The sequence below is a fragment of the Curvibacter soli genome, assembly GCF_029211125.1.
GTDB lineage: Bacteria > Pseudomonadota > Gammaproteobacteria > Burkholderiales > Burkholderiaceae_C > Curvibacter_A > Curvibacter_A soli.
In genome coordinates this window covers 56,964-112,617 of record NZ_JARGEN010000058.1, presented here as the reverse complement: position 1 = coordinate 112,617, position 55,654 = coordinate 56,964, and the positions used below count along the sequence as shown (strand labels likewise).

General features: G+C 69.2%; 55 protein-coding genes and 1 pseudogene (2 of these 56 only partly in view). 28 read left to right on the top strand and 28 right to left on the bottom strand.

What is annotated here, in order from left to right; all coding sequences use genetic code 11:
* The 3 genes from mreD to PY257_RS12965 all read right to left on the bottom strand — a co-directional run.
* Positions 1-254 carry the beginning of a rod shape-determining protein MreD gene (gene mreD / locus PY257_RS12975; RefSeq protein WP_275742466.1) on the bottom strand. The gene continues 271 nt to the left of window position 1, outside the view, so only the first 254 of its 525 coding nucleotides appear in the window; it begins with the start codon at positions 252-254; its stop codon lies beyond the left edge, outside the window.
* Positions 251-1,171 carry a rod shape-determining protein MreC gene (gene mreC, locus PY257_RS12970; protein ID WP_275742464.1) on the bottom strand — a complete coding sequence of 307 codons (921 nt, stop codon included), beginning with the start codon at positions 1,169-1,171 and terminating at the stop codon, positions 251-253. Before mreC ends, mreD begins: the two co-directional genes overlap by 4 nt.
* Positions 1,172-1,249: 78 nt before the next feature.
* Positions 1,250-2,293, bottom strand: coding sequence for a rod shape-determining protein (locus PY257_RS12965; RefSeq protein WP_275742462.1), 1,044 nt, complete (start codon positions 2,291-2,293; stop codon positions 1,250-1,252).
* Between the two features lie 205 nt (positions 2,294-2,498).
* On the opposite strand from PY257_RS12965, the gene gatC reads away from it, so the two are divergent.
* The 5 genes from gatC to gatB are packed head-to-tail and all read left to right on the top strand — an operon-like array spanning position 2,499 to position 7,425.
* A complete protein-coding gene (gatC, locus tag PY257_RS12960) occupies positions 2,499-2,798 on the top strand; it encodes an Asp-tRNA(Asn)/Glu-tRNA(Gln) amidotransferase subunit GatC (RefSeq protein ID WP_275742460.1) in 300 nt (99 codons plus the stop codon).
* Between the two features lie 3 nt (positions 2,799-2,801).
* Entirely contained in the window at positions 2,802-4,280 is a 1,479-nt protein-coding gene (gene gatA, locus PY257_RS12955; protein WP_275742458.1) for an Asp-tRNA(Asn)/Glu-tRNA(Gln) amidotransferase subunit GatA, read from the top strand.
* The gene (locus tag PY257_RS12950) at positions 4,277-5,224 is read left to right on the top strand and encodes a DNA-methyltransferase (protein ID WP_275742456.1); all 948 of its coding nucleotides are present in this window, start codon (positions 4,277-4,279) and stop codon (positions 5,222-5,224) included. The genes gatA and PY257_RS12950 overlap by 4 nt, the downstream gene beginning before the upstream one ends.
* A complete protein-coding gene (locus PY257_RS12945; protein ID WP_275742454.1) occupies positions 5,142-5,960 on the top strand; it encodes a PmeII family type II restriction endonuclease in 819 nt (272 codons plus the stop codon). Before PY257_RS12950 ends, PY257_RS12945 begins: the two co-directional genes overlap by 83 nt.
* 19 nt (positions 5,961-5,979) lie before the next feature.
* On the top strand, positions 5,980-7,425 hold the full coding sequence (gene gatB / locus PY257_RS12940; protein ID WP_275742452.1) for an Asp-tRNA(Asn)/Glu-tRNA(Gln) amidotransferase subunit GatB: 1,446 nt from the start codon (positions 5,980-5,982) through the stop codon (positions 7,423-7,425).
* A 15-nt stretch (positions 7,426-7,440) separates the two neighbouring features.
* On the opposite strand, the gene PY257_RS12935 is transcribed toward gatB, so the two are convergent.
* A complete protein-coding gene (locus PY257_RS12935; protein WP_275742450.1) occupies positions 7,441-8,091 on the bottom strand; it encodes a DUF4124 domain-containing protein in 651 nt (216 codons plus the stop codon).
* Between the two features lie 9 nt (positions 8,092-8,100).
* Positions 8,101-8,805, bottom strand: a complete 705-nt coding sequence (gene pyrE / locus PY257_RS12930; RefSeq protein ID WP_275742448.1) for an orotate phosphoribosyltransferase — start codon at positions 8,803-8,805, stop codon at positions 8,101-8,103.
* A gap of 10 nt (positions 8,806-8,815) precedes the next feature.
* On the opposite strand from pyrE, the gene PY257_RS12925 reads away from it, so the two are divergent.
* On the top strand, positions 8,816-9,619 hold the full coding sequence (locus tag PY257_RS12925; RefSeq protein WP_275742446.1) for an exodeoxyribonuclease III: 804 nt from the start codon (positions 8,816-8,818) through the stop codon (positions 9,617-9,619).
* A 22-nt stretch (positions 9,620-9,641) separates the two neighbouring features.
* Here the strand turns inward: PY257_RS12925 and PY257_RS12920 are convergent, their stop codons facing one another.
* Positions 9,642-10,829 (bottom strand): ATP-binding protein, encoded by a 1,188-nt coding sequence (locus PY257_RS12920; RefSeq protein WP_275742443.1) that lies wholly within the window; start codon positions 10,827-10,829, stop codon positions 9,642-9,644.
* A gap of 153 nt (positions 10,830-10,982) precedes the next feature.
* On the opposite strand from PY257_RS12920, the pseudogene PY257_RS12915 reads away from it, so the two are divergent.
* Positions 10,983-11,078: pseudogene (locus tag PY257_RS12915) on the top strand (exodeoxyribonuclease III); the annotation flags it as partial.
* Between the two features lie 101 nt (positions 11,079-11,179).
* On the opposite strand, the gene PY257_RS12910 reads toward PY257_RS12915, so the two are convergent.
* A complete protein-coding gene (locus PY257_RS12910) occupies positions 11,180-12,064 on the bottom strand; it encodes a M48 family metallopeptidase (RefSeq protein ID WP_275742441.1) in 885 nt (294 codons plus the stop codon).
* Positions 12,065-12,097: 33 nt separating this feature from the next.
* Between PY257_RS12910 and PY257_RS12905 the strand changes: the two genes are divergently transcribed.
* Positions 12,098-12,736: an MBL fold metallo-hydrolase gene (locus PY257_RS12905; RefSeq protein WP_275742440.1), complete on the top strand. Its 639-nt coding sequence runs from the start codon at positions 12,098-12,100 to the stop codon at positions 12,734-12,736.
* Here the strand turns inward: PY257_RS12905 and PY257_RS12900 are convergent.
* Positions 12,718-13,686: a DMT family transporter gene (locus tag PY257_RS12900; RefSeq protein WP_275742438.1), complete on the bottom strand. Its 969-nt coding sequence runs from the start codon at positions 13,684-13,686 to the stop codon at positions 12,718-12,720. The two genes, PY257_RS12905 and PY257_RS12900, sit on opposite strands and share 19 nt — an antisense overlap.
* Positions 13,687-13,779: 93 nt before the next feature.
* Positions 13,780-14,553: a helix-turn-helix domain-containing protein gene (locus PY257_RS12895; RefSeq protein WP_275742435.1), complete on the bottom strand. Its 774-nt coding sequence runs from the start codon at positions 14,551-14,553 to the stop codon at positions 13,780-13,782.
* A gap of 322 nt (positions 14,554-14,875) precedes the next feature.
* Between PY257_RS12895 and PY257_RS12890 the strand changes: the two genes are divergently transcribed.
* The 4 genes from PY257_RS12890 to galE all read left to right on the top strand — a co-directional run bounded on the left by PY257_RS12890 (position 14,876) and on the right by galE (position 19,646).
* Complete coding sequence (locus PY257_RS12890) at positions 14,876-16,261, top strand: AmpG family muropeptide MFS transporter (RefSeq protein ID WP_275742433.1); 1,386 nt, start codon at positions 14,876-14,878, stop codon at positions 16,259-16,261.
* A 224-nt stretch (positions 16,262-16,485) separates the two neighbouring features.
* A complete protein-coding gene (locus PY257_RS12885; protein ID WP_275742431.1) occupies positions 16,486-17,205 on the top strand; it encodes a response regulator in 720 nt (239 codons plus the stop codon).
* 145 nt (positions 17,206-17,350) lie between these two features.
* On the top strand, positions 17,351-18,565 hold the full coding sequence (locus PY257_RS12880) for a HAMP domain-containing sensor histidine kinase (protein ID WP_275742545.1): 1,215 nt from the start codon (positions 17,351-17,353) through the stop codon (positions 18,563-18,565).
* 73 nt (positions 18,566-18,638) lie between these two features.
* Entirely contained in the window at positions 18,639-19,646 is a 1,008-nt protein-coding gene (galE, locus tag PY257_RS12875) for a UDP-glucose 4-epimerase GalE (protein WP_275742429.1), read from the top strand.
* 6 nt (positions 19,647-19,652) lie between these two features.
* Here the strand turns inward: galE and PY257_RS12870 are convergent, their stop codons facing one another.
* The 9 genes from PY257_RS12870 to radA form a co-directional block, all read right to left on the bottom strand.
* Complete coding sequence (locus tag PY257_RS12870) at positions 19,653-20,396, bottom strand: hypothetical protein (RefSeq protein WP_275742427.1); 744 nt, start codon at positions 20,394-20,396, stop codon at positions 19,653-19,655.
* On the bottom strand, positions 20,371-21,363 hold the full coding sequence (locus PY257_RS12865; RefSeq protein WP_275742425.1) for a glycosyltransferase family 32 protein: 993 nt from the start codon (positions 21,361-21,363) through the stop codon (positions 20,371-20,373). Before PY257_RS12865 ends, PY257_RS12870 begins: the two co-directional genes overlap by 26 nt.
* A complete protein-coding gene (locus tag PY257_RS12860) occupies positions 21,360-22,379 on the bottom strand; it encodes a glycosyltransferase family 2 protein (RefSeq protein WP_275742423.1) in 1,020 nt (339 codons plus the stop codon). Before PY257_RS12860 ends, PY257_RS12865 begins: the two co-directional genes overlap by 4 nt.
* The gene (locus PY257_RS12855; protein WP_419095709.1) at positions 22,376-23,530 is read right to left on the bottom strand and encodes a glycosyltransferase family 4 protein; all 1,155 of its coding nucleotides are present in this window, start codon (positions 23,528-23,530) and stop codon (positions 22,376-22,378) included. Before PY257_RS12855 ends, PY257_RS12860 begins: the two co-directional genes overlap by 4 nt.
* Before the next feature lie 2 nt (positions 23,531-23,532).
* Positions 23,533-24,834: an O-antigen ligase family protein gene (locus PY257_RS12850; protein ID WP_275742421.1), complete on the bottom strand. Its 1,302-nt coding sequence runs from the start codon at positions 24,832-24,834 to the stop codon at positions 23,533-23,535.
* Between the two features lie 122 nt (positions 24,835-24,956).
* Entirely contained in the window at positions 24,957-25,166 is a 210-nt protein-coding gene (locus PY257_RS12845; RefSeq protein ID WP_275742419.1) for a zinc-finger domain-containing protein, read from the bottom strand.
* 4 nt (positions 25,167-25,170) lie between these two features.
* On the bottom strand, positions 25,171-26,109 hold the full coding sequence (locus tag PY257_RS12840; protein ID WP_275742417.1) for a branched-chain amino acid transaminase: 939 nt from the start codon (positions 26,107-26,109) through the stop codon (positions 25,171-25,173).
* A 49-nt stretch (positions 26,110-26,158) separates the two neighbouring features.
* Positions 26,159-26,590: a glycerate kinase gene (locus PY257_RS12835; protein ID WP_275742415.1), complete on the bottom strand. Its 432-nt coding sequence runs from the start codon at positions 26,588-26,590 to the stop codon at positions 26,159-26,161.
* Positions 26,591-26,618: 28 nt separating this feature from the next.
* Positions 26,619-27,995: a DNA repair protein RadA gene (gene radA / locus PY257_RS12830; RefSeq protein WP_275742412.1), complete on the bottom strand. Its 1,377-nt coding sequence runs from the start codon at positions 27,993-27,995 to the stop codon at positions 26,619-26,621.
* A gap of 315 nt (positions 27,996-28,310) precedes the next feature.
* Here radA and PY257_RS12825 point away from each other — a divergent pair, with 315 nt between their 5' ends.
* From PY257_RS12825 to PY257_RS12780, 10 genes are all read left to right on the top strand, one after another.
* Positions 28,311-29,291: a 2-dehydropantoate 2-reductase gene (locus tag PY257_RS12825; RefSeq protein ID WP_275742410.1), complete on the top strand. Its 981-nt coding sequence runs from the start codon at positions 28,311-28,313 to the stop codon at positions 29,289-29,291.
* 255 nt (positions 29,292-29,546) lie between these two features.
* Positions 29,547-30,737, top strand: coding sequence for an ABC transporter substrate-binding protein (locus PY257_RS12820; protein WP_275742408.1), 1,191 nt, complete (start codon positions 29,547-29,549; stop codon positions 30,735-30,737).
* 58 nt (positions 30,738-30,795) lie between these two features.
* The gene (locus PY257_RS12815; protein ID WP_275742406.1) at positions 30,796-31,653 is read left to right on the top strand and encodes a branched-chain amino acid ABC transporter permease; all 858 of its coding nucleotides are present in this window, start codon (positions 30,796-30,798) and stop codon (positions 31,651-31,653) included.
* Complete coding sequence (locus PY257_RS12810; RefSeq protein WP_275742404.1) at positions 31,650-32,666, top strand: branched-chain amino acid ABC transporter permease; 1,017 nt, start codon at positions 31,650-31,652, stop codon at positions 32,664-32,666. The genes PY257_RS12815 and PY257_RS12810 overlap by 4 nt, the downstream gene beginning before the upstream one ends.
* Positions 32,663-33,430, top strand: coding sequence for an ABC transporter ATP-binding protein (locus tag PY257_RS12805; protein WP_275742402.1), 768 nt, complete (start codon positions 32,663-32,665; stop codon positions 33,428-33,430). Before PY257_RS12810 ends, PY257_RS12805 begins: the two co-directional genes overlap by 4 nt.
* Positions 33,427-34,134 (top strand): ABC transporter ATP-binding protein, encoded by a 708-nt coding sequence (locus PY257_RS12800; protein WP_275742400.1) that lies wholly within the window; start codon positions 33,427-33,429, stop codon positions 34,132-34,134. The genes PY257_RS12805 and PY257_RS12800 overlap by 4 nt, the downstream gene beginning before the upstream one ends.
* Positions 34,131-35,378, top strand: a complete 1,248-nt coding sequence (locus PY257_RS12795; protein ID WP_275742398.1) for a thiolase family protein — start codon at positions 34,131-34,133, stop codon at positions 35,376-35,378. The genes PY257_RS12800 and PY257_RS12795 overlap by 4 nt, the downstream gene beginning before the upstream one ends.
* A gap of 31 nt (positions 35,379-35,409) precedes the next feature.
* Positions 35,410-36,975, top strand: coding sequence for an AMP-binding protein (locus PY257_RS12790; protein ID WP_275742396.1), 1,566 nt, complete (start codon positions 35,410-35,412; stop codon positions 36,973-36,975).
* A complete protein-coding gene (locus PY257_RS12785; protein ID WP_275742394.1) occupies positions 36,968-37,726 on the top strand; it encodes a GntR family transcriptional regulator in 759 nt (252 codons plus the stop codon). Before PY257_RS12790 ends, PY257_RS12785 begins: the two co-directional genes overlap by 8 nt.
* A gap of 32 nt (positions 37,727-37,758) precedes the next feature.
* Positions 37,759-38,385 carry a glutathione S-transferase family protein gene (locus tag PY257_RS12780; protein WP_275742392.1) on the top strand — a complete coding sequence of 209 codons (627 nt, stop codon included), beginning with the start codon at positions 37,759-37,761 and terminating at the stop codon, positions 38,383-38,385.
* A gap of 359 nt (positions 38,386-38,744) precedes the next feature.
* Here the strand turns inward: PY257_RS12780 and PY257_RS12775 are convergent, their stop codons facing one another.
* Together PY257_RS12775 and alr are read right to left on the bottom strand one after the other, a co-directional pair.
* Positions 38,745-39,731: a DMT family transporter gene (locus PY257_RS12775; protein ID WP_275742390.1), complete on the bottom strand. Its 987-nt coding sequence runs from the start codon at positions 39,729-39,731 to the stop codon at positions 38,745-38,747.
* Positions 39,728-40,843 (bottom strand): alanine racemase, encoded by a 1,116-nt coding sequence (gene alr, locus PY257_RS12770; RefSeq protein ID WP_275742387.1) that lies wholly within the window; start codon positions 40,841-40,843, stop codon positions 39,728-39,730. Before alr ends, PY257_RS12775 begins: the two co-directional genes overlap by 4 nt.
* Positions 40,844-40,994: 151 nt before the next feature.
* On the opposite strand from alr, the gene lplT reads away from it, so the two are divergent.
* The 5 genes from lplT to PY257_RS12745 all read left to right on the top strand — a co-directional run bounded on the left by lplT (position 40,995) and on the right by PY257_RS12745 (position 45,317).
* Positions 40,995-42,272, top strand: a complete 1,278-nt coding sequence (lplT, locus tag PY257_RS12765) for a lysophospholipid transporter LplT (RefSeq protein WP_275742385.1) — start codon at positions 40,995-40,997, stop codon at positions 42,270-42,272.
* Positions 42,269-43,147 (top strand): DMT family transporter, encoded by an 879-nt coding sequence (locus PY257_RS12760; RefSeq protein ID WP_275742383.1) that lies wholly within the window; start codon positions 42,269-42,271, stop codon positions 43,145-43,147. Before lplT ends, PY257_RS12760 begins: the two co-directional genes overlap by 4 nt.
* A 32-nt stretch (positions 43,148-43,179) precedes the next feature.
* Positions 43,180-43,668: a glutathione peroxidase gene (locus tag PY257_RS12755; protein WP_275742381.1), complete on the top strand. Its 489-nt coding sequence runs from the start codon at positions 43,180-43,182 to the stop codon at positions 43,666-43,668.
* Between the two features lie 384 nt (positions 43,669-44,052).
* Positions 44,053-44,775 (top strand): hypothetical protein, encoded by a 723-nt coding sequence (locus tag PY257_RS12750; RefSeq protein ID WP_275742379.1) that lies wholly within the window; start codon positions 44,053-44,055, stop codon positions 44,773-44,775.
* Complete coding sequence (locus tag PY257_RS12745) at positions 44,772-45,317, top strand: FlgO family outer membrane protein (protein ID WP_275742377.1); 546 nt, start codon at positions 44,772-44,774, stop codon at positions 45,315-45,317. Before PY257_RS12750 ends, PY257_RS12745 begins: the two co-directional genes overlap by 4 nt.
* Before the next feature lie 325 nt (positions 45,318-45,642).
* Here the strand turns inward: PY257_RS12745 and PY257_RS12740 are convergent, their stop codons facing one another.
* The 7 genes from PY257_RS12740 to glnK all read right to left on the bottom strand — a co-directional run bounded on the left by PY257_RS12740 (position 45,643) and on the right by glnK (position 52,645).
* Complete coding sequence (locus tag PY257_RS12740; RefSeq protein WP_275742374.1) at positions 45,643-46,374, bottom strand: ProQ/FINO family protein; 732 nt, start codon at positions 46,372-46,374, stop codon at positions 45,643-45,645.
* A gap of 83 nt (positions 46,375-46,457) precedes the next feature.
* Entirely contained in the window at positions 46,458-47,693 is a 1,236-nt protein-coding gene (glcF, locus tag PY257_RS12735; RefSeq protein WP_275742372.1) for a glycolate oxidase subunit GlcF, read from the bottom strand.
* Positions 47,694-47,742: 49 nt separating this feature from the next.
* Positions 47,743-48,528 (bottom strand): YoaK family protein, encoded by a 786-nt coding sequence (locus PY257_RS12730; protein WP_275742370.1) that lies wholly within the window; start codon positions 48,526-48,528, stop codon positions 47,743-47,745.
* 11 nt (positions 48,529-48,539) lie between these two features.
* A complete protein-coding gene (glcE, locus tag PY257_RS12725) occupies positions 48,540-49,652 on the bottom strand; it encodes a glycolate oxidase subunit GlcE (RefSeq protein WP_275742368.1) in 1,113 nt (370 codons plus the stop codon).
* A 61-nt stretch (positions 49,653-49,713) separates the two neighbouring features.
* Positions 49,714-50,637 (bottom strand): SMP-30/gluconolactonase/LRE family protein, encoded by a 924-nt coding sequence (locus PY257_RS12720; protein ID WP_275742366.1) that lies wholly within the window; start codon positions 50,635-50,637, stop codon positions 49,714-49,716.
* Between the two features lie 248 nt (positions 50,638-50,885).
* Positions 50,886-52,277, bottom strand: a complete 1,392-nt coding sequence (locus PY257_RS12715; RefSeq protein ID WP_275742364.1) for an ammonium transporter — start codon at positions 52,275-52,277, stop codon at positions 50,886-50,888.
* A 29-nt stretch (positions 52,278-52,306) separates the two neighbouring features.
* Positions 52,307-52,645, bottom strand: coding sequence for a P-II family nitrogen regulator (gene glnK / locus PY257_RS12710; protein ID WP_275742362.1), 339 nt, complete (start codon positions 52,643-52,645; stop codon positions 52,307-52,309).
* A 461-nt stretch (positions 52,646-53,106) separates the two neighbouring features.
* Here glnK and PY257_RS12705 point away from each other — a divergent pair, with 461 nt between their 5' ends.
* Positions 53,107-54,642 carry a YifB family Mg chelatase-like AAA ATPase gene (locus tag PY257_RS12705; RefSeq protein WP_275742360.1) on the top strand — a complete coding sequence of 512 codons (1,536 nt, stop codon included), beginning with the start codon at positions 53,107-53,109 and terminating at the stop codon, positions 54,640-54,642.
* Between the two features lie 57 nt (positions 54,643-54,699).
* Here PY257_RS12705 and PY257_RS12700 read toward each other — a convergent pair whose 3' ends face one another.
* Positions 54,700-55,654 carry the 3' portion of a SpoVR family protein gene (locus tag PY257_RS12700; protein ID WP_275742358.1) on the bottom strand. Its footprint extends 551 nt past the window's final position, so only the last 955 of its 1,506 coding nucleotides appear in the window; its start codon lies off the right edge, out of view; the stop codon is at positions 54,700-54,702.

Below are 55,654 nucleotides of genomic sequence, written 5' to 3'. Positions count from 1 at the left end.
AGCGCATGCTGGCCCAGCAGCGCCGTCTGCTGCACGTCCATGCACAGGCCGAACGCGAAGGCAGCGCCCATGCCCACACGCAGCGGCTGGTGCACGCCCCAGAACAGCAGCAGCAGCATCAGCAGATCGGGCCGCCACGCCGCGCGCCCCAGCGGCAGCATATTGACAGCCAGCGCGACGACCAGGCTCACCCAGATGAATACGGGGTTGACCGGCAGCAGCAACTGCTGGGTGGCGCGCCGCGGAGTACTCACTTGCGCCCACCCTTTCTCGCCGCCGGCGGCGGATCGGCCTCGGGCCGCGGCGGCACGTCGGCGGCAACGAGCCGCAGCAGCATGACGTGGCGCGCCCCCTGCGTGAGCGCCAGCGGCACACAGTAGATGCGCGCGAACGCCGAATCGGCGCGGCGCTCCATGCGCGCCACGCGCGCCACGGGCAGGCCGGGCGGATACACGCCATCCACGCCGCTGGTCGTCAGCAGGTCACCTTCCTGCACGTCGGCGTTGCCGGGCATGAAGCGCAGCTCCATGCCGCCGTCGTGCGCGGCCACCGGGTCGCCATAGGCCACGCTGCGCGCGCCCGTGCGGACGTTCAGCACGGGAATCGCCTGGTCGCGGTCGATCAGCAGCGTGACTTCGCTGACAAGCGGATGCACGCGTGTGACCTGCCCGAGCACGCCGGACTCATCGACCACCGGCGCGCCGAGCGCCACGCCCTGCACCAGTCCCTTGTCGACGATGATGCGGCGCGTGTAGGGATCGGCGGCGTCGTAGAGCACTTCGGCGGCCATCGCCTGCGCGCCCACGCGCTCGCGCAGGCCCAACAGCCGCCGCAGGCGCTGGTTTTCCTGGAGCAGTTCTTCCACCTGGTTGGCGCGCTGCGACTGCTGCGCAAGCCTGCCGCGGGCCTCCTTCTCCAGGCGCTGCGCCGTCGCCAGCGACTCGAAATAGCCAGCACCCGTGCGGGCGAGCTGCACGGGCTGCAACGCCAGCCACTGCATGGGGTACAGGACGGTGGCGATGGCCGCGCGCAGCGGCTCGGTCAGGCGGAAACGCACGTCGGCCACCATCAGGAAAACCGCCAGCGCACTGAAGAACATGAGCTTCGAGAGCGCCGAGGGCCCTTGCCGGAAGAACGGCGGAGCGCTGCGGTCCAGGGTTCCCAGGGGCATGGTCGGATGCGGGCCTCGACAATTGCGAAAAAGCCGGCTGCATCATAGCGAGCCGGCTTGCCAAACCAAAGGAAAAACTTACTCGCTGGTGAAGATGCTGCCCAGGCGGTCCATGCGCTCCAGCGCGATGCCGCAGCCGCGCACCACGCAGGTCAGCGGGTCTTCGGCCACCAGCACGGGCAGGCCGGTTTCCTCGGCCAGCAGGCGGTCCAGGTCGCGCAGCAGCGCGCCGCCACCGGTGAGCATCATGCCGCGCTCGGCGATGTCGGCGCCGAGTTCGGGCGGGGTCTGCTCCAGCGCGTTCTTGACCGCCGAGACGATGTTGTTGAGCGGGTCGGTCAGCGCCTCCAGCACCTCGTTGCTGCTGATGGTGAAGCTGCGCGGCACGCCTTCGGAGAGGTTGCGGCCCTTGACTTCCATCTCCTTGACCTCGGAGCCGGGGAAGGCGCTGCCGATGTTCTTCTTGATGGCCTCCGCCGTGGGCTCGCCGATCAGCATGCCGTAGTTGCGTCGGATGTAGTTGATGATGGCCTCGTCGAACTTGTCGCCGCCCACGCGCACGCTGCCCTTGTAGACCATGCCGCCCAGCGAGATCACGCCCACTTCGGTGGTGCCGCCGCCAATGTCCACCACCATGGAACCGCTGGCTTCGGAAACGGGCAGGCCGGCGCCGATGCCTGCCGCCATGGGCTCCTCGATCAGGTAGACCGCCGTGGCGCCGGCCGCTTCGGCCGCATCCTTGATGGCGCGGCGCTCGACCTGGGTGGAGCCGCAGGGCACGCAGATGATGATGCGCGGGCTGGGGGTGAACAGCGTGCGCGGGTGCACCATCTTGATGAACTGCTTGATCATCTGCTCGGTGATCACGAAATCGGCAATCACGCCATCCTTCATCGGGCGGATCGCCTCGATGTTGCCGGGCACCTTGCCCAGCATGGCCTTGGCCTCGCGGCCCACGGCCTGGATCACCTTCTTGCCGTGCGGGCCGCCCTCGTGGCGGATGGCGACGACCGAGGGCTCGTCGAGCACGATGCCCTTGTCGCGGGCGAAAATCAGGGTGTTTGCTGTGCCAAGATCAATGGCCAGGTCGGTGGAGAAGTACCGACGGAAAGCTCCGAACATTCAAGAATCCTCTCAGGCACGGCATGCGCTTCGGCCTGCTGTCGCCGGGTTTAGGGGGGGTGTACTGGCTTTTTTCGCACAATTACCAGCAGTTCCGAGGGTATTGCGGCAAAGCCGGGATAATACTCCATCCCCTGTGAACAACCGGGTCCGCCCAAGCCCGCCGCAGGGCTCTTTACACCCGCTCTCGACAGCCACTCCCCCTATGTCTCTTTCCCCCCAGGACATCAGCCGCATCGCCCATCTGGCGCGACTGGAACTCACTCCCACGGAAGGTGAGCGCATGCTCACGCAAATCAACGGCTTCTTCGACATCGTCGGTCAGATGCGCGCTGTGGATACTTCCGGCGTGGAGCCGCTTTCCCACCCCGTGGCGACGGCCCAGGACATCACCCTGCGCCTGCGCGCGGACGTGGCCAGCGAACCCGATGCGCGCGAGGCCAACCAGCGCAGCGCCCCGGCGGTCGAGGCCGGCCTGTTCCTGGTGCCGAAAGTGATCGAGTAAGCCATGGCTCAGGATCTGCACGAACTGGGCGTAGCCTGCCTGGCGGCCCAACTGCGCGCCCGGAAGGTATCGGCGGTCGAAGCCGCGCAGCACTTCCTGGCCCGCAGCAAGCAGCATGCGGCGCTGGGCGCATTCCTGGCCATCGACGAAGACGTGGCGCTGGCCCGGGCGCGCGCTGCGGATGCGCGCATCGCCGCGGACCAGGCGGGCGCGCTCGAAGGCGTACCGCTGGCGCACAAGGACATCTTCGTCACGCGCGACTTCCCCACCACTGCGGGATCGAAGATGCTCGCGGGCTACCGCTCGCCCTTCGACGCCACCGTGGTCGCGCGCCTGGCCGAAGCCGGCGCCGTGGCGCTGGGCAAGCTCAACTGCGACGAGTTCGCCATGGGCTCGGCCAACGAGAATTCCGCCTTCGCGCCGGTCAGGAACCCCTGGGACACGCAGCGCGTGCCCGGCGGCTCCTCGGGCGGCAGCGCGGCAGCGGTGGCGGCGCGGCTGGTGCCTGCGGCCACGGGCACCGACACGGGCGGCTCGATCCGCCAGCCCGCGTCGTTCTGCGGCATCACCGGCATCAAGCCGACCTACGGGCGCGCCTCGCGCTACGGCATGATCGCCTTCGCCTCCAGCCTCGACCAGGCCGGGCCGATGGCGCGCTCGGCGGAGGACTGCGCCCTGCTGCTGTCGGCCATGTGCGGCCCCGACCCCGACCGCGACTCCACCTCGCTGGACCTGCCGGCGGAGGACTTCACCCAGGCGCTGGACGGCAGCCTCGCGGGCCTGCGCATCGGCGTGCCGGCGGAATTCTTCGGCGACGGGCTGGCCGCCGACGTGCGCGCGGCCATCGACGATGCGCTCAAGGAATACGAGAAGCTCGGCGCCCGGCTCGTGCCCATCAGCCTGCCGCGCACGGAGCTTTCCATCCCCGTGTACTACATCATCGCGCCGGCAGAGGCCAGCTCCAACCTGAGCCGCTTCGACGGCGTGAAGTTCGGCCACCGCGCGCAGCAGTACGCCGACCTGCTCGACATGTACAAGAAAACCCGCGCCGAGGGCTTCGGCGACGAAGTCAAGCGCCGCATCATGATCGGCACCTACGTGCTGAGCCACGGCTACTACGAGGCCTACTACCTGCAGGCGCAGAAGATCCGCCGCATGATCGCCGACGACTTCCAGCGGGCGTTCCAGGACTGCGACCTCATCGCCGGCCCCGTGGCCCCGACCGTGGCCTGGAAGCTCGGCGACAAGGCCGACGACCCGGTGGCCAGCTACCTGGCGGACATCTTCACCCTGCCCGCCTCGCTGGCCGGCCTGCCGGGCATGAGCGTGCCGGCGGGCTTCGGCGAGGGCGGCATGCCCGTGGGCCTGCAGTTGATCGGCAACTACTTCGCCGAAGGCCGCCTGCTCAACGCTGCGCACCAGCTCCAGCAGGGCACCGACTTCCACCTCCGGCAGCCCGCGCTGGACCAGGCCCCGCAATGAGCGCGCCCGAATTCAAGGCCCCACCCACCATCGGCAGCGCTGCCATGCTCGGCGACTGCGCCACCCTGCTGCAGGGCTACCCCGACCAATGCGTGGACTTGATCGTCACCTCCCCGCCTTATGCCGACCAGCGCGCATCCACCTATGGCGGCATCCGGCCCGACGACTACGTCGCGTGGTTTCTGCCGCGTTCCGAACAGTTTCTGCGCGTATTGAAGCCCACCGGCTCCTTCGTGCTCAACATCAAGGAAAAGGCCGTCAATGGCGAGCGCCACACCTACGTGCTCGAACTCATCCTCGCGCTGCGCAAGCAAGGCTGGCTCTGGACCGAGGAATACATCTGGCACAAGAAGAATTGTTTTCCCGGCAAATGGCCGAACCGCTTCCGCGACGCCTGGGAGCGCTGCCTGCATTTCACCCGGCAGCGCCAGTTCAAGATGAACCAGCAGGCCGTGATGGTGCCAACGGGCGACTGGGCGCAAACCCGCCTCAAGTCGCTGGGCAAGAACGACGTGGTGCGCTACGACTCACAGGTGGGCAACGCCTTTGCCAAGAACATCGCCAACTGGCAGGGGCGCGAAATGGCCTACCCCACCAACGTGCTGCACCTGGCCACCGAGTGCGGCAACAAGCAACATAGCGCGGCCTTTCCGCTGGCACTGCCACAATGGTTCATCAAACTCTTCACCGACGAGGGCGATGTGGTGCTGGATCCGTTCGCCGGCTCGGGCACCACGCTGCAAGCCGCTGTCGAGCTCAAGCGCCACGCCATCGGCATTGACGTGGCGCAGGAATATGTGGACATGTGCCGCGAAATTCTGGCGCCCGTGCAAGGCCGCACCATGGAACCCAGGACACCTTATGTCACTCAGCGAAGCCGCAAGACAGTACGTCCAGAATCGGATCGCTGCGGACTTTCACAGCAAGCGCCTGGCGAGTCTTGAGGGACTGCGGCTCGCGCATCTTTCGGCGCAGGAAGAAACGCTGTTTGGCGCCTTTCTCGAAGGGCTAGGAGCCTGTCGGGCTTGGAGCGCCGATAGCGAGAATCGGCCCCAGCGAGGACAGTTTTTGCCCGCTTCGCAGGCCCATAGCCCAGCTATGGGTCAAGAAGCGGGTGAAAAATGGACTGCTGCGGCCGATTTGCAGCCGGCGACTTCCAAGTCCGACAGGCTCCTAGCCATCCACATCTGCGCGCAGGCATATGGCGGCAGGAAGTCCACGACGGAGGGGATTGACCTGGAGTTCTCCCGCGACGGAACGCGCTACATCGTGTCCATCAAAAGCGGCCCGAACTGGGGCAACTCGTCGCAGATCGCGAAAATGGTGCAGAACTTCGACAGAGCCCGCCGCATCGCCGGGCCACGCGAGCATGTCATGGCCGTCAATGGTTGCTGCTACGGCGCGGATGCGCACCCCGCCAAAACCGGCAATTACCTCAAACTCTGCGGGCAAGATTTCTGGCATTTGATTTCTGGCGAGCCGCTGCTGTACCGGCAAATCATCGAACCGTTGGGCCACGAGGCACGCCAGCGCAACGATGAGTTCGAGCAAGCCTTCGCCCGCTTGCATACCCGCTTCACGGCCGACTTCACCCAAGCTTTCTGCCGCCCCGACGCTTCCATTGACTGGGACAAAATCGTGGCGCTGAATTCGAGCGCCAAGACGCTTTGGCAACCCTGATTTCTTCGACACAACGCATATGGCCTCTCTCCTCATCCAAGGCTACGAAGTCGTCATCGGCTTCGAGACACACGCCCAGCTTTCCACCCGCAGCAAGATCTTCAGCCGCGCGCCCACGGCCTTCGGTGCCGCGCCAAATACACAAGCCTGCGCGGTCGATCTGGCGCTGCCAGGCACGCTGCCGGTAATGAACCGCGGCGCCGTCGAGCGCGCTATCAAATTAGGACTGGCCCTGGGCTCCCGCATTGCGCCGCGGAGCATTTTTGCCCGCAAGAACTACTTTTACCCCGATCTGCCCAAGGGCTACCAGATCAGTCAGTTCGAGATTCCCGTGGTGCAAGGCGGGGAGGTATCGTTCTACCTCGGCGACGAAAAGAAAACCGTGCGCCTGGTGCGCGCCCATCTGGAAGAAGACGCGGGCAAGTCGCTGCACGAGGACTTCGTGGGCATGAGCGGCATCGACCTCAACCGCGCCGGCACGCCCCTGCTCGAGATCGTCACCGAGCCCGACATGCGCTCCAGCGAAGAAGCCGTGGCCTATGCCAAGGAACTGCACAAGATCGTGACCTGGATCGGCATTTGCGACGGCAACATGCAGGAAGGCAGCTTCCGCTGCGACGCCAACGTTTCAGTGCGCAAGCCCGGAGGCCCGCTGGGCACGCGGCGTGAGATCAAGAACCTCAACAGCTTCAAGTTCATGCAGCAGGCCATCGACTTCGAAGTGCGCTGGCAGATCGAGCAGATCGAGGACGGGTTCGCCATTCAGCAGGCCACGGTTCTGTTCGACCCTGGCACGGGCGAAACCCGCGCCATGCGCACCAAGGAAGACGCCGCCGACTACCGCTACTTCCCCGACCCCGATCTGCCGCCGCTCGTGATCGCACCTGAATGGGTGGAGCGCGTGCGGGCCGAGATGCCCGAATTGCCGCGTGCCATGGCCGAGCGCTTCGTGACCGGCTACGGCCTGCCCGAATACGACGCGGCCACACTCACGCAGACCAAGGCCATGGCGGCGTACTTCGAGGAAGTCGCCGCGCTCAGTCGGCAACCCAAGCTCGCCAGCAACTGGATCATGGGCGAGGTGTCGCGCCGCCTCAACACCGGCGAGACGGACATCGCCCACGCGCCGGTTTCTGCAGCCCAGCTCGCCCAACTGATCGGGCGCGTCGTTGACGGCACTATCTCCAACAGCGCCGCGCGCCAAGTGTTCGACGCGCTCTGGAGCGGCGAAGGGCAGACGGTGGACACGGTGATCGAAGCCAAGGGCCTCAGGCAGATGAACGACAGCGGCGCACTGGAGAAGATCATCGACGAAGTGATCGCCGCCAACCCCGACAACGTGGCCCAGTACAAGGCCGGCCGAGACAAGGCGTTCAACGCGCTGATCGGCCAGGTGATGAAAGCGAGCAAGGGCAAGGCCAACCCGCAGCAGGCGGGCGACCTGCTGCGCGGCAAGCTCGCCTGAGGGGAACGCGGGCCGTCAGCGCACGGCGGTCTGCTGCGCCCATAGCTGGCGCAGCTTCGCCAGCTCGGCATCGAAGCGCGCGTTCACGCGCTGCCTTTCCTGCTGCTGGTCTTCGATGAAGCGCCGCTGCGCCTGCACGTCGCTGTCGTTGTCGGTGTACTTGCGCTTCAGGCTCTCCGGGGCCTTGGCGGGGTCTTTCGCGTAGAACTCCATTTCGGTGTCCAACGCCTTGCGCTGGCTTTGCAGCTCGACGATGCGCTGGTTCGCCGCGGCGATGACTTCGTCGATCTGCTTGAGCGCTGCGGACCGCTCGGCATCGTGCGCTGCCTGGTTGGGGTAGCGGTTCACGAGCGCGCGTTCGCGCCGCTTCTCGTCGCCCTGGCGCCGCCGCTCCTCGGCCTGGGCGCGCTCGCGCGCCTCGCGCTCGGCCTGTTCACGCTCGCTGAGCGACGGGCCTATGCTGCGCCGCAGCGCACCCGTGGGGCTGAGTTCTTTCTGCTCCCGGTCCGCGCATTCGGGAATCGGGCGGTCCGCCGTGAGCGTGCGGCCGTGGCTGTCCACGCAGGTGTAGATGCCCTGGGCCCGGGCCGGCAATTGCAGTTGCTGCAGCGCGCAACCCAGCAACAGCGCACCGGCAGCGCGCAGTATCCCGCCCTTGCAGACCACGGCATCTCCTTATCCCGCATCCTCCACACCGTAGCGCTGGCGGTAGGCCAGCACCCGCTCGTGGTGGGCGCCCAGATCGCCAGCCGCCGCACCATGCGCCAGATACTGCAATAAGTCTGCCAGCTTGGCGATGGCGCAAACCTGCATGCCGAGCTGGCTGCGCACGTACTGCACGGCGCTGTGGTCCACGTCGCGCCCATCCTCGGTGGCCTTCTCCTGCCGGTCCAGCGCGATGGCCACCGCGTGCGGCGTGGCGCCGGCGGCGCGGATGATGGCGATCGACTCGCGCACGGCGGTTCCGGCGGACATCACGTCGTCCACGATCAGCACCCGGCCCTGGAGCGGCGCGCCCACCAGGCTGCCGCCCTCGCCGTGGTCCTTGGCCTCCTTGCGGTTGTAGGCGAAAGGCACGTTGCGGCCCAGCCGCGCCAGTTCGATGGCGACCGCCGCGCCCAGCGGGATGCCCTTGTAGGCGGGGCCGAAGACCATGTCGAATTCAATGCCGCTGCCGACGATGCGGCGTGCATAGAATTGCGCCAGCCGGCCCAGCTTGGCGCCATCGTCGAACAGCCCGGCGTTGAAGAAATACGGGCTCAGGCGACCCGCCTTGGTCTTGAATTCGCCGAAACGCAGCACGCCCGCATCGACGGCGAACTGCACGAAATCCTGCGCCAGCGCGTCATCCGCGCCCGTTTGCGCCTCACCTGTCTGCATGGGGAATCCTTTGTTCAAATTGACCAGCCTCAACCTCAACGGCATCCGCTCCGCCGCGTCCAAGGGCTTGGAGGCCTGGGTCGCGAAAACCCGCCCGGATTGTATTTGTGTGCAGGAGATCAAGGCCCAGGCGGCGGACATGCAGGACCGCTTCGAGCAACTGGCCGGCCTGCGCGGGTACTTCCACTTCGCCGAGAAGAAGGGCTATTCGGGCGTGGGCATCTACACGCGCCACACGCCCAGCGATGTCATTGCCGGCTACGGCTCGCCCGAATTCGACGCCGAGGGCCGCTACCTGGAGTTACGCTTCGACACACCGGCGCGCAAGCTCTCGATCGTCAGCGCCTACTTTCCGAGCGGCTCCTCGGGCGAGGAACGCCAGCTCGCCAAGTACCGCTTCCTGGCCGAATTCCACCCGCACCTGATGCGCAGCAAGGCCGAGCGCGAGTTCATCCTCTGCGGCGACATCAACATCGCCCACCAGCAGATCGACTTGAAGAACTGGCGCAGCAACCAGAAGAACAGCGGTTTCCTGCCCGATGAACGGGCCTGGATGACAAAACTGTTGCACATCTCTGACGAAGGCGGCGGACTGGTAGACGTTTACCGTCAGTTACAACCAACCGCGACCGACACGGCCTACACATGGTGGAGCAACCGTGGACAGGCTTATGCGAACAACGTCGGATGGCGGCTGGACTACCACCTGGCTTCGCCAAGCTTGGCAGCGACTGCCAAGACTGCCGATGTGTTTAAGGCGCAGAAGTTCAGCGACCACGCACCCCTGACGGTGGACTACGACTTCACGCTCTGACGCGCCCGCCGCAAGGTGGCGCCTACCGCCAGTCGTCACCAGGCATAGATCTCTTCATGAACTCGTCGAACATCGGCACCGTGAATGCCGTGTCACCATGGTTCGGGCTCCAAACCATGCCCTTGCTGATGAGCGAACTTCGGGTTGGGGCCAGCGATGAAACATTCGCCTTGTAGCAGGCAGCAATGTCGCCTGACCGGTGGGGACCTGCCCCAAGTTCAGCCATCGCCCGCAGGTACTTTTTCTCCTTGGGTGTCAGACGGTCGAAGCGAACCCGAAAGAAGCTTTCATCTAACGCTGCAACGGCCGTGACGGATGCGGTTGCAACATCATTCTCAGTGATGGGTGAAGACGACGCAGCCCGCCAAGTATGACTGCCCCACTGCTGCAGGAAGTATGCGTAGCCTTGCGTCAATACCAGAATCTGCTCCAAGGCCGCAGGGACGATGCTCACGCCCTCGTCGTCGAGCGGCTTCTCGATGGCTCGCCGGGCGGCTTGTGGTGGCAGCGGACCGATTTGCGGAAAGTCGAACAAACGCTCGGCATAAGATTTCGCATTCCCCATGCGCCCACGCAACTGAGGCAGGCCGGCGCCGACTAACACCACCGGCAATTGCCGCTGCTCGGTCCTGTGCATGGCAGTGATCAAGGCGGCAAGTTGTGTTACCTCAACGTACTGCAATTCGTCGATGAAGATGGCCAGCGCGGTGTTGGCTGATTTGGCGGCCAATCCCACCTGCTCAATGAGCGCCTGAAGGTCATGCTCCAGGTCGCCGTTGTCGGCAAGCCCAGGCTCCGCGTCATAGTCGATGCCAACTTCAATGTCCCCGTAGGTCACTTTGAGCTTGCTGGCAAAACCTGCAAGGGCCCGCAAGCCGCGAACCGCATAGTCTTTTGCTGCGGCCACTTGACTGAGTCGTAAAAGTGCCTGACGCAACTGCGGAGCCAATAGAGCAGGGAGGGAGCGACCTTCCGGCGCCTCAATCCGGACAGTGTGGATGCCCGCTGCTTCTGCATCCTCTCGAATGCGATCAAGAAGCACAGTCTTGCCGACGCCACGCAATCCCACAAGCATTGCACTCTTGGCTGGACGGCCAATACGGGCTCGCTCAAGCGCTATATGAAGTGAGGCACGCAATTCGTCGCGGCCGGCAAGCTCAGGAGGCGGGGTACCTGCTCCTGGAGCGAAGGGGTTGCGAATAGGATCCATGCCTAGGAGTTTATAGTAATCTTTTCAAAATTACAATTTATTCATAAATTCATGAATATCGCTATGAATGCACGCTGCAAAGACCCAGGCGACAACCACATTCGTCCGCTCAAACCAGCGATAAATGTCGCTTCTACCCCATCGACTACCCGCCTGGCCTCGCCCGCGCTGGCGCGCGCCGAGCACATTCACAGGGCGCAGAAGTTCAGCGACCACGCACCCCCGACGGTGGACTACGACTTCACGCTCCGAGCCACGCCGAATGCTCCTGTTTCAATAGCTGCTACCGCTTTATCCATGGGCGCTGGAGGCCTATTTGGCCCCAAAACCGGCCCGCGAGCGCACGCCCTTCAGCCGCGCCCGCGCGCCTGCTCGTACAGTCCCTGCACCTTGGGCACGTTCGACTCCAGCTCGCGGATGCGCTCCGGCCCCGAGGGGTGGGTGGACAAAAAGCCGATGCCGGCACTGCCCCCGCCGGCCTGCCCCATCTTGCGCCACAGGCTCACCGCCGCCTCGGGCCGGTAGCCGGCGCGCGCCGCCAGTTCCAGCCCCACGAGGTCGGCGTCGCTCTCGTCGGTGCGGCTGAACTTCAGCGAAATGAGCTGCGTGCCCACGTTGGCCGCCATATCGCCGACCTGCCCCAGGCCCAGCAGTTGCGCGCCCAGCGACAGCAGCGCCCCCGTGCCCTGCGTCTTGGCGATGCGCGCGCGGGCGTGCTCGCGCAACGCGTGCGCCATCTCGTGGCCCATGACCATCGCCACCTCGTCGTCGGTGAGCTGAAGTTGGTCGAGGATGCCCGTATAGAACGCGATCTTGCCGCCCGGCATGCAGAAGGCGTTGATCTGCCTGCTGCCGATCAGGTTGACCTCCCAGCGCCAGTCGCGCGCACGCGGGTTCCAGGCCGCCGCGAACGGGATCAGCCGCCGCGCGATGGCGCGCAGCCGCTGCAACTGTGGGTTGCCGTCGGGCGCCAGCGCCCGCTGCGCGCGGGCCTGGGCCAGCATCTGCGCATACTGCTGGGTGGCCGAGCGCTCCAGCGAATCCGCCGGCACCAGGCTGCGCAGCCGCGAGGCGTCGCCCACGTCCACCTGCGCATGCAGCGGTGCGGCCACGGCAGCCGCGGCCAGCACGAAGGCGCGCCGCGCCTGCCATGGCGCGCGGGCGGCGGGGCAGCAGCCCGGGCGGCACGCGCCGAAGGTCTCATGTGGCGACAGGTTTGGTTCGATTGTGCGCATGCCGTAAAGTCTAGGGCGTTTACTACGGCACCCATGCTGCACTACCACACCATCCCTGTCACGGCCTTCCAGCAAAACTGTTCGCTGCTCTGGTGCGATGCCACCGCGCAGGCGGCCGTGATCGACCCGGGCGGCGACCTGCCCGCCATCGAGGCCGAGGCAGAGCGCCGCGGCCTGCGCCTGCGGCAGATCTGGCTCACCCACGCCCACATCGACCACGCCGGCGGCGCGGGCGAACTGGCGCGGCGGCTGGGCCTGCCCATCGTCGGCCCGCACGAGGGCGACCAGTTCTGGATCGACGCGCTGCCGCAGCAGGCCGCGATGTTCGGCTTTGCGCCCGCCGAGCCGTTCGCGCCCACGCGCTGGCTGCACGACGGCGACACGGTGCAGATAGGCCAGGAAACGCTCGCCGTGCGCCACTGCCCCGGCCACACGCCGGGCCACGTGGTGTTCCATGCGCCGCAGATCGACCGCGCCTTCGTGGGCGACGTGCTGTTCGCGGGCAGCATCGGGCGCACCGACTTTCCGCAGGGCGACCACCAGCAGCTCATCGACAGCATCACCCAGCGCCTCTGGCCCATGGGCGACGGCACGGTCTTCATCCCCGGCCACGGCCCCGAAAGCAGCTTCGGGCGCGAGCGCCGCAGCAACCCCTACGTGGGCGGCACCTGAACCGCAGCGCCGACGCGCGCCTGCGTCCGCATCTCCGCGCGCACCACGATCGCCAGCCCGGCCAGCACGCCGGCCAGCCCGGCAAACGCCACCCACTCCGGCCGCTCGCCCACCACGGCCATCGCCAGCACGAAAGCTGCCACCGGCTCGATCAGACTCAGCGCCACCCCGGTCGGCCCGGAGACATGGCGCAGCCCGATGGAAAACAGCAGGTGCGCGATGCCCGACACCACCACCCCCAGGTAGACCACCACCAGCACCGCCGGCCACGTCCACCGCGGCGCCCCGCCCTGCAGCCAGGCAATGGGGACGGCCAGCAGCGCGGCCCCGGTGAACACGTAGAAATTGACCACCTTGGGCGGCATGCGGCCCACCAGCCGCTTGCTGAGGAGCGCCGCGCCCGAATACGACAGCCCCGCCAACAGGCACATCGCCAGCCCCGGCCAGGAGACGGCGGCGCCCGCGCCACGGCCCGCGACCATGGCCGCGCCGCCCGCCACGCTGACCAGCGTGCCGCCCCACCACAGCGCCGGCAGGGGCGTGCGCAGCACCGCGGCCTGCAGCAGCCCGGCCCAGATCGGCCCGCTGCCGATGGCCACCGCCGTGCCCACCCCCACGCCCGCGAGCTTCACCCCTTCGTAGAAGAACACGCTGTAGCCGCCCATGCCCGCCGCCGCCCAGGCGAACCACGGCCAGCGCAGCCCGGCGCGGCGCGGGCACAGCGTGAAGCCGGATCCGCGCGTGCGGCCCGGCCCCAGCGACGGCAGCAGAACGCCCCCGAGGAACACGCTGGACACCGCCAATTGCGCCGCCCCCACCCAGAACGGCGACAGCCCCGCCGCCCCCAGGCTCTGTGCCGTGCCGCTGGTGCCCCACAGCACGCTGGCCAGCACCACCAGCGCGATGCCCCGAGCCGCAGAAGCGGTGAAAGCGCGTTGCGTCGTCGTCATGCCACGCATGGTGCGCCGCGCTGGCACGGCAAATGTCGAGCACCGCGCGAAGTCGCCCCACCCGGGGTCGGAGCAGAGGTCGGCACGGCGGCGTCAGCGCCCGCTCCGCAGCCCCCGCGCGCCCACGCCACGCTCGCGCCGCAGCGCATAGGCCAGCGCGCTGGCGCTGGCGTAGCCCACCTGCGCAGCGGCGGCGTCGAGCGTGCGCCCGCGCGCCAGCAGGCGCGCGGCGACATCCAGGCGGCGCGCGCGCAGCCAGCCCTGCGGCGTCTGGCCCGCCAGCTCCAGCAGGCGCGCGTGGAAGCGCGCCGGGCTCAGGAAGAACAGCGCCGCCATGCGCGCCGTGGGCCAGTCCTCGTGCAGCGCCTCGGCCACGGCGGCCTCCAGCCGCGCCAGGTCCAGCCCCCGCCGCGCCAACACGCGCGGCGCATCCAAGATTTGCGCCAACACGCGCGGCGCATCCAAGATTTGCGCGGGCACGCGCGGCGCACCCAGGATTTGCGTCGGCACGCGCGGCGCATCCAGGATTGGCGCCGGCACCGCCTGCGGTACATCGCCCGCGCGCCACGGCCCTGCCCACGCCGGGTCCACGGCGAAACGCCGCACCCGCTCCACGCCCGCCTGCGCCGGCGCGTCGATCACGAACATGTACGTACCCGGTCGGGCCAGGAAGCCATGCGCGGCGCCCGCCGGCACCACCATGCCGCAGGCCGTATCGACGAAGGCTGCGCGGCCCGCCACCTCCAGCTCCATGCGACCCGCCAGCGCGAACAGGATCTGCGCGTGGTCGTGCGCGTGCACGGCGTGCTCGCCGCCGTAGCGGCGCACCGAGGCGACGGGCGCGAGGACAGGGCAATGGGAAGCCATCGGGCCGCATGGTAGCCTGCCCCGGCGTCGGCGTGGGAGCGCAACCTGCTTCGCATCACCCGCCTCGGCGGCTTCACGCCCGGCATCCTGCCCCGGGAGTGGCGAGCGCCGACGCTGCTGGCGCTGCTGGCGCTGCACTAGGCGTGGCAGGCTGGGGCTGCGGCGGCGCGCCAGGGCGCAGATATAGGGGAGTATGCATCTCTACCGCCCGTTTTTAGGGCGGTGGGAAGGTGGTTGTTGGGGAGTATGCTGGGCTGGCCATGCCAGCGCGGGCGACCGGCATGGCGCATGCGGATAATCGGCCCGTTCTTTCGCCCGCACCATGCCCCACACCCCCGCCGATACCGTCCGCGCAGGCCCCGCGCCCGCCGCCGCGCCGCGCCGCCCCTGGCGCGAGGCCTGGCGCGTGTACCTGGAGCCTGCCAGCCTGCGCATGCTCACGCTGGGCTTTTCCGCCGGGCTGCCGCTGCTGCTGGTGCTGGGCACACTGAGTTTCTGGCTGCGCGAGGCGGGCATCGACCGCACGACCATCGGCTACCTGAGCTGGGTGGGACTGGCCTATGCGTTCAAGTGGGTGTGGTCGCCGCTGGTGGACCGGCTGCCGCTGCCGCTGCTGACGCGCTGGCTGGGGCGGCGCCGCAGTTGGCTGCTGCTGGCGCAGTGCGCGGTGGCAGCGGGGCTGGCGGGCATGGCGTTCAACGATCCGCGCACGGCGCTGGCACCAGTGGTGTGGTGCGCGCTGGCGGTGGCGTTCGGCTCGGCCACGCAGGACATCGCGCTGGACGCCTACCGCATCGAATCCGCCGACACCGAGCACCAGGCGGCGCTGGCGGCCACCTACCAGACGGGCTACCGGCTGGCGATGATCTGGGCCGGCGCGGGCGTGCTGTGGCTGGCCGCGCGGGCCGAGGCGCCCGGCGTGGCGGGCTACCAGCCCGGGGCGTGGAAGGCGGCGTACCTGGCGATGGCGGCGTCCATGCTGGTGGGCGTGGCCACGGTGCTGCTGAGCCCCGAGCCGGCGCGGCGCGCGCAGCCGGCGGCGAAGAACGCCGCCGAGTGGCTGCGCGGCGCGCTGGTGGAGCCGTTCGCCGACTTCCTGCACCGCTACCGCTGGCAGGCCGCGCTGATCCTGGCGCTGATTGCCGTGTACCGCATCAGCGACGTGGTGATGGGCATCATGGCCAACCCGTTCTACGTGGACATGGGCTACACCAAGGACGAGGTGGCGGCGGTGACCAAGGTGTTCGGCGTCGTCATGACGCTGGCGGGCGCCTTCGTGGGCGGGGTGCTGTCGATGCGGCTGGGCGTGATGCGGGTGCTGATGCTGGGCGCCGTGCTGAGTGCTGCCAGCAACCTGCTGTTCGCCTGGCTGGGCACGCGCGGGCACGACCTGCGCGGGCTGGTGTTCGCCATCTCGGCGGACAACCTGGCCGGCGGCATTGCCTCGGCGGCGTTCATCGCCTACCTGTCGGGGCTGACCAATGTGAACTACTCGGCCACGCAGTACGCGCTGTTCAGTTCGATGATGCTGCTGCTGCCGAAGTGGGTGGCGGGCTTTTCGGGCCGCTTCGTCGATGCCTGGGGCTACCAGAGCTTCTTCGTCGGCACGGCGCTGCTGGGCGTGCCGGTGCTGCTGCTGGTGGCGCTGGCGGCGCGGGTGCATGCGGTGGCCACCACGCCCGGGGCCGCCGGCGATGCGCCCGCTTGAACCTGGAAACGGCAGTTGACCGCTTTGTATCCCTTGACAAGCCGCAGGAAATCGAGCGTTGCCGGTTTCGATGGCGCTCACCTCGTGGGTGAGAGCGCTATGCACCTGCCGTTTCCAGGGTGAATTCGTTTACGTAACTTTACGGGCGCTTCAACCCCCATGCGATGCGCATCGCGGACCATGAGCGGCGCCGGCACCCCCACCCGCGGCACGGAGAGCACCCCATGAGCACCCATCACCTGCTGATGATCGAAGACGACGCCCGCCTGGCCCAGATGGTGGGCGAATACCTCGGCCAGTCGGGCTTCAGCGTTGAGCACGCGGCGGATGCGCAGCGCGGGCTGGCGCGGTTGCAGGGCGGCGCGCAGGCGGGCCTGCCGGACCTCGTGATCCTGGACCTGATGCTGCCCGACATGGACGGCCTGGAGGTGTGCCGCCGCATCCGCGCCATGCAGGGCGCGGCGGCGCAGACGCCGGTGCTGATGCTCACCGCCAAGGGCGACCCGATGGACCGCATCATCGGCCTGGAGCTGGGCGCCGACGACTACCTGCCCAAGCCGTTCGAGCCTAGAGAGCTGCTCGCGCGCATCCGCGCCGTGCTGCGCCGCCGCACCGAGGGCGCCGCGCCGCAAGCGCAGGCGATGCGCTTCGGCTCGCTGGAGATCGACCGCGACGCGCGCACCGTGGCCGTGGCAGGCCAGCCCTGCGAGCTCACGTCGTACCAGTTCGACCTGCTGGTCGCGCTGGCCGAGCGCGCGGGCCGCGTGCTGACGCGCGACCAGATCATGGAGGCCGTGCGCGGGCGCGAGCTGGAGGCGTTCGATCGCTCCATCGACGTGCACATGGGCCGCATCCGCGCGGCCATCGAAGCCGACCCCAAGAACCCGAAGCGCATCCTTACCGTGCGCGGCGTGGGCTACGTGTTCGCCAGGCAGCAGGACTGAACATGGCCCCCACGGTCGCGCACTGCGTGTGGCTGCCCGCCCCCAGGCACGGGTTTGCCCTGCGCCGCGCTTGTGCATGGGTGCGCGTTTCGCCTTGGGGCCACCCGGCGGCGAAACCTTTGCGCTGCGCAGCGGGCCCGGCGTGATGTTCGGCATCTTCTCGCGCCGCCTGTACCTGCGCATCTGGCTCGCCGTGGTCGGCAGCGTGGCCGTGCTCACGCTGAGCGTGGGCTGGGCCTGGCGCGTGGCCGCCGAGCAGGAGGCGCGCGAGCGCCAGCCCCCGCCGCCGCGCCCGGTGATCGTGCGCAACGCGGAGGGCGAGATGGTGAGCCACGGCACGGCCACGCGCACGCCGGGCGAGGGCCTGGAGTTCACCGTCGATCTGTCCGACGGCGAAACCCTGACGCTGCAGATTCCGCCGCACCCGCCGCGGCCCAGCCGCGATACCGCCTTCTGGCTGCGCGCGCCATTCGGCTTCGTCTGGATGCTGGGCCTGGTGGGCCTGGCCGTGGCGGTGGGGGTGTACCCCATCGTGCGGCGGCTGACGTCGCGGCTCGAGGCGGTGCAGCGCAGCGTGCAGCGCTTTGGCGAGGGCGACCTCTCGGCGCGCGCGCCGGTGGCGGGGCACGACGAGGTGGCCGATCTGGCGCAGCGCTTCAACGCGGCGGCGGCGCGCGTGGAAACGCTGGTCGAATCGAACAAGTCGCTGCTGGCCAATGCGTCGCATGAATTGCGCTCCCCGCTCACGCGCATCCGCATGGGGCTGGAGCTGATGGGCGGGCAGACCTCGCCGAGCCTGCGCGACGAGATTCTGCGCAACATCGCCGAGCTGGACCAGTTGGTCGACGAGATCCTGCTCGCCAGCCGGCTCGACGCCCAGGAGGCCGACATCGGCACCATGGAGGCCGTGGACCTGACGGGCCTGGCGGCCGAGGAATGCGCGCGCGCGGACGCCGAGCTGGATGCCGGCACCACGCTGCAAGGCGTGGAGGTGCGCGGCGTTGCCAAGCTGCTGCGCCGCGCGGTGCGCAACCTGCTGGAGAACGCGCGCCGCTACAGCCACGGCGGCATCACGCTGTCGGTGCGGCGCGTGGACGGGCAGGCGCTGCTGCGCGTGTGCGACCTCGGCCCCGGCGTGCCCGAGAATTTGCGCGAGCGCATCTTCGAGCCCTTCTACCGCCTGCCCGGCGCCAGCGAGCGCGAAGGCGGCGTGGGCCTGGGGCTGGCGCTGGTGCGCTCCATCGTGGCCCGGCACGGCGGCACGGTGCGCTGCGAAAGCCGGCCCGACGGCGCGCAGGGGGCGTGCTTCGTGCTGGAGCTGCCGCTGCGGGAAGAGGGCGGCGAGAAGCTATCAAAATAATAGCTTCCACCGCAATAGGTACGGGCGCATACGGCCTAAAATGCGTCAAAAAATCGGCAGCCACACCAACACCATGCAGAACATCCTAGTCGTCGGAGGCGCGGGCTACATCGGCTCGCACATGGTATGGCTGCTGGGGCAGCACGGCGTGCAGGCGGTGACCCTGGACAACCTGGTCGCCGGGCACCGTGACGCGGTGCTGCATGGCGAGTTGCGGGTGGGGGACGTGGCCGACCGTGCCTTGCTCGACCAGATACTGGACAGCCAGCGGTTCGACGCCGTGATGCATTTCGCGTCGTTCATCCAAGTCGGCGAATCGGTGCTCGACCCCGCCAAGTACTACCGCAACAACGTCGCCACCACCCTCACGCTGCTCGACGCCATGCGCGACCACGGCGTGCGGCAGTTCGTTTTCTCGTCCACCGCAGCGCTGTTCGGCGAACCGGCTTATACGCCCATCGACGAAAAACACCCGCTGCAGCCCATCAACCCGTATGGGCGCAGCAAATGGATGGTCGAGCAGGTGCTGGCCGACTATGCGCGCGCCTATGGATTGCAATCGGTCTGCCTGCGCTACTTCAACGCCGCCGGCGCGCATCCGCAGGGTTTGCTGGGCGAGCGCCACGAACCCGAGACCCATCTGATCCCGCTGGTGCTGCAGGCCGCCACGGGGCGGCGCTCCCACGTCACTGTGTTTGGCCGCGACTACGACACGCCCGACGGCACCTGCATCCGCGATTACGTGCATGTGATGGACCTGGCCGACGCCCACTGGCTGGCCCTGCAATACCTGGCCCGGGGCGGCACGGCGGGCGCGTTCAATCTGGGCAACGGCAACGGCTATTCCGTGCAGGAGGTGGTGGACACGGCGCGCCGGGTGACGGGGCGGGACATCGCGGTGCGGGAGGGGCCGCGCCGGGCCGGCGACCCGGCACGCCTGGTGGCCGACGCGGCCCTGGCGCGCCAGGTGCTGGGTTGGCAGCCGCGCCACGGCAGCCTGGAGGCCATCGTGCGCGATGCGTGGCAGTGGGAATGCCGTGCGGGCGGCCCGGCCCCACGTCGCCCGCCTGAGCCCGCCTGAGCCCGCCTACCACCAGCGGGTTTTGTCGCGCGTGTGGCGCTGCTTGAAGCGGGAGTAGACGTTGCCGTTGGCGTCGAGCTGGAGGCGCTCGAAGATCGCCATGACGATGCGCCCCAGCGGGTGCGCGCGGCACACGTCCTCCAGCCGCCAGCGCATGTTGCGCAAGGTGTCGTCGGTGCCGGCAATGAAGGCGGACAGCCCATCGAACAGGCCCACGCGGTGCTGCCGCAGCGCGTCGATGGAGGCAGGCTGGTCGCGGAGATCGTCTAGGCGGCAGAGGAAGCGCTCGGTTTCCTGCAGCTTCACGGTATTGACCAGCAGCACCCCGTTCATCAGGATGGCTTTCAGCGTCGCATCGCCGTCGTGGTCGATGAAGGTGTCGCACGCCGAGACCAGCCAGCGCAGATTCAGGTGCCGCAGCAGGAAATCGGCTTCCGCCAGCCACAGTTGGCGAAAGCGCGCGTAATGGACGCGGGTGTCCACCTCCCGCCGGATCAGCACGATCAGCATGGCGTGGTGGTACAGCAGTTCCGGCTGGCCGATGAATTCGCGCCGCAGGCGCTGCAGGTGCTCCCGCAGGTCCACCGATGCGCCGTGGGCATACTGCGGCGCATCGCCTTGCACCAGCGCTTGCTTGAGGGCCTGCACGTCGGGCGCCTGCAATTGGGCCGCAGCGGCGTCCGCGCCGAAGCGCCGGCGGTGTCTGCCGAAGGAAAACCACTTCTCAAACGGAGTCTTGCGGCGTCGCATCGCGGGATCGTGGGTTGGAAAGCAGGTATTGTCCGACCAGGCTGCCGGGCAGATAGAGGCCGCGCTCGATGTAATCGTCGAGCCGCCGGCGGTCCGGCTTGCGCAGCTTGACCACGGGCGGCGGCGCGTCCGCGGCGCGCGAGAACAGCAGGCGGATTTTGAGCGCCGCGCGGTTCCAGTTGCCGAGGGCGTGGTAGTAGTACGGCCCGTCCTCGGCCTTGCCGAGGCACAGGCGGCAGCCACTCCCGGCGCGCAGGACGAATTGCAGCGCCAGATGCATGCTGAGGTAGTGCGGTATGTCGATCCGCTGGCGCACCTGGGCATAGACGCCCAGCGCCTGCAGATGCGCGATGTAGCCTTCGTTGCCGCGCGCGACGACCTGGGTGCTGAACTCCCGCTGCAAGTCGGCGATGAACGGACTTTCGGGCGGAGCGGCCATGAACCAGTTTTCCACCACGGGGTACGCCGCGTCGCTGGTGTAGCGCTCCAGGTAATAGCCCACGAAGTCGCACTGCGCCTCGGCCTGCCGCGCCAGCACCCAGTCGAGCGGGGCGGTGAGGATGGTGCTGGCATCGAGCCAGATGCCGCCATGGCGGCGCAGCAGCTCCAGCCGCACCCAGTCGGCGCGCTTGGCCTCGGAGACGCCATCGAGCGCGCTCGGAATGCTGGGGATGTAGGCCCGCACGCTGGCGGCGTCCAGGATGCGGACGCTGAAGCCGGGGTTGAGCGCGCGCCAGTTGTCGAAGCAGCGCTGCACCACGAGCGGCACGGCGCTGCCGCTCCAGTAGCCCCAGATGATGGACGGAATGCGCCGGGGGTTGCTGCTGGCGGCGCCGAACGCATGGACGGCGAATGGCGCCGCCCCCTGGTCCTCCAGCCGCCGGGGCCGCCAGGCGAAATACCGGCGCAGCCAGACGGCGAGCCAGAGTTCGCCGCGGCTCCTCCATGCGCGCAGGCGGTTCTTCATGGCTGGAGGTAGTGGAACCAGTGGCGGAACTTGTACCAGCGCAGCCACCAGCCGCGCAGCAGGTAGGCCCTTTCCAATGCCCGTGGCGACAGTGGCGATGCAGCGCGAAAATTCTGCCGGAACCGCTCTGCCAGCGCTGCATCCGTCGACGCCCGCGCGTGCGGGTGGGCGGCCACGCAGCGCATGGCGCCCACGAGGTTGCGCGCACTCTGGTGCGCCAGCGCCAGCGCCAGCGTCGGGTCGCGCCAGCAGTCCTCCTGCTGCTCCAGCGCGCGCCGGAACTCCGCCAGGGCACCCGACTGGTCCAGCGCCTTCTGCGGCGTCATCGCCGCCAGGATGCTGCCGCCGCGCTGGCGGTAGGCGACCCAGGGGCTGGGCGCGTAGTACCAGCTCGCGGCGCGCAGCGCCAGCAGCGGCATGGTGGCCATGTCCTCGAAATATCGGCCCGGTGGAAAGCGCAGCCCGGGCGCCCACAGCGCGCGCCGGGCGATCTTGGACCAGGCATGCAGTTGCCCCGTGGCGAGCATGCCGGCCAGCAGCGCCGGGCGGTCGCGCCCGAGCCGGCCGGCCGGCCCCGCGAAAGTCCGGCGGTGCCTCTCCCCGCGCAGGCGGTGCTTGAGGCGGGGCTGCGCGCGCCACACCTGGAAGTCGCACAGCACGAGGTCGGGCGCATGGCGCTCGACGATGGCGTGCATGGCGTCGATGGCGCCGGGCAGCAGCTTGTCGTCCGAATCGAGGAACCAGAGGTAGTCGCCCCGTGCGTCCTCGATCAAAGCGTTGCGCGCCGCGCTCAGGCCGCCGTTGCGCCCCTGCCGCAGCAGGCGCAGGCGACCGGGCCAACGGGCGGCCAGGGCCTGCATCGATGCCCAGGACGCATCGGTGGAACAGTCGTCGAGCAGGATCACCTCCACCCCTTGGCCAGCCTGCTGCATGACCGACTCCACGCACTCCGCGAGGTACGCCTCGACGTTGTACACAGGAACCAGGATGCTGAGCCAGGGCGCCGGCGAGGTCATTGCGGCGGCCCTCCTCGGAGCAGGCACTGGAACAGCGCCTCGTAGCGCCCGGCCATCGTCTCCAGGCCATGGAGGCGCTGCGCGTCGGCACGCGCCGCATCGGCCATGCGCGCGGCCTCGGCGCCATTGCGCAGCAGGTATTCCAGCGCATCGGCCCACGATGCCGGGCTTGCATGCTCGGCCAGCAGACCATTGCGGCGATGGTCGATCACCTCCTGCACGCCGGTCACGCGGCTGCCCACCACGGCGCAGCCCGCCGCCATGCCCTCGATCAGCGACAGCGGCATGCCTTCGTAGTGGGTCGCCAGCACGCAGATCCGGTGTGTCATCAGCAGGCCGGGCACGTCGTCGCAGAAGCCGACGAAACGCACCTGCCCGTCGAGCCCCAGCTTCCGGCACAGCCGTTCGGCGGCGCGGCGCGCGCCGACCTTGCCGCCGCCCGCCAGCAGCACGGGCGGCGCATGGCCGCGCTCGCGCAGCAGGGCCAGGGCGCGCAGCAGCGTGGCGTGGTCTTTCTGCCGCCCGAACCGCGCCGCCATGACGATGCCCGGCGTGCGTTCGGCAAGCGGGTGCTGCGGCGCCTGGACGTAGGGCAGCAGCCGGATGCCGTTGGGGATCGCCAGGGTTTTTTCCACCGGGAATCCGCGCTGCAGCAGGCTCTGCCGCACGCCCTCCGAGCAGCCCACGATGGCGTCCGTACGCCGGCCCAGCCAGAGCGCCTGCGCCAGGCGCAGGCGGGTGTAGCGCTCGCGCGCGTTGTGCTCCACGTGCACCAGGTGCGGCACATGCGCCAGCAGGCCCGCGTAGCGGCCCCAGAGATGCTCGCTGAAACCATGGGCCACCAGGATGTCGGGCCGGAACCCGCGGCAGATGGCCATGAGCTGCCAGACCGTCGCCGCATGCGACCAGCCGGCCACCACCTCGACGGCCACGCCCTGCGCGCGCAGGGCGGCGATGCGCGCCGGGTCCGTGTGGCGTTTTCTGCGCAATACCAGCAGCGGCTCGAAATTGCCCGACGCCCGGTGTGCCTGCACCAGCTCCAGCGCGATTTGCGTCGCACCCGAAAAACCCCCGGTGACGAAATGCAGCACCCGGGGCAGGCCCGCGCCCGCGGGTGCGGCGCAAGAGCTGGATGCCTGCGGATCCGCCACGGTCAGTGGGGGGCGGCGTTGGCGGGTGGCGCGGCGGACCCGGGCAACTGGCGCTCCAGCCCCAGCAGGGCGGCCCACACCAGCATGTTCGAAAACAGGTAGAACATGATCCCGCTGTTGTGGGCGAAAAACACCTGCGTCAGGCCGAACCCGATGTACAGCACCGGAATGCAGAGGCCGCACAGCCGCAAGGCCAGCACCTGGCTGCGCAGCCTGGGCTGCGCATCCCAGGCGGCCAGGCGTGCGCGGCTGGGCCAGAACATGTAGATGGGCAGGGCGTAGAAGCACAGCACCACGGCCATGCCCGCCAGGCCGACTTTCACGAACAGGTCCAGCATTTCGTTGTGGACGTAGATGTATTCCAGGATGGAGGTGTGGTATTTGCCCGCCGCCACGCGGGCCGCTTTCTCGGCCAGGTAGCCGGCCACGCCCCAGCCCAGGAGCGGGCGTTCCCGGCCCATGTCCCAGGCCAGCCGCCAATGCTCCAGGCGCTGCCCGACGGAGGTGTCGGCATCGCCGCGCTGGTCGTAGGTCTGCACCTCGCTCTCCATCGACCCCCAGCGCTGCGTCACCAGGTCAAAATTCAAGGCGCAGACGATTGCCACCGCAGCGACCAGCCCGACGACCGCCTTCCAGAGCGCCTGGCGGCGGATCTGGAAAAGCAGCACCAGCCCGACCGGCGTAGCGACCAGCAAGGCCAGCCACCCACCGCGCGACAGCGACAGCACCGATGCGTTGAGCCCCGCCAGCACGGCCACCAGGGCCAGCAGCTTGACCGGCCGCGTCAATTGGCGCCGCAAGCCCAGGGCCAGCATGGCCAGCATCACGGCCAGCAGCAGCGCCAGGTTGCCGTACTGGATCGCATTGGTGTGGCCGGAGGCCCGCCAGGCGCCCTTGACGTACACCTGCCAGGCAGCGATGGCGCCCGCGCCGAAGCACCCCACGACCAGCCCCCAGAACAGCGCCTGGGGCCGGGGCGGGTTGATCGTGACGAACAGCAGACATCCCGCGCCCAGCAAGAACTTGACGGGCCGGTCCCACTGGCCCGCATGCTCGCGCGGGTCGGACAAGGCGATCCACAGGACGGCCATCGCGAGCATCAGAATCGCCAGCAAGTACGTGAGCCGGTCATGCTGCTGGAAAGGCCAGCGGCGAATGGTCAGCAGTGCGCCGACGAACAAAAGCCCGGCACCGTAGGAATAGCCGGACGGCAGCCACAGCGCAAGCCCTGGAACCATGAATGCCGCCAGGGTGGCGAGCTGCCGGGGCCACGGCATGGCGTGGAGGAAGGAAGGAGGCTTCATCAATCAATGGCGGGGAATTGCTGAAAGCCGAGTATGGAGAATGTTGCAAGCGCATGACGTTGCCATGCGTTGCCGGGGCAGCCATGGCCGGGCATCGGGCCCGGCCCAAGGCAAGGCGGCACTCAATGCGCGGAACGGAAAGCCTCGCCCGCCTTCAGGCGGTAGACCGTGCCGCAATAGGGGCACTTGGCCTCGCCCGTGTGCGCCACGTCGAGGAAGACGCGCGGGTGGCCATTCCATAGCTGCATGGCGGCCTTGGGGTTGGGGCAGAACACGCCGCCCTGCGGGTTCAGGTCCTTGGCAAGCAGTTCTACGGCGGATGCGCTGGACATGGGGTTACACCTTTGCGAGCCAGTGGGCGTATTGCGGATTGCGCCCGTTCACGATGTCGAAGAATGCGCCCTGGATCTTCTCGGTCACGGGCCCGCGCGCGCCGCTGCCGATCTCCACGCGGTCAAGCTCGCGGATGGGCGTGACTTCCGCCGCTGTGCCGGTGAAGAAAGCCTCGTCGGCGATGTACACCTCGTCACGCGTGATACGCTTTTGCACCACTTCCAGGCCCAGATCCTTGGCGATGTGCAGGATGGTGTTGCGCGTGATGCCGTTGAGGGCGCCCGCCGACAGGTCGGGCGTGTAGACCACGCCGCCCTTGACGATGAAGACGTTCTCGCCCGAGCCTTCGGAAACGAAGCCCGATGCATCCAGCAGCAGGGCCTCGTCGTAGCCGTCGTCGGTGGCTTCCATGTTGGCGAGGATGGAGTTGGTGTAGTTGCTCACCGCCTTGGCCTGCGTCATCGTGATGTTGACGTGGTGGCGCGTGTAGCTGCTGGTCTTCACGCGGATGCCGCGCTTCATGCCGTCCTCGCCCAGGTAGGCGCCCCAGCTCCAGGCCGCGACCATGGCATGCACGGTGTTGCCCCTGGGGCTGACGCCGAGCTTCTCGGAGCCGATCCAGACCAGCGGGCGCAGGTAGCAGCTCTGCAGCTTGTTGGCGCGCACCACGGCCTTCTGCGCCTCGTTGACCTGCTCTTTCGAAAACGGGATCTTCATGCGCAGCACCTTGGCGCTGTTGAACAGGCGCTCGGTGTGGTCTTCGAGCCGGAAGATCGATGTGCCGCCCAGGGCGGCGTAGGCGCGCACGCCCTCGAAGACGCCGCAGCCATAGTGCAGCGTGTGTGTGAGCACATGGATCTTGGCGTCGCGCCAGTCGACCAGTTCGCCATCGAACCAGATCTTGCCGTCGCGGTCGGCCAGCGAAGGGATTGCGGAACTCATGGGGAAATCCTCGATAAGCGGGTTTACAGGTGTCGCAAAGCCCGCGATTTTACGGTGCCGGAGTCTCGGCGGCAGGTTGCGCGTCGTCGGATTGGGGCGGGCGCCACAGCGTCCAGTGCCGCACGCGGCCATTGCGGAATTCTGCCGTCACGTGCGACTGCGTGCCGTCGGTCCAGCGGAACACCTCGGGCTGCTGGCCGGCGGGCGACTGCTGGGCGCCGAGCGCGCGGGTCATGGCCACCACGTGCATCAGCGTCATGCCGGGCCTGAGCTTGGCGTTGAGCATCACGGCGCTGGCGACGTAGCCGACGGGCCGCTCCGCCGCGCGCCCCAGCACCTTCATGAGCCGCGTGTAGTGCAGCATCGCCCACATCACCAGACCGCCCGCGACGCCCGCTGCGCCCATCCATCCATAGGCCCGCCAGGCCGCCGCCAGCAGCGCCAGGCAGCCCAGGGGAACGAGTATTCGGGTCAGATTCATGGCCCGCATTGTCGCAAAGCGGCGCCGGCTATTGCAGCTGCCGCAGCAGCGCGATGGCCTCCTCCACCCGCTCGACCGCATGGATGGCCAGCCCCTCGATGGGTTTTTTGGGCGCATTGGCCTTGGGCACCACGGCCACGGAAAAGCCGAGCTTGGCCGCCTCGCGCAGCCGCTCCTGGCCGCGCGGCGCGGGCCGCACCTCGCCGGCCAGCCCCACTTCGCCGAAGGCGATGAAGCCCTTGGGCAGCGGCTTGGCGCGCAGGCTGGACGCGATGGCGAGCATTACAGCCAAATCCGCCGCCGGCTCGCTGATGCGCACGCCACCCACGGCGTTGACGAACACGTCCTGGTCCATGCAGTCGATGCCCGCATGGCGGTGCAGCACCGCCAGCAGCATGGCGAGGCGGTCGCGCTCCAGCCCCACCGAGAGCCGCCGCGGACTGGGCCCCCCGCCGTCCACCAGGGCCTGGATTTCCACGAGCAGCGGGCGCGTGCCTTCGAGCGTGACCAGCACGCAACTGCCCGGCACGGGCTCGCTGTGCTGGCTCAGGAAGATCGCGCTGGGGTTGGAGACGCCCTTCAGACCCTTCTCCGTCATGGCGAACACGCCGATCTCGTTGACGGCGCCGAAGCGGTTCTTGATCGCGCGCACCAGGCGAAAGCTGCTGTGCGTGTCGCCCTCGAAGTACAGCACCGTGTCCACCATGTGCTCCAGCACGCGCGGACCAGCCAGCGCGCCTTCCTTGGTCACATGGCCCACCAGCACGATGGCGGTGCCGCTGGCCTTGGCCGCGCGCGTGAGGTGGGCCGCGCATTCGCGCACCTGGGCCACCGAACCGGGCGCGCTGCTGAGCTGTTCCGAATACACGGTCTGGATCGAATCGACCACCGCCACCGCGGGGTGCAGCGCGTCGATGGTGGCCAGCATCTTCTCCAACTGGATTTCCGCCAGAACTTGCACCCGCGACTGCTCCAGCCCCAGGCGGCGCGAGCGCAGCGCCACCTGCGCGCCGCTTTCCTCGCCCGTCACGTACAGGGTGGACAGGCCAGCGCGCTCCAGCGCGTCCAGCGCCTGCAGCAGCAGCGTGGACTTGCCGATGCCCGGGTCGCCGCCGATCAGCACCACGCCGCCCTCCACCACGCCGCCGCCGAGCACGCGATCCAACTCGTCGATGCCCGTGGGCGTGCGCGCCACGTCGGTGGCCTCGATGTCGGCCAGCACGGCCACCTCGGCGGTGCTGGCCAGCGCCTGGAAGCGCGGCGTGCCGAAACGGTTGCGGCCCGGTGTGTCGGGCATGCCTTCCACCAGCGTGTTCCAGGCGTTGCAGTGCGGGCACTTGCCGAGCCACTTGGGGCTGGTGCCGGCGCATTCGCTGCAGGTGTAGATCGTTTTTTCCTTGGACATCGGATGCCAAGCCTATCACCGGGGCGGATGCGCAAAACGGCGATACTGTGCGCCCTGGGGCGGGCCCCGCCCCGCCCGCCACGACGACCAGGAGATGAGCCATGAGCCCCGCCGCAATCCTCCCGCAGCGCCGGGAAGCCGGACCCCGCCTGAGATGGAACACTCCCCCAGGCTCGCCCACTGCGTGTGGCCGCCAACCCCCTCGCCGGGGGCGATACCGGCGGCCCGGCAAAGCCGGTTGCGCGGTATCCCTGGCATTGGGCTGCGCCAGTTTCATGCGATGCGGGTGGCGCGCGAGCGCCATGGATAACTGACATGAAGATATGCATCTACGGCGCCGGCGCCATCGGCGGCTGGCTGGGCGCGCGGCTGGCCCCGCACACGGGCGCACCGCTGGCCGTGGTGGCGCGCGGCGCCACGCTGGCGGCGCTGCGCGAACACGGCCTGCGGCTGACCAGCCCCGACGGCGACATCCACACGCCCGTGCAGGCCAGCGACGACCCCGCCGTGCTCGGCGTGCAGGACCTCGTGATCGTGGCCGTGAAGGCACCGGCACTCACCGAGGTGGCGCGGCGCATCGGTCCGCTGATCGGCCCCGGCACCACGGTGCTGACGGCCATGAACGGCGTGCCATGGTGGTTCCTCGACGGCTTTGGCGGCGTGCTGCAAGGCACGCGGCTGCGCTCGGTGGACCCGGACGGCGCGATTGCCCAGGCCATTCCCACGGCGCGCGTGGTGGGCTGCGTGGTGCATGCGAGCTGCTCGCTCGACGGGCCCGGCGCGGCGCGCCACAACCCGGGCGGGCGCAAGGTCATCATCGGCGAGCCCTCTGGGCACATCACGCCGCGCGTGCAGGCGCTGTCCGCGCTGCTGGCGCAGGGCGGCATCGAGGCACCGGTGTCGGAGCAGATCCAGCGCGACGTCTGGTTCAAGCTCTGGGGCAACATGACCATGAACCCCGTGAGCGCGCTGACCGGCGCGACGATCGATCGCATCCTCGACGACGATCTCGTGCACCAGTTCACGACGCGCGTGATGTGTGAGGCCAGGGAAATCGGCGCGCGTATCGGCATCCCGATCGCCGAAGATCCGGAGGACCGGCAGCAGGTGTCGCGCAAGCTCGGCGCCGTCAGGACATCCATGCTGCAGGACGTGGAGGCGGGCCGCCCCGTGGAACTGGACGCGCTCGTCGGCTCCGTGCGCGAGCTGGGACAACTGACCGGCGTGGCAACGCCCTTCACCGACGCGCTGCTGGGCCTGGCACGGCTGAAAGCGCGTGTGCTGGGGCTGTACTGAACCTATTGCTGAATTTCTCCGCAACTCCAAGCAAAATCGACCGCTAGCGCAATAAATACGGGCGCTGATAGCTATATTTTTGATAGCAATTGACAAGATGCCGGGTTCGCCCGGCATTTTTTTGCCTGGCGCAGGATGCCGGGGGACTCGTGCCCCCCGCGTTAACCCCTATGGAATGCCATACCATCGCACGTAACATATCAATGATCTTGCGTGAGATATTAATCACGCCATCGCAACCAAAGGAGACAAGACATGCAGCAATACATGAAAGGACGCCGGGCACTGGTGGCCGGGCTGGCGGCGGGGCTGCTGGCAGCGGGCTGGGCCCACGCGGCGGAACCGGCCACGTTCAAGATCGGCGGCGTGGTGTCGCTCTCGGGCACCTACGGCATCTTCGGCGAGGACATGCGCAAGGGCGTGGAAGTCGCCATCGCGCAGCGCGGCGGCAAGGTGTTGGGCAAACCCATCGAGGTGCTCTGGGAAGACGACGAGACCAAGCCGCAGCCCGCCGTGCAGAAGGTCACGCGGCTGATTTCCGACGACGTGCAGATGATCTTCGGCGCCGTCAGTTCGGCCTCCACCATCGCCATCATGAACATCGCCAGGCAGCGCAAGGTACCGCACCTGGTGACCATGTCGGCCGACGACAAGATCACCGTGCCCGGCGGCTCGCGCTACACCTTCCGCACCTCCAACACGCTGGGCATGGAGCAACGCATGGCGCTGGCGTTCACCAAGGACAAAAAGCTCAAGCGCATCTATGGCGTGACGGCCGACTACCAGGCCACGCGCGACAGTTGGGAGTGGTACCGCAAGGAAGCCGAGAAGGCCGGCGTGGAGATCGTCGGCGCCGACTTCGCGCCGCTGGGCAACCGCGACTACTCGTCCATCGTGGACAAGATCGCCCGCTCCAACGCCGACGGCGTGGCGCTGTTCATGACCGGCTCGGACGCGGTGACCATGGTCAAGCAGGCCGGCCAGGTGAACCTGGGCGCCAGCCGCGCCATCTTCGGCCCCGTGATCGCCGACGAAACCATGGCCGCGGGCGTGGGCCCGGCCTCCATCGGCGTGCAGTCGGGCGTGCGTTACCACTTCTCGGTGGACAGCCCGGCCAACCGCGCCTTCGTCGAGGCCTACCGCAAGAAGTACAACGAGTTCCCCTCCAGCGCGGCGGGCGAGGCCTACGACGGCATGCGCTGGTGGCTCGACGTGGTGGACAAGACCGGCTCCTGGGACAAGGAAAAATGGGTCACCGCGTTCGAGAGCAGCGTCAACGACCAATCGGTGGAGGGCCGCAAGTCCATGCGCGCCTGCGACCACCAGGCCATGCAGGACGGCCTGTGGGGCGTGGTCGCCAAGGGCGCGCCGCCGCAGCCGGCCTACGTGATGCAGATCGCCAAGGTCTTCCCGCCCACCGAGGTGTTCGAGGGCTGCCAGCCCTGATTCTCCGCCTGGCGGGTCGCCTTGCCGGCCCGCCAGCGCCGCACCAACCGCTGCCGCCATGTCCACCCTCATCATCGGCCTGAGCCTGGGAATGCTGCTGTTCCTGCTGGCGTCGGGCCTCACTCTCATCTTCGGCATGCTGGGCGTCATCAACTTCGCCCACGGCGCGCTGTACATGCTGGGCGCCTACCTGGCGTTCGACATCGGCCGGCGCACCGGCTCGTTCACCGCCGGCGTGGTGCTGGCCACGCTGCTCACCGGCGTCGCCGGCGCGCTGATGGAGCGGCTGGCGCTGCGGCCCATCTACCAGCGCCCGCACTTCTACCAGATCATCCTGACCTTCGGCTTCATCCTGGTCATCGGCGAGCTGGTCAAGTTCGTCTGGGGCCTGGGCTACCAGGAGGCCGCCATGCCGCCCGCGCTGTCCGGCACGCTGCAGGTCGCCGGCAGCACCATCCCCGTCTACCGCCTGTTCGTGATCGGCCTGGGCGCGGCGGCGTGCCTGGGCCTGTTCCTGCTGCTGGAGCGCAGCACCTTCGGCATGCTGGTGCGCGCGGCCAGCAGCGATGGCGAGATGGTGCGCCTGCTGGGCCTGCCGGCCTCGGCGGTGCGCACGTCGGTGTTCGCGCTCGGCGCCGCGCTCGCGGGCCTGGCCGGGGCCATCGCCGCGCCGCTGTTCCCGGTGGAGCTGGGCATGGCCACCAACACCATCATCGACTGCTTCATCGTGGTGATCCTCGGCGGCCTGGGCAACATCCGCGGCGCGGTGGCTGCCTCGCTGCTGATCGGCATGGTGCGCGCACTGGGCTACACCTTCGCGCCGAGCTGGGTCGACGTGCTGACCTTCGCGCTGCTCATCGCCACGCTGCTGACCCGCCCGCAGGGGCTGTTTTCCCGTCCCGTGAGGGCCGCATGAACCTTTCCCGCTTCGACCGCTGGACCGGCGCCCTGGCGTGCCTGCTGATCGCGGCGCTGCCGCTGGCCACGCGCGACGACTTCCTGCTCAACCTGGCCACGCTGGTGATGGTGTGGTCGATCTTCGCCGTCGGCTTCGACCTGGTGTTCGGTGCCCTGGGCATGGTGTCGCTCGGGCACGCGAGCTTCCTGGGCATCGGCGGCTACGCGCTGGCCATCGGCACGCAGCGCCTGGGGCTGCCGTTCTCCGCCGCGCTGCTGCTGGCGGTGGCGCTGGGGGGCTTGAGCGCCTGGCTCATCAGCTTCTTCGCGCTGCGCGTCTCGGGCATCTTCTTCGCGCTGGTCACGCTGGCGCTGTCGCAACTGCTCTACATCCTGGCCGACAGCAAGCTGCGTGCCCTCACCGGCGGCGCCGACGGGCTGCCCGGCGTGGACCGGCCGGCCTTCGCGGGCATCGACTTCTTCGACTCGCTGAACTTCTATGGCTTCGTCGCCGTCATCTTCCTGCTCGTGATGCTGGGCGTGGCCGTGCTGCGGGCCTCGCCGTTCGGGCGCGTGGTGGCGGGCATCCGGCAGAACGAGATCCGCTGCGAGCAGCTCGGCTGCGACGTACAGCGCGTGCGCCAGCTCACCTTCGTGGCTTCGGGCGGCGTCAGCGGGCTGGCCGGCGCGCTGCTGGCCTCGCTGCTGATGTACGTGAACCCGCAGATGCTGCACTGGACCACCTCGGGCGACGTGATCATCATGACCTTGCTGGGCGGCGCGGGCACGCTGTGGGGGCCGGTGGCCGGCGTGCTGCTGTTCGAGGTGCTCAAGGAATGGCTGAGCGGCAGGACGCCCTACTGGTACGGCATCCTGGGCCTGGTCTTCATCCTGGCCACCATCTACTGCCCGCGCGGCGTGCTGGGCGAAATCCAGCACCAGTTGCGCACGCGCCGGCCGCGCCGCGCGCGGCCGGCGGTGGTGTCCCCGGCGCCAGCACACATCGCACCGCAGCCGGAGCAGCAGGCATGAACGGCGACATCGCTTTGCGCTGCGTCGGCGTGGGCGTGCGCTTCGGCGCGCTGCAAGCGCTCGACGGCGTGCATTACGACTTCCACCGCGGCGGCGTGTACGGCCTGATCGGCCCCAACGGCGCGGGCAAGACCACGCTGCTCAACGTGCTGGCCGGGCGCCTGCCACACCACAGCGGCAGCATCGTCTGCGAGGGCGTGGACATCACCCGCATGCCGCCGCACGCGCGCGCGCGCTGCGGCATCGGACGCAGCTTCCAGATCACCAAGATATTCCCCGACCTGACGGTACTGGAGAACCTGCGCATCGCCGCCCAGATCGGCCACGGGCGCTTCCTGCCGTTCTGGCTGGCACCGCGCTACGACCGCAGGCTGGCCCCGGCCATCGACGCCATGCTGGAGCGCACCGGCCTGCACGCCCACCGCGACACGGTGGCGGGCACGCTGTCGTACGGCCTGCAGCGCGCGCTGGAACTGGGCGTGACGCTGATGCCGGACCCGCGCATCCTGCTGCTCGACGAGCCGCTGGCGGGCGTGGGCCACCACGAGATCGAAGGCGCCACGCACCTCATCGAAGCCGCCTCGGCGGGCCGCACGGTGCTGCTGGTGGAGCACAACATGGACGTGGTGATGCGTCTGTCCCGGCACATCGTGGTCATGTCCAATGGCCGCGTGATCGCCGACGGCCTGCCCGGCGAGATCCGCGCCAACCCGCTGGTGCGCTCGGTCTACCTGGGCGAGGAAGAAGACGAGGTGGCGGCATGATCGCGCTCGAACAGGCCAGCGTGCAGTACGGCCATGCGCTGGCGCTCGGCGACGTGACGCTGCGCGCGGACGCCGGCGAGATCGTCGCCATCGTGGGCCGCAACGGCGCGGGCAAATCGACCACGCTCAAGGCCATGGCCGGCCTGCTGCCGCTGGTGCGCGGGCGACGCATGGTCGGCGGGCAGGACGCCACGCACCTGGCGGTGGAGCAGATCAGCCGCCTGGGCGTGGCACTGGTGCCCGACACGCGCCGCATCTTCCCCAACCTGTCGGTGCTGGAGAACCTGCGCATCGGCGCGCTGGCGCATCGGCCCGGCTACTGGACGGTGCCGCGCGTGCTCGACATCTTCCCGCGGCTGGGCGAGCGCATCGCCTTTGGCGGCGACCAGCTCTCGGGCGGCGAGCAGCAGATGCTGGCGATCGCCCGCGCCTTGCTGGGCAACCCGCGCATGCTGCTGCTCGACGAGCCCACCGAAGGACTGGCCCCGCTGATCGTCAACCACCTGATCGGCGTCTTCGCCGAGGTGCACCGGCAGGGCACGGGCATCGTGCTGGTCGAGCAGAACCTCAAGGTGCCCATGCGGCTGGCACAGCGCCAGTACGTGCTCGACCACGGCAGCGTGGCCTGGGAAGGCAGCACGGCGCAATTGATCGCCCAGCGCGAGCAGGTCGAATCCATCATCACTCTGGGAGTATCGGCATGAGCCACCCACCCATTCATATCGCCGGTGTCGGCATCACCCCTTTCGGCAAGCAGCCGGACAGGAGCGTCAAGGACCTGGTGCGCGAAGCGGTCACCGCCGCGTTGCAGGACGCGGGCTGCGAAGCGCGCGACCTGCAGGCGGCCTACTTCGCCACCGCCGGCCAGGGTGCCATCGAGGGCCAGCACATGGTGGCCGGCGAGATCGCGCTCAAGGCCATGGGCATCACCGGCATCCCGGTGACCAACGTGGAGAACGCCTGTGCCAGCTCCAGCACCGCGCTCAACGCCGCGCAGTGGTACGTGGCCGCGGGCGGCGGCGACATCTGCCTGGTGGTGGGCGTGGACAAGCTGTTCTCGCCCGACAAGGAGAAGAGCTTCGCCGTGTTCGACGGCGCCTGGGACGTGCACGCCGTGCAGGCGCAGGTCGAGCTGCTGCGCGCGCTCGCCCCGCGCGTGCAGCCCCCGGCCGACTACGTGGAGCCGGGCCGGCGCAGCGTGTTCATGGACGTCTACGCCAGCTTGGCGCGCCTGCACATGCAGACCTTCGGCACCACGCAGCGGCAGATCGCCGCCGTGGCGGCCAAGAACCATGTGCATTCCACGCGCAACCCGCTGGCGCAGTTCCAGTACCCGCTCACGATCGACGAGGTGCTGGCCGCGCGCGCCGTGTCGTGGCCACTCACGCTGCCGATGTGCGCGCCCATCGGCGACGGCGCCGCCGCCGCCATCGTCTGCAACGCAGCGGGCTTGCGCCGCTTGCAAAACCTGCGGCGCGAGCGCGCGGTGCGCGTGCATGCCAGCGTGCTGCGCAGCGCCACCGAACGCCCTGCCGACCAGTACAGCCGGCATCTATGCCATCTGGCCGCACTTGAAGCCTACGAAAAAGCAGGCGTGGGGCCAAAGGACATGTCGCTGGCCGAAGTGCACGACGCCACGGCCTTCGCCGAGATCCAGCAGACCGAAGCGCTGGGCTTCTGCGCCTTCGGCGAGGGCGGCCCGATGGCCGAGGCAGGCGCCACCACGCTGGGCGGGCGCATCCCCATCAACGTCAACGGGGGCCTTCTTTCGCGCGGCCATCCCATCGGCGCCACCGGCCTGGCGCAGGTGCATGAAATGGTCACGCAGTTGCGTGGCGAGGCCGGCACGCGGCAGGTCGAGGGCGCGCGCTTCGCCATCGCCGAGAACGGCGGCGGCTTCAACGGCGTCGAGGAAGCCGTGACCTGCATCACCATTCTGGGCCGCTGAGCCCGGCACCACCCGTCAAGGAGAACACCCCATGCATCTGAGCCGACTGTTCCAGCGCAGCGTGCGCATGTTCGGCGACCGCCCCGCGCTGGCCCGTGGCGCCGCCCCGGCACTGACCTATGCCGCGCTGGACCTGCGCGTGCGCGCCCTGGCCCGCTGGCTGCGCGAAGACCAGCAACTCCAGCCCGGCGACCGCGTCGTGCTGGCGATGAAAAACTGCACCGAATACGCCGTGGCGCTGCTGGCGCTGTGGCACGCGCGCCTGTGCGCAGTGCCGGTCAACAACAAGCTGCATCCGTCCGAAATCGGCTACGTGCTGGAGAACTCCGGCGCGCGCCTGTGTTTCTCGCAGGGCGCGCTGCACGAAGCGCTGGGCCCGCTGGCCACGCAAACCAGTGTGCGCCTGGTGGACGTGCAGGGCCCGGCATGGCAGGCCGCACTGGCCGGCTCGGCGCTGCCCGCCGACGCCGGCGTTCACGGCGGCGACGGCGAACTGGCCTGGCTGTTCTACACCAGCGGCACCACGGGCCGCCCCAAGGGCGTGATGCTGAGCCACGCCAACCTGGTGGCCATGGCGCTGAACTTTCACGCCGACGTGCTGACCATCGACGAACGCGACGCGCTGCTGCACGTGGCGCCCATGTCGCACGGCGGCGGCCTGTATGGGATTCCCTACTGGATGCATGGCGGCCTGCAGGTGGTGCCCGAGAGCGGCGGCCTCGACGAGGCGGAGCTGTTCGCCCTGTTGCACCACTACCCGCGCGCCAGCATGTTCGCGGCCCCCACCATCGTCACCCGCATGGTGCAGCACGCGCGCGGCCTGCCGCCCGTGGCGGCGCAGGAACGCTGCCCCGGCCTGCGCTGCCTGTTCACCGGCGGCGCGCCGTTCTACGTGGAGGATGTCAAGGCCGCGGTGGCCTGCTTCGGCCCGCGCGTGGCGCAGATGTATGGCCAGGGCGAGACGCCGATGACCATCACCGCGCTGCGCGCCGAGCGCATCGCCCAGGCCGTGGCCGAGGGCGACGACACGCTGCTGGCCTCGGTGGGCTGGGAGCAGACTGCGGTGGAGGTGGACATCCTGGACGCCGACGGCGCGCCGGTGCCGCCGGACACGCTGGGCGAGGTGGTGGTGCGCAGCCCGACCGTGATGCTGGGCTACTGGAACAACCCCGAAGCCACGGCCCAGGCCATGCCCGGCGGCGCGCTGCGCACCGGCGACGTGGGCCTGGTGGATGCGCGCGGCCTGCTGCACCTGAAGGACCGATCCAAGGACGTGATCATCAGCGGCGGCACCAACATCTACCCGCGCGAGGTGGAAGAGGCGCTGCTGCGCCACCCGGCGGTGGAAGAAGTGTCGGTGATCGGCACGCCCGATGCAGAGTGGGGCGAGGCAGTCACGGCCTTCGTGGTGCGGCGTGCGGGTGCCGCAGTGGATGAAGCGGCGCTGGACCAGCTCTGCATCGACAGCATCGCGCGCTTCAAGCGGCCCAAGCATTACGTGTTCGTGCCGCAGTTGCCCAAGAACCCGACCGGCAAGGTGTTAAAAAGCGAGCTTCGCAAAAACTACCGCCCTGCCGCCCTTTCCGTCCATGCCTGATGCAGAAGCCCCCGACTCCCATACTCACACCGCGAGCGGCGGCGGGGGGCTGCTGTTCTCCCGCGCGGCCGTGGGCCAGACCGCGAAGGCCTACGGCGCGCTCGAAGAGCTGATCGTCACCGGCGGCCTGCCGCCCGGCAGCCAGTGGTCGGAGATCGCGCTGGCCGACACCATTGGCCTGGGGCGCACCCCCACGCGCGAGGCGCTGCAGAAGCTGGCCTACCAGCGGCTGGTGCGCATTGCGCCGCGCCAGGGCGTGTTCATCTCCGAGATCGACTACCAGGGCCAGCTCAAGATCATCCAGGCGCGGCGCGAAATCGAGCACCTGGTCATGGCCCAGGCCGCCCAGTGGGCCAGCGACGCCGAACGCGCGGCGCTGCGTCAGCTCGCGCAGGAGCTGGAGGAGCTCAAGGCGCACAGCGACATGCGCGTCTACATGCGCCTGCACTTCGCGATCACCAGCGCGCTGGGTGAAGCCTCGCGCAACAGCTATGCCGCGGAGTTCTACGCCATGCTGCAAACGCTGGCGCGGCGCTTCCTGTACTTCCACCAGAAGCGGCACACCAACCTGGTGGAGATATGCGACCTGCATATCCACCAACTCCTCGCCGTGGCCGATGGCAATGCAGCGGCGGCCGTGGAATCGGCCACTTTGCGCAATGACTATGCCGAGAACCTGGCGCGCGACATCCTGATGGAGCTGATCGTGACCTCCGCCGTGACCGTCAGCCCGGCCGGGCACGCCACGTGAGCCCCCCTCTCCTCCGACAACACCGGGACACCATGACCGCATCCTCCCTGACACTGTATTTCGCCCCCGGCACCTGCGCCCTGGCCACGCGCATCGCGCTGCTCGAAGCCCAGGCCGAGCACACCCTGGTCACGCTGGACTTCGCCGCCCAGCAGCAGCGCAGCCCCGAATACCTGGCCATCAACCCCAAGGGCCGCGTGCCCGCGCTCGTGACCGAGCACGGCGTGCTGACCGAAACCTGCGCGCTGCTGCTCTACGTGGCGCAGCGCTTTCCGGTGGCCAACCTGGCGCCGCTGGACGACCCGTTCGCGCTGGCGCGCATGCAGGAGCTCAACAGCTACCTCGCCTCCACCGTCCACGTGGCGCATGCACACGGCCGGCGCGGCAACCGCTGGGCCGACGCGCCCGAATCCATCGCCGACATGCAGCGCAAGGTGCCGCAGACGATGGCCGAGAGCTTCGAGGACATCGAGAATTACTACCTGCGCGACAGCGGCCCCTGGGTGCTGGGTAACCGCTACTCGGTGGCCGACCCGTACCTGTTCACCCTCGCACGCTGGCTCAGGAGCGACAGCGTGGACATCGCGCAGTTCCCGCGCGTGGCGGCGCACCAGGCGCGTATGCTGGAGCGCGCGGCGGTGCAGAAAGCGCTGGGCTGACGCAAGCCGGGCGCGCTACTTCCCCGCGGCTGCGGCCAGGTGCCGGGGCGCCTGTGCGAATGTCATGGCCTCCGGCGCCCTGGCCTGCAGACAGGCGGCATGCAAACAGCCACGCGACCGCCAGCGACACGCAAAAAACGCCAATCGCCACCAGGCAGCCTTCGCCATCGCCGGGAAGGGGCTGCCCAGGTCCCAGCAACACGGCGCTGAAGAGCCACCCCGCCAGCCAGGTCAGCGTGAAGATGATGGCGGCCTGCAGGTACAGGCCGCGCCGGCCCAGCCGCCGGTCGATGAATGCCCGCTTCTCCCGTTCATCCCAGGTTCATGGCGGGCGGCGTCCCATTCTTCCTCGCTGCCGCTCATCCCCTGCCCCGCAGCGCGAACCCCACCAGCCCGCACATGATCGCGGCGAGCCCGATCCAGCCCAGCGCATCGGGCGCCGAAGCGCCGAGCAGCAGCATCTCGCCCACCAGCGCAAATCCGACCTCGCCGGCCTGCGTGGCGTCCACGGCGGCGATCTTGTAGGCATCGCTGGACAGGTTGCGCGCATACAGGAACAGCGTGGTCGCCAGGCAGCCCGCGACCAGCGCGACCACGGCGGTCGCCCCAACCTGGCCGGCGCCCGGCGGCGGCGGCTGCACCGCCAGCACCAGCACCGCGAAGAGCGGCAGCGCACCCAGCGTCATCAGGAAGACGGCGGCGATCGGGTCGGCCAGCAGCGCCGTGTCCTCGCCGCCGCCGTGCCGGGCGCGGTTGAGCATCTGGTTGCCGATGGGATACGCGAAGGCCGCAACCAGCACCGGCAGCACGCCCGCCAGGGCCTGCGGCAGCGGCATGCCGGCGGACAGGGGCTGCGTATTCAGCACCACGATGCCCAGCGCGATGAAGGCGAGGAACGCCAGCCCCCGCAGCGGCACCCGCGTGCCGAACAGGCGCAGCACGATGGGCGTGGCAAGGATGGTGCTCTGCCACGTGGCCGCGACGACCCAGCCCGGCGCGTGGTCCGCGGCAAAGCAGCAGCAGGCGTAGAACACGCCGAAGCCGACGCCCCCCGCCAGGAGCCAGAACCGCAGGCGCCGGCGAAACAGCCCCAGGACGCGGGCCAGGTACCGCGGCCCACGCGCAAACAGCAGCCAGCCGCCCAGCAGCACCGCCATGACGGCGTAGCGCAGCGACGCGCTCCAGACCCAGTGTCCGCCGCCCAGGCTCATGGCCCGGTTGAGCACGAAGGTGCTGGAAAACAGCGCCGCCGCCAGCAGGCCGAGCCCAACCAGGCGCGGCACGCCGGGCGGCGCGGCGCCATGGCGCAGGGTGGGCGGGGTATCGGTCGCGGGCGCGGGCATCATTCGACCGACACCGGCACGCGCTGCGCCAGCGCGCACATCAGTTCATAGCCCACGGTGCCGGCGGCATGCGCCACTTCGTCGATGGAGAGCAGCGCGCCCCGGCCCGCAGGGCCGCTGGCAGCACTGGCGCGGCCCCACAGCGTCACCTCCGCGCCCAGGCCGGCATCGGGCACGGGCGTGAGGTCCACGGTGAGCATGTCCATGCTCACGCGCCCGAGGATGCGGGTGCGCACGCCGTTCACCAGCACCGGCGTGCCGGTATCGCACAGGCGCGGGTAGCCGTCGGCATAGCCGCAGGCCGCCACGCCGATGCGCAGCGGCGCCTCGGCCCGGAAGCGCGAGCCGTAGCCCACGGTGGCCCCGGGCAGCAGGTCCTGCATGCCGATGATGCGCGTGGCCAGCGTCATGGTGGGCTGCAGGCCCCAGTCGGCCGCGCTGTGCGCCGGGTAGTCGGCGGCGCTGCCGTAGAGCACGATGCCCGGCCGCACCCAATCCGAGCGCAGGCCCGCGTCGCCCGCATGGCGCAGGATGGCGGCGCTGTTGGCCACGCAGCGCTCGCCGGGCAGGTCGCGCGTGGCGGCCTCGAAGGCTTCCCGCTGGTGGGCGATGCCGCGCGGGCCGTCGGCGTCGCTGAAATGGGTCATGAGGCCGATCTCGTCCACCTGGGGCAGCGCGTTCAGCCGGGCCCAGGCAGCGCGGTAGCGTGCCGGGGTGAATCCAAGCCGGTTCATGCCGGAGTTCATCTTCAGGAACACATGGTGCGGCGTTTGCGTCTTGTGGGCGGCCAGCCAGTCGATCTGGGCGTCGCAGTGCACGGCGTGGGCCAGGCCCAGGCGCGAGCAGGTTTCCAGGTCGCGCGGCTCGAACACGCCTTCGAGCAGCAGGATGGGCCCGCGCCAGCCCAGAGCGCGGATGCGCTCGGCCTCGGCCAGGTCAAGCAACGCGAAGCCGTCGGCGCCGCGCAGCCCCTCGAACACGCGCTCGATGCCGTGGCCGTAGGCGTTGGCCTTGACCACGGCCCAGGCCCGCGCGTCGGGCATGGACCGGCGCGCGCGCAAGAGGTTGTGGCGCAGCGCTTCGGTGTGGATGGTGGCGTGTATCGGGCGGGGCATGGCGGGGCAAGGCGCGGGAAAAGGAGCAGGCCATTGTGGCATCGGCATGCCGGGGCCGCGTGTTATAACCGCCCGTCGGCTGGAGACAGTCCCATGTTTTTCATGGCATCAGTTCGCCTGATGCCCCTCAGCCTGTTCTTGCAGCCACCCGATGAAACGCGGTTTCTACACCATCATGTCGGCGCAGTTCTTCAGCTCGCTGGCAGACAACGCATTGTTCGTAGCCGCAGTCGAATTGCTGCGCACCAACGGGTCCGCGTCCTGGCAGCAGGCGGCCCTGGTGCCGATGTTCGCGCTGTTCTACGTGGTCCTCGCGCCCTTCGTGGGCGCGTTCGCCGACGCCCTGCCCAAGGGCAGGGTCATGTTCATCAGCAACGCCATCAAGGTGGTGGGCTGCCTGATGATGCTGTTCGGCACCCACCCGCTGTTCGCCTACGCGGTGGTGGGCCTGGGCGCGGCAGCCTATTCGCCGGCCAAGTACGGCATCCTCACCGAACTGCTGCCGGCCAGCCAGCTCGTGCAGGCCAACGGCTGGATCGAGGGGCTGACCATCGCCTCCATCATCCTGGGCCTGCTGCTGGGCGGGCAGCTCGTGGGGCCGGTGGTGTCGGCCCACCTGCTGGCGTTCGACCTGCCCTACATCGACACCGGCATCGACACTCCCGCCGAGTCGGCCATCATGGCGCTGGTGTTCGTGTTCCTGATCGCGGCCTGGTTCAATACCCGCATTCCCGACACGGGCGTGGCCATGCGCCCGCTGCCGCCCAAGCTGCTGGACCTGCTGCCCGACTTCTGGCAGTGCAACAGCCGGCTGTGGGGCGACAAGCTCGGCCAGGTATCGCTGGCCACCACCACGCTGTTCTGGGGCGTGTCGGGCAACCTCAAGTACATCGTGCTGGCCTGGGCCGCGGCGGCGTTGAGCTACGGCACGACCAAGGCGTCGGCGCTGACCGGCGTGGTGGCCATCGGCACCGCCGTGGGCGCGGTGCTGGCGTCGATGCGCATGCGGCTCGACGCCTCCACGCGGGTGATTCCGATGGGCATCGCCATGGGGCTGCTGCTGATCGTGATGAACTTCATCCACAACGTCTGGCTCGCCATGCCGTTCCTGGTGCTGCTGGGCGGCCTGGGCGGCTTCCTGGTGGTGCCGATGAACGCGCTGCTGCAGCACCGCGGCCACAACCTGATGGGCGCGGGCCGCTCGATCGCGGTGCAGAACTTCAACGAGCAGGCCTGCATCCTGGCGCTGGGGGCGTTCTACACGCTGTCCACGCGCTTCGGGCTGTCGGCCTATGGCGCCATCACGCTGTTCGGCCTGTCCGTGGCCGGGGTGATGTGGCTGATCCGGCTGCGCCACTGCCGCAACCTGCGCAACTACCCCGGCGAGATGGAGCAGCTCTACGCCGCCACGCGCCAGGACCACCATTGACCGCCCTGCTGCCCGTCTGCGCGCTGCTGGTCAACGCGCTGGTCTGGGGCGTCTCGTGGTGGCCGTTCCGCTACCTGCAGGCGCAGGGGCTGCATCCGCTGTGGGCCACGGCGCTCATCTACGCGGCGGTGCTCGCGGGCCTGGCGCTGCTGCGCCCGCGCGCCTGGCGCGGCTTTGCCGCCCACCCGGCGCTGTGGCTGCTGATGCTGTCCTCGGGGCTGAACAACCTGGGTTTCAACTGGGCCGTGGCCACGGGCGACGTGGTGCGCGTGGTGCTGCTGTTCTACCTGATGCCGCTGTGGGCGGCGCTACTGGCCTGGCCGCTGCTGGGCGAGCGGCCCCATGCCGCCGCGCTGGCGCGCATGGGGCTGGCGCTCGCGGGCGTGGCCGTGGTGCTGCGCCGCCCCGGCGCGGCTTGGCCAGTGCCCGAGGGCCTGCCCGATTGGCTGGCATTGATGGCGGGCATCTGCTTCGCCCTCACCAACATCCTGCTGCTGCGCCTGCGTCGCGCGCCGGCCGAGGCGCGCGTGATGGCGATGTTCGGCGGCGGCATGGGCATGGCGGCGCTGGCCGCCGGCCTGGGGCTGGCGCAAGGCACCATGGGCCCGCCGCCGCTGCCGCACCTGGCATGGGTGCTGCCGGCGCTGGCGCTGGCGCTGGCCATCCTGGCCGGCAACGTGGCGCTGCAATACGGCGCGGCACGGCTGTCGGCGCACGCCACATCGCTCGTGATGCTGGCGGAGATCGTGTTCGCCAGCGTTTCGTCGATGGCGCTGGGCGCGGCGCGGCCCGACGCGCGCACCTGGGCGGGCGGGGCCCTGATCCTGGGGGCGGCATTGTGGTCGGCGCTGGCGCCCGCGCGGTCGGCGCGGTAGGCTTGGCGCCTCGCATCAAGAAGGAGACGCCCATGGGCAGCATCTACGATTTCGAGGTCCGCCGCATCGACGGCACGCCCGTGGCGCTGGCCGACTACCGCGGCCGGGTGCTGCTGGTCGTGAACACCGCGAGCGCCTGCGGCTTCACGCCGCAGTTCGCGGGGCTGCAGGAGCTGCACCGCGCCTACGCCGCGCGCGGCCTGGCGGTGCTGGGCTTTCCGTGCAACCAGTTCGGCGCGCAGGACCCGGGCAGCGGCACCGAGATCCTGGACTTCTGCCAGCGCAACTACGGCGTGGACTTCCCCATGATGGAGAAGATCGACGTGAACGGCCCGCAGGCCGCGCCGCTCTACCAGTGGCTGGTGGAACAGGTGCCGGGCATCCTGGGCACCAAGGCGATCAAGTGGAACTTCACCAAGTTCCTCATCGGCCGCAGCGGGCAGGTGCTGCACCGCTACGCGCCGCAGGACAAGCCCGCCGCCCTGGCCACGGACATCGAGGCGGCGCTGGCCGCCGCCTGAAAAGTACAAGAAAAATCGGCCTCCAGCGCTTATCTTACCTGCGATGGCAGCTCCTTTTTCAGGAGCATATTGGGTGCCGCATTTAACCTGGAAACGGCAGTTGGATGCGCCTGCCGGTGCCGTGATCGGGGTGCCAGGCAAGACCGGGCGACGCGGCGGGCTACTGCCCGCAAGGAGGAGCAACGCCGCATGGCGCCCCGAGCGCGGTGCTGGCGGGTGCATAGCGCTCTCACCCACGAGGTGAACCCCATCGAAGCCGTCAACGCTCGATTTCCTGCGGCCTGGCAAGGGATACGAAGCGGCCAACTGCCGTTTCCAGGTTTAAGGTAAGGTGCCGGCCGGCCGCCCTGGCATCGGGAGAACAACCTTCCTGGGCCGCCTACCGTGCCGACGCTCCATTCCCCCTCCCTCTCCTGCGCGCTGCCGGCGCTGCTGCTGGCCGCGTTGCTGGCCGGCTGCGCCACGCTTGACGTGCCCCGGGCCGACAACTACCCCGAGTCGAGCCAGAAGAAAGCGCGCGCCGTGCACCACTGGGACGTGCTGGCCGAGGACGTGGCCGCGCGCGTGGCCGCCACGCTGCGCGCCACGGGCGCGCCGCCGGTGGCGCTGTACGTGGTGCCGGGCGCGGACACGGACTTCAACCGGGGCTTCCGCAGCCTGCTGCTGACGCGCCTGGTGGACCAGGGCCTACCCGTGGCCGTGCAGCCCGGCGCGTCGGGGCTGGAGTTGCACTTCGACACGCAGACGGTGCGGCACAGCCGCCCCCCGGGCCTGAACTACCCCATGCCCATGACCACGCTGGCTGCGGGCGTGGCGGTGGCGCGCGACCTGGCGGTTTACGACCACAGCGCGGCGGCGGGCGTGGCCAGCGCCCTCGGCATCGGCCTGATCCTCGATGGCGCCCGCATCGCCCGCGAGGGCCCGGCGGCGGGCGGGCCCACGGGCACCGAGGTGCTGGTATCCACCGCGCTGCAGAGCGGCGGCGTGTACCTGGCCCGCACGGCGGACGTGTACTACATCGAAGGAGCCGACGCCAGCCTCTACCGCCCCGCGCCCCCCGCGCCGGCACCCACGCCGCTCAAGACCTGGAAGGTGGTGGGCCCATGAGCGCAGTCATGCCGCGGCGCGGGCTGCTAGCCTGTTGCGCCGCCGCTGCGGCAACCGCGGTCGCGCTGCCGCTGGCGGGCTGCGCCGCCGTGCCCGAAACGCCGCCGCAGGCCAACCTGATCACGCTGAACCAGCAGGCTGCCGACGCCCTGCTGCAGGGCGGGCATCTGGACCCGCGCCAGCCGCTGCTGGTGGCAGCCTTCGTGAACCTGGACATGCTGACCGAATCGTCGCGGCTGGGCCGGCTGTTTTCCGAGCAGGTGGCTGGGCGACTGGCGAACCGCGGCTACCCAGTGGTCGAGCTCAAGCTGCGCGACAACCTGTTCTTCAAGCAGGGCCAGGCGCTGCTGCTGTCGCAGGAGGTGCGCGAGGTCAGTCAGGTACACCAGGCCCAGGCCGTGGTGGTGGGCACCTACACGGCGTCGCCCAACACGCTGTACGTGAGCCTGAAGCTCGTGGCCACGCCAGGCAGCATCATCCTGGCCGCGCATGACTACGCGGTGCCGATGGACGCCAACGTGCGCGGGCTGCTGGCACGCTAGTAGTCAGGTTCAAAGCGAAGCAGCACATGAAACCGCGCCTTTTGACGCATGGCAGCGTTGCAAATCCTCGCGCTAGCGACGGCCATCGCTGTGGTTTGCGCCTTGCCCTGCGCCAAAACGCATCGCTTTTATTTTTGCCGCCAAGCATCGAACACTGCACTAGCAGAATACAAGGAAAATCAGCCCCCAGCGCTTATGTTGCGGGCATCTAAAGCTATCAAAAACAGAGCATTCTGATGATCCATGGCGCTGCGCATCACCGCAGCCCATGAAACCGGGACACCCCAGTCCAGCGGCGCAGCCGCTCGGGGGTAGGAGCTTCACTTCATGCTGCCGGGCTGCGCCGGTGCCGCGCGCGCGCCAGCACCTGCGCCACGGCGCGCGGGTCCATGCCGTACATGTCGGCGAAGGCGGCCACCTCGCCGCCCACGGCCTCGAACGCGTGCAGCAGCGCCTCGTCCCGGGCATCGCGCGTGGCAGCTTCGGCCAAGGCGTCGTCCGTGGCGGCGTTGGCGGCTTCGTCGCGGGTGCGGGTGCGCTCGGCGTACTCCTCGCGCGACAGGCCGGAGGCGTCGAACGCCTGCAGGATGCGCGCGCGCAGCCTGGCCGCCGCGTCTTCGCCCTCGCGCGGCTTGCGGCGGCGGAATACCTCGATGAGCGCGTGGTGCACATGCTCGGGCGCCATGTCTTCCACGGCCTGGCCTTGCAGGTCGTGGCGCTTCTGTCCCGCGGCGACTGCCTGCAGGTAGCGCGTGGAGCGGGTGTGAATGCCCAGCGCCACCTTGAGCGCGCCGCGCTCGAAGATGCCGGGGTGGGCGTCCAGCAGATCCTGGAAGATGCCGCGCTTGAGCGGCAGGAACACGGCGCCGAAGAGATGCGGGTACAGGCCGGCGAGCTGCTCCAGCACCGGATGGACCGCACGCGGCGCTCGCGGGGCCGCGGCGGGCTTTTGCTGCGGGCCACCCACACGCGGGCGGCGGGCGGGGCGTTGCACCGCGGGCGCGGCAGGGGTATGCGCGCCAGGGCTTGCGGCTTCTTCAAGCACGGAATCGGTCATGGTGGAACGGGATGGATCGGAAACGAAGCCGCGATCATGCCATCAGCGCAGGGAAGGCGGGGCGGCCGCAGCGGCGGGCGTGCTCAGGCGGGAGCCAGCGCTTCGTCGAGCACTTCGATCCAGTGCCGCACGGGCACCCCGGTGCCGCTCTGCAGGTGCGCGATGCAGCCGATGTTGGCCGACAGGATGGCCGCGGGCGCCAGCGCATCCAGGTGGCCCAGCTTGCGGTCGCGCAGCGCGTGCGCCAGCGCCGGGTTCAGCACCGAATAGGTGCCGGCGGAGCCGCAGCACAGGTGCGATTCGGCGGGCACCTGCAAGTCGAAGCCAAGCGCGCGCAACTGTGCCTCCACGCCGCCGCGCAGCTTCTGGGCGTGCTGCAGCGTGCAGGGCGGGTGGTAGGCGTAGCGTGGCGGGGGCGCGGCCTGTGCGCGCAGCCGGGGGCGCAGCAGCGGCGCCAGTTCGGGCAGCAGTTCGCCGGGGTCGCGCGCCAGGGCGCTGATGCGCGCGGCACGCTCGGCATAGGCTGCGTCGCCCTGCAGGTGGTAGCCGTATTCCTTGACTGTCGCGCCGCAGCCCGAGGCGTTGACGACGATGGACTCCACCGCGCCGCTTGCGACATCCGGCCACCAAGCGTCGATGTTGGCGCGCATCTGCGCCAGCCCGCCGTCGTGGTCGTTCAGGTGGAACTTCACCGCGCCGCAGCAGCCGGCCTGCGGCGCCACCACGGCCTGGATACCGGCGGCGTCGAGCACGCGGGCCGTGGCGGCGTTGATGCTGGGTGCCATCGCGGGTTGCACGCAGCCCGCGAGCAGCAACATCCGGCGCGCATGGGTGGCCGCAGGCCAGGCGCCCGCCGCGCGCGGGGCCGGCACTTTCTCGCGCAGCGCGCCGGGCAGCAGGCCGCGCACGGCCTGGCCGAGCTTCACGGCCGGGCCGAACAGCGGCGAGGGCAGCCCTTCCTTGAGCGCCCAGCGCAGCGCCCGCTCGCCCAGCGGGCGCGGCACCTTGTCGTCCACCGCCTCGCGGCCGATATCCACCAGGCGGCCGTACTGCACGCCGCTGGGGCAGGTGGTCTCGCAGTTGCGGCAGGTCAGGCAGCGGTCCAGGTGCTGCTGCGTCTTGCGCGTGGGCGCGACACCTTCGAGCACCTGCTTGATGAGGTAGATGCGCCCGCGCGGGCCGTCGAGCTCGTCGCCGAGCAGTTGGTAGGTGGGGCAGGTGGCGGTGCAGAAGCCGCAGTGCACGCATTTGCGCAGGATGGCTTCGGCTTCGCGGCCTGCGGGCGTGGCCGCGTATTCGGCAGCGAGCTGGGTTTGCATCGTGGGGGCGGTTTTGTCTCTGTCGTCGTTGTCTGCCGCGGGGCGCCCGTCAGGAGTGCAAGTGCGGTCGGCGGGACACGCGCGCGCGCCAGATGACGCGCAGCCGCTCCAGGTCCGCGGCCAGCGGCGGCAGCGACAGCGCGAGCAGCCCTGCGGCCAGCGGCACGATCCAGATGAAGCCGATGTGCTTGAAGCCCGCCGCGCCCACCAGGCCGCCCAGGGTGAACATGCCCAGCATGCTGCCGTAGAGCCGCATGCGCGCATGGTTGGCACGCACCTGCGCAGCGGGGAGGGTGCCGCTGCGGTTCCAGTAGAGCATCTTGCCGATCTCGATGCCGAGGTCGGTGACCACGCCCGTCATGTGCGTGGTGCGGATCTGCGCCGACGACATCTTGGTCACCACGGCGTTCTGCAGCCCCATGATGAAGGCCAGCAGCAGCACGGTGAGCGGCACGGAGAACAGCGTGTGCCAGGTGAGCGTGATGGCGCCGAGCAGCCCGAACACGAGCATGAGCGCAGCTTCGAGCAGCAGCGGCAGCGCGAAGCCGCTGCGCAACTGGTTCTGCCGCGCCCAGTTGACCATGATGGCCGTGACCGCCGCGCCCGAGGTGAAGGCCAGGAGCGCGCCCAGGGCGCCGAGCACCAGCGTCATGTTGCCGAGCACGAGGTTGTCGGCCAGCGTGGAGACGAAGCCCGACATGTGCGAGGTGTACATGTGAACCACGAGGAAGCCGCCGGCGTTGACGGCCCCCGCGTTGAACGCGAGCAGCAGCCCGAGCACGCGGTTGATCAGCGGTGTGCGGTGGCGCCCCGTGAGGAAAAGCAGGAACCGCATGCGTCTACCAGTCAATCCGCCGCCATGCGCCCGGGGTTGAAGATGCTCGCCGGGTCGAACTGGCGCCGGAGTTCGCGGTGGATGCGCGCCAGGGCCGGCGCCAGCGGGGCAAAGCGCGGCGCCGCGGTGCCTGCTGCCGCACCGGGCGCCGCGCGGAACAGCGTGGCGTGGCCGCCGGCCTGCGCCGCCGCAGCGCGCAGCGCCGCCGCCGCACCGGCATCGCCCGGCACGCGGTACCAGCGCAGGCCACCGTGCCATTCGACCAGCGGCGTGCCGGCCGCCGCGGGCAGGTCGAGCACGGGCGCGGTCTGTGGCACGGACAGGCGCCACAGGTCGTGGCCACCGCCTTTGGTGAACCATGGCAGGCGCTGGTCGCGGCAGTCGTCCCAGTCGCGCGGCACGCTGTCATCGCGGCAGGGCGTGCCGCCCATGGTCCGGCAGGCGGCCTGCACCGCCGCCACGGCACCGCGCAGGCGCACGAAGAGCACGCCCGCGCCGCCATCCTCCACCCAGCGGCTTGCATTGAGCGGCAGGGGCTGCGCGCCCCAGCCATGCAGAAGCCGCAGCGCCTCGGCCTGGCAGCAGTCGAAGCGCAGCGTGGCCTCGGCGGGCGCGCGGGGCAGTATCTTGAGGCTGACCTCGGTGATCAGGCCCAGCATGCCCATGGCACCGGCCATGAGGCGCGACACGTCGTAGCCCGCCACGTTCTTCATCACCTGGCCACCGAATGCCAGATGCTCGCCCCGGCCATTGACGAGTCGAAGCCCGAGCACGAAGTCGCGCACCGCGCCCACGCTGGCGCGCGCCGGGCCCGAAAGGCCCGCGGCCACCATGCCACCCACGGTGCCGCCACCGGCGAAGCGCGGCGGCTCGAAGGGGAGGCACTGGTTGCGCTGCGCGAGCAGGTCTTCCAGCTCTGCCAAGGGGGTGCCGGCGCGCGCGGTGACCACGAGTTCGCTGGGCTCGTAGTCCGTCACCCCGGCCAGCCTGCGGGTGTCGAGCGGTTCGCCCTGCACTTGCTCGCCGTAGAAATCCTTGGTGTCGCCACCGCGGATGCGCAGGGGCGCGCCCTGTGCGGCGGCGGCGCGGATGCGGTCGATGAGGCGGGCGAATTCAGAATCCATGGAATGCCACATGGTAGCGGCAGAGCGCCGGCATGTGCATGTATTGCCCAAGCCAACCTGGTCAATCCTCGAAAAAATGCACCGGCAGCCCCGGCACCTCGACGCGCATTGCCAGCACCTGGCCCGACCATGGAAACTCCTCCAGCTCGGCCTCGGGCCGACGCTGCGAGGCGGTGGTGAGGTAGAGGGTGCGCAGGTCGGCGCCGCCGAAGCACGGCATGGTGGGGCAGCGCGCCGGCACGGCGATGGCGTCGAGCAGCCGTCCGTCGGGCGCGAACTTGCACAGGCGCTGGCCTTCGAACATGGCGCAGTAGTAGTGGCCTTCGGCGTCAACCGCCGCGCCGTCGGGGCGGCCTCCGTAGGCCGGCTGGCCGGTGGCGCCGGGCTGCCAGCCGGCGGGCTTGGGCGCGAACTCCTGGAAGGTGCGGTGGTGCCGCATGGCGCTGCTCTCCAGTTCGAAATCCCAGGCATGGATGACATGCGCGGGCGTGTCGGCCCAGTAGATGGTGCGGTTGTCGGGCGACCACGCCAGGCCGTTGGCGGTGGTGGCGTGCTGGGCCTTCACCTCCACGCGCGGGGCCGCGCCGCCACGCGCATCGATGCAGTACAGGTTGGCCTTGGGCGCATCGCGCGGCTCGTAGAGGGTGCCCACCCACAGGCGGCCCAGCGCATCGCACTTGCCGTCGTTGAAGCGCATGGTCGTGCTGTCATGCCCGAAGCGCACGAGCTGCGTCAATGCGCCAGCCCATGTCCACGCGCGGTAGATGCCGTCGCGCAAAGCGATGACGAGCCCGCCGTTGCGCGCCGGCGCGATGCAGCCGGGTTCGCTGGGCATGCCCCATGACTCCACGGCGCCGCTGTGCGGATCGCCGCGCAGCACCATGCACCCGGGCGTGTCAACCCAGTACAGGCGTTGTTCGCAGGGGTGCCAGAAAGGCGACTCGCCCAGCGCGCACCGCTGGGCGAAAACGGGAGTCCAGGGCATGGCGACGCATCCTTGTGTGCCCGCGATTGTGCACCGCGCATGCTGCACGAAGATGGCAAAAATGCCCCCCATGCTTGTCACTTTGTGTACTGCGCCGCCCCAGAGGGGGCTGCTTTTTGCCTTGGAGCGCCCCAAGGTAAAAAAAAGAGCCCGCCAGAGGCGGGCTCAACATCCAAAGGAGTCTCTCTCGCAATGACTTGCGATGTTCGCGGGCGGATGGCCGCATGCCACCCGCCCTGAACGGGGTATCAACGGTTGTAGGCCGTTTCGCCGTGGGACGTGATGTCCAGTCCTTCGCGCTCGGCTTCTTCCGAGACGCGCAGGCCGATAAGCAGGTCCGTGATCTTGTAGGCGATGAAGGACACGACGCCGGACCAGACGATGGTCAGCAGCACGCTCTTGACCTGCACGTAGAACTGGTGGCCGATGGTGAAGGTGTCGGGCGTCAAGCCCCCCGTGCCGCCCAGGCCGGGGGCCGCGAACACGGCGGTCAGGATGGCACCCAGGATGCCGCCCACGCCATGCACGCCGAATACGTCGAACGCGTCGTCGGCACCCAGCATCTTCTTGAGGCCGCTCACGCCCCACAGGCAGACGATGCCGGCCAGCAGGCCCAGTACGATGGCGCCCATCGGGCCGACGAAGCCCGCGGCAGGCGTGATGGCCACAAGACCGGCCACAGCGCCGGAGGCGGCGCCCAGCATGGAGGCCTTGCCCTTGGAGAGCGCTTCACCGGCGATCCAGGACAGCGCAGCGGCGGCGGTGGCCAGCAGGGTATTCACGAAGGCCAGGCCGGCCAGCGCATTGGATGCACCAGCGGAGCCGGCATTGAAGCCGAACCAGCCCACCCACAGCAGCGAGGCACCGACCATGGTCAGCGTCAGCGAATGGGGCGTGAACGCCTCCTTGCCGAAACCGATGCGCTTGCCCACCACGTAGGCCCCCACCAAGCCGGCGACACCGGCGTTGATGTGCACCACGGTACCGCCCGCGAAGTCGAGCGCGCCGTCGGCACCCAGCAGGCCGCCGCCCCACACGATGTGGGCCATGGGCACGTAGCTGAAGGTGAACCACAGGACGCTGAACAGCAGCACGGCAGAGAACTTGATGCGCTCGGCGAAGGCCCCGACGATCAGCGCCACCGTGATGGCCGCGAACGTGCCCTGGAAGGCGATGAACACGTACTCGGGGATGGTGGTCAGCGCGCCGAAGGTCTCCTGGGTCACGCCCTTGAGGAAGATCTTGTCGAAGCTGCCGAAGAAGCTGCCCGCGCCCACGAACGCCAGACTGTAGCCGTACAGGGCCCACAGGATGCTGATCAGGGAGAAGATCACGAACACCTGCATGAGCACCGACAGCATGTTCTTGGAGCGGCCCAGGCCGCCGTAGAACAGCGCGAGGCCGGGGATGGTCATGAGGATCACGAGCATGGTGGAGGTGAGCATCCAGGCGGTGTCGCCGGAGTCGACCTTGGGCGCGGGCGCCGCTGCGGGCGCGGCCTCCGCCGCAGCAGGCGCTGCTGCGGCCGGAGCGGCGGCTGCGGGTGCAGCGGATTCGGTGGTGGCGGGCGCCTGGGCGATGGCGGCCCCGCCGGCCAGCAGGCTCATGCCGATCAGAAGGGAGGCTAGCAGTTTCTTCATGTCTGTTCTTTCGGTCCTATACACAGCTTTTACAGCGCTTCGCGGCCGGTTTCGCCGGTGCGGATGCGCACGACCTGTTCCAGGTCATAAACAAAAATCTTGCCGTCTCCGATCTTGCCGGTGCGGGCAGCGCCCTCGACCGCCTCGATGACGCGCTCGACAAGGTCGTCGGCCACGGCTGCCTCGATCTTTACCTTGGGAAGGAAGTCGACGACATACTCGGCGCCGCGGTACAGCTCGGTATGCCCCTTCTGGCGGCCGAAGCCTTTCACCTCGGTCACGGTGATGCCTTGCACACCCATGCCGGAGAGGGCTTCGCGCACCTCGTCGAGCTTGAATGGTTTGATGATCGCTGTCACCAGTTTCATGTTCGGATCCTCTCGGTTGTTGAAATGAAGATGCACCCCCGGCGCCTCTTGCCGCTTTGGATGCCCGGGTGATTTACATCGCCTTAGTCACCATGACGGCAGGCGGTTCTTGTTGGCGCCGATGACCGTCCCCAACGACAGGCCATTGCCGGAATCGTACGCTCCGCCAGGGCTTCAGCCGACAGAAGAAGGGGCAGAAGCGACCGCCATGGCTGGCTGTTGCTCCACGAGTGTCAGATGCATCGATATCTCCATGGTGGTAAAAAGGGACGCGCATTCTTAGCACGTACCATGCCAAAGCCCTATGCTTCGCTACACCATGGAGTCCCGGCTTCTATTAGCGACTTGATGCAAACGTTATATAGATTGATGCACCGCCGGAATGCACTCATTGGGTGCGTTCCGGTCTATGGCATTTTCCATCGTGGTGCGGCAGCCCGCTCCTGGGGAGGATTTGACAATTGAGCCTTGCTTTGGTGCAAAGCCGCGCCCTCGTCGGTCTGGAAGCGGCGCCCGTGATGGTCGAGGTCCACCTGGCCAACGGCCTGCCGAGTTTCACGCTGGTGGGCCTGGCGGACGTGGAGGTGAAAGAGGCGCGCGAGCGCGTGCGTGCGGCACTGCAGAACGCGGGGCTGGAGTTTCCGCACAACAAGCGCGTGACCGTGAACCTGGCGCCGGCCGATCTGCCCAAGGACTCGGGCCGCTTCGACCTGCCGATCGCGCTGGGCATCCTGGCGGCCAGCGGCCAGGTCGACGGCACCCGGCTGGCGGGCCACGAGTTCGCGGGCGAGCTGTCGCTGTCGGGCGAGTTGCGCCCGGTGCGCGGCGCCCTGGCTACCAGCCTGGCCCTGCATGCGCAGGGCGTGCAGCGGCGCCTGGTGCTGCCGCCCGGCAGCGCCGAGGAGGCCGCGCTGGTGCCCGGCGCCGAGGTCTACCGCGCCCGCCACCTGCTGGACGTGGTGCGCCAGTTCATGCCCGTCGGCGACGGCACCGCGCCCGAGGCCGGCGTTGGCTGGACCCGCCTGGACGTCACGCCGCCGCCGGCACAGGCAAGCTATGCCGATCTGGCCGACGTGAAGGGCCAGGCCGCGGCCAAGCGGGCGCTGGAGATCGCCGCGGCCGGCGGTCATGGCCTGCTGCTGCTGGGGCCGCCGGGTTCGGGCAAGTCGATGCTGGCCCAGCGCTTCGCCGGGCTGTTGCCGCCGATGGCGGTGGACGAGGCGCTGCAAAGCGCCGCCATCGCCAGTCTGGCCGGCCAGTTTGCGCTGGAGCGCTGGGCCCAGCGCCCCACGCGCAGCCCGCACCACACGGCCAGCGCGGTGGCGCTGGTCGGGGGCGGGTCGCCGCCGCGGCCCGGCGAGATTTCGCTGGCGCACCATGGCGTGCTATTCCTCGACGAACTGCCAGAATTTCCGCGCGCGGCGCTCGAAGCGCTGCGCGAGCCGCTGGAGACGGGGCTGATCCGCATCGCGCGGGCGGCGCGCCAGGCCGAGTTCCCGGCCCGCTTCCAGCTCGTCGCGGCGATGAACCCCTGCCCCTGCGGCTTCCTGGGCAGCACGCAGCGCGCCTGCCGCTGCACGCCCGACCAGGTGGCGCGCTACCAGGGCAAGCTCAGCGGCCCGCTGCTCGACCGCATCGATCTGCACGTGGAAGTACCGGCCCTGCCCGCGCAGGATCTGCTGCAGGCCCCGCCCGGCGAAGGCACCCCGGCCATCCGCGCCCGCGTGCAGGCCGCCCGCACCCGTGCGCTGGCGCGCCAGGGCAAGGAAAACCAGGCGCTGCAGGGCCGGGAGATCGACGCCCACCTGGCGCTCGGCGATGCGGCGGCGAAGTTCCTGCAGGCCGCCGCCGCGCGCCTGGGCTGGTCGGCGCGCAGCACGCACCGGACGCTGAAGGTGGCGCGCACCATCGCCGACCTGGCCGGCAGCGACAGCGTTTCCACAGCCCATGTGGCCGAGGCGGTACAGTACCGGCGCGCACTACGGTCAACGGGCTGATGCTCTTAAATTGATAGCTTTCAGCGCGCGCTGCATAAGCGCTGGAGGCACTTTTTGCTACAAACCCGGGCCGAGCGCCTTCCAGCGCCGCGTGAATTCGCCCTGTCCGTCCACGCTCTCCAGGTGCACGTCGAAGCCCCAGAGCCGCGCCACGTGCTTGAGCACCTCCTGCGCGTCGTCGTGCAGCGGGCGGTCGTTGTGCTGCGTGTGGCGCAGGGTGAGCGAGCGGTCGCCGCGCAGGTTCACGCTCCAGACCTGGATGTTGGGCTCGCGGTGGTTCAGGTCGTACTGGCGCGACAGCGCCTCGCGCAGAGCGCGGTAGCCGCTGTCGTCGTGGATGGCGCAGACCTCCATCTCGTCGTCCTGCTCATCGTCGCGGATGGCGAACAGGCGGAAGTCGCGCATGAGCTTGGGGCTGAGGAACTGGCCGATGAAACTCTCGTCCTTGAAGTTGCGCATGGCGTAGTCGAGCGCGGGCAGCCACGGCGTTCCCGCGATGTCGGGGAACCAGCGGCGGTCTTCTTCCGTGGGCTGCTCGCAGATGCGCCGCAGGTCGCGGTACATGGCGAAGCCCAGCGCATAGGGGTTGATGCCGCTGTAGGCGCGGTGGCCCACGGGCGGCTGGAACACCACGTTGGTGTGCGACTGCAGCCACTCCATCATGAAGCCGTCGGCGAGCCGGCCACGGTCGTACAGCGTGTTGAGCAGCGTGTAGTGCCAGAACGTAGCCCAGCCCTCGTTCATCACCTGGGTCTGGCGCTGCGGATAGAAGTACTGCGCCACCTTGCGCACGATGCGCACTACCTCGCGCTGCCAGGGTTCGAGCAGCGGGGCATTCTTTTCGATGAAGTAGAGCAGGTTTTCCTGCGGTTCGGCGGGGAAGCGCTTGACTGATTCCTCGTGCGTGGCCGCATCGGCGCGGCGCGGCAGCGTGCGCCAGAGGTCGTTGACCTGCTGCTGCAGGTAGTACTCGCGCTCTGCGCGGCGCACCTTTTCCTGCGCGAGCGAGAGC

Bases quoted from the DNA above. Each gene is read 5' to 3' on its own strand.
- mreC (WP_275742464.1), bottom strand. From the start codon at position 1,171: ATGCCCCTGGGAACCCTGGACCGCAGCGCTCCGCCGTTCTTCCGGCAA.
- PY257_RS12965 (WP_275742462.1), bottom strand. From the start codon at position 2,293: ATGTTCGGAGCTTTCCGTCGGTACTTCTCCACCGACCTGGCCATTGAT.
- gatC (WP_275742460.1), top strand. From the start codon at position 2,499: ATGTCTCTTTCCCCCCAGGACATCAGCCGCATCGCCCATCTGGCGCGA.
- gatA (WP_275742458.1), top strand. From the start codon at position 2,802: ATGGCTCAGGATCTGCACGAACTGGGCGTAGCCTGCCTGGCGGCCCAA.
- PY257_RS12950 (WP_275742456.1), top strand. From the start codon at position 4,277: ATGAGCGCGCCCGAATTCAAGGCCCCACCCACCATCGGCAGCGCTGCC.
- PY257_RS12945 (WP_275742454.1), top strand. From the start codon at position 5,142: ATGTCACTCAGCGAAGCCGCAAGACAGTACGTCCAGAATCGGATCGCT.
- gatB (WP_275742452.1), top strand. From the start codon at position 5,980: ATGGCCTCTCTCCTCATCCAAGGCTACGAAGTCGTCATCGGCTTCGAG.
- pyrE (WP_275742448.1), bottom strand. From the start codon at position 8,805: ATGCAGACAGGTGAGGCGCAAACGGGCGCGGATGACGCGCTGGCGCAG.
- PY257_RS12920 (WP_275742443.1), bottom strand. From the start codon at position 10,829: ATGGATCCTATTCGCAACCCCTTCGCTCCAGGAGCAGGTACCCCGCCT.
- PY257_RS12910 (WP_275742441.1), bottom strand. From the start codon at position 12,064: ATGCGCACAATCGAACCAAACCTGTCGCCACATGAGACCTTCGGCGCG.
- PY257_RS12905 (WP_275742440.1), top strand. From the start codon at position 12,098: ATGCTGCACTACCACACCATCCCTGTCACGGCCTTCCAGCAAAACTGT.
- PY257_RS12900 (WP_275742438.1), bottom strand. From the start codon at position 13,686: ATGACGACGACGCAACGCGCTTTCACCGCTTCTGCGGCTCGGGGCATC.
- PY257_RS12895 (WP_275742435.1), bottom strand. From the start codon at position 14,553: ATGGCTTCCCATTGCCCTGTCCTCGCGCCCGTCGCCTCGGTGCGCCGC.
- PY257_RS12890 (WP_275742433.1), top strand. From the start codon at position 14,876: ATGCCCCACACCCCCGCCGATACCGTCCGCGCAGGCCCCGCGCCCGCC.
- PY257_RS12885 (WP_275742431.1), top strand. From the start codon at position 16,486: ATGAGCACCCATCACCTGCTGATGATCGAAGACGACGCCCGCCTGGCC.
- PY257_RS12880 (WP_275742545.1), top strand. From the start codon at position 17,351: ATGTTCGGCATCTTCTCGCGCCGCCTGTACCTGCGCATCTGGCTCGCC.
- galE (WP_275742429.1), top strand. From the start codon at position 18,639: ATGCAGAACATCCTAGTCGTCGGAGGCGCGGGCTACATCGGCTCGCAC.
- PY257_RS12870 (WP_275742427.1), bottom strand. From the start codon at position 20,396: ATGCGACGCCGCAAGACTCCGTTTGAGAAGTGGTTTTCCTTCGGCAGA.
- PY257_RS12865 (WP_275742425.1), bottom strand. From the start codon at position 21,363: ATGAAGAACCGCCTGCGCGCATGGAGGAGCCGCGGCGAACTCTGGCTC.
- PY257_RS12860 (WP_275742423.1), bottom strand. From the start codon at position 22,379: ATGACCTCGCCGGCGCCCTGGCTCAGCATCCTGGTTCCTGTGTACAAC.
- PY257_RS12850 (WP_275742421.1), bottom strand. From the start codon at position 24,834: ATGAAGCCTCCTTCCTTCCTCCACGCCATGCCGTGGCCCCGGCAGCTC.
- PY257_RS12845 (WP_275742419.1), bottom strand. From the start codon at position 25,166: ATGTCCAGCGCATCCGCCGTAGAACTGCTTGCCAAGGACCTGAACCCG.
- PY257_RS12840 (WP_275742417.1), bottom strand. From the start codon at position 26,109: ATGAGTTCCGCAATCCCTTCGCTGGCCGACCGCGACGGCAAGATCTGG.
- PY257_RS12835 (WP_275742415.1), bottom strand. From the start codon at position 26,590: ATGAATCTGACCCGAATACTCGTTCCCCTGGGCTGCCTGGCGCTGCTG.
- radA (WP_275742412.1), bottom strand. From the start codon at position 27,995: ATGTCCAAGGAAAAAACGATCTACACCTGCAGCGAATGCGCCGGCACC.
- PY257_RS12825 (WP_275742410.1), top strand. From the start codon at position 28,311: ATGAAGATATGCATCTACGGCGCCGGCGCCATCGGCGGCTGGCTGGGC.
- PY257_RS12820 (WP_275742408.1), top strand. From the start codon at position 29,547: ATGCAGCAATACATGAAAGGACGCCGGGCACTGGTGGCCGGGCTGGCG.
- PY257_RS12815 (WP_275742406.1), top strand. From the start codon at position 30,796: ATGTCCACCCTCATCATCGGCCTGAGCCTGGGAATGCTGCTGTTCCTG.
- PY257_RS12810 (WP_275742404.1), top strand. From the start codon at position 31,650: ATGAACCTTTCCCGCTTCGACCGCTGGACCGGCGCCCTGGCGTGCCTG.
- PY257_RS12805 (WP_275742402.1), top strand. From the start codon at position 32,663: ATGAACGGCGACATCGCTTTGCGCTGCGTCGGCGTGGGCGTGCGCTTC.
- PY257_RS12800 (WP_275742400.1), top strand. From the start codon at position 33,427: ATGATCGCGCTCGAACAGGCCAGCGTGCAGTACGGCCATGCGCTGGCG.
- PY257_RS12795 (WP_275742398.1), top strand. From the start codon at position 34,131: ATGAGCCACCCACCCATTCATATCGCCGGTGTCGGCATCACCCCTTTC.
- PY257_RS12790 (WP_275742396.1), top strand. From the start codon at position 35,410: ATGCATCTGAGCCGACTGTTCCAGCGCAGCGTGCGCATGTTCGGCGAC.
- PY257_RS12785 (WP_275742394.1), top strand. From the start codon at position 36,968: ATGCCTGATGCAGAAGCCCCCGACTCCCATACTCACACCGCGAGCGGC.
- PY257_RS12780 (WP_275742392.1), top strand. From the start codon at position 37,759: ATGACCGCATCCTCCCTGACACTGTATTTCGCCCCCGGCACCTGCGCC.
- PY257_RS12775 (WP_275742390.1), bottom strand. From the start codon at position 39,731: ATGATGCCCGCGCCCGCGACCGATACCCCGCCCACCCTGCGCCATGGC.
- alr (WP_275742387.1), bottom strand. From the start codon at position 40,843: ATGCCCCGCCCGATACACGCCACCATCCACACCGAAGCGCTGCGCCAC.
- lplT (WP_275742385.1), top strand. From the start codon at position 40,995: ATGAAACGCGGTTTCTACACCATCATGTCGGCGCAGTTCTTCAGCTCG.
- PY257_RS12755 (WP_275742381.1), top strand. From the start codon at position 43,180: ATGGGCAGCATCTACGATTTCGAGGTCCGCCGCATCGACGGCACGCCC.
- PY257_RS12745 (WP_275742377.1), top strand. From the start codon at position 44,772: ATGAGCGCAGTCATGCCGCGGCGCGGGCTGCTAGCCTGTTGCGCCGCC.
- PY257_RS12740 (WP_275742374.1), bottom strand. From the start codon at position 46,374: ATGACCGATTCCGTGCTTGAAGAAGCCGCAAGCCCTGGCGCGCATACC.
- glcF (WP_275742372.1), bottom strand. From the start codon at position 47,693: ATGCAAACCCAGCTCGCTGCCGAATACGCGGCCACGCCCGCAGGCCGC.
- PY257_RS12730 (WP_275742370.1), bottom strand. From the start codon at position 48,528: ATGCGGTTCCTGCTTTTCCTCACGGGGCGCCACCGCACACCGCTGATC.
- glcE (WP_275742368.1), bottom strand. From the start codon at position 49,652: ATGGATTCTGAATTCGCCCGCCTCATCGACCGCATCCGCGCCGCCGCC.
- PY257_RS12720 (WP_275742366.1), bottom strand. From the start codon at position 50,637: ATGCCCTGGACTCCCGTTTTCGCCCAGCGGTGCGCGCTGGGCGAGTCG.
- PY257_RS12715 (WP_275742364.1), bottom strand. From the start codon at position 52,277: ATGAAGAAACTGCTAGCCTCCCTTCTGATCGGCATGAGCCTGCTGGCC.
- glnK (WP_275742362.1), bottom strand. From the start codon at position 52,645: ATGAAACTGGTGACAGCGATCATCAAACCATTCAAGCTCGACGAGGTG.